This is a genomic window from Aeromicrobium wangtongii (assembly GCF_024584515.1).
In the GTDB taxonomy this organism is placed as follows: domain Bacteria; phylum Actinomycetota; class Actinomycetes; order Propionibacteriales; family Nocardioidaceae; genus Aeromicrobium; species Aeromicrobium wangtongii.
Map to the genome: position 1 here is coordinate 1,400,761 of NZ_CP102173.1, position 57,671 is coordinate 1,458,431.

Sequence of the window (57,671 nt, forward strand, 5' to 3'; positions counted from 1 at the left end):
CGTGCTGGTCCGCGACATCGACCAGGCGATCGACGTGGCCAACGGCTACGCCGCCGAGCACCTCGAGGTGCACACCGCCGATGCGTCCGCCGTGGCCGAGCGCATCGTCAACGCCGGCGCGATCTTCGTCGGCTCGCACACCCCGGTGTCGCTGGGCGACTACGCGGCCGGGTCGAACCACGTCCTGCCGACGGCCGGCTGCGCGTGCCACTCCTCGGGCCTGTCGGTCCGGGCGTTCTGCAAGAACATGCACGTCGTGACCTACTCGGAGTCGGCCCTGCGCGAGGTGGGCGATCACGTCGTCACCCTCGCCGAGGCCGAGAACCTGCCCTCGCACGGCGCTGCCGTGTCGGTCCGGATGTCACGCTGATGCCGGTTCCCGCCTGGGTCCCGATCCGTGAGGAGCTGCGGGACGAGGAGCCCTATGGTGCGCCGCAGCTCGACGTGCCGGTCCAGCTCAACACCAACGAGAACCCGTACGGTCCCAGTGACGAGACGGCGCGCGACATCGCCGAGTCGGTGCTGAAGGTCGCGACCAGCCTCAACCGCTACCCGGACCGGGAGGCCAGTGAGCTGCGCGCATCGCTCGCGGCCTATCTCGGGCACGGGCTGACCGCCGATCACGTGTGGGCGGCCAACGGGTCGAACGAGATCATGCAGCAGGTGCTGCAGGCCTTCGGCGGGCCCGGACGCACCGCGGTCTCCTTCGCCCCGACGTACTCGATGTATCCCGAGTACGCCCGCAACACGCACACCCGGTGGATCGCCGGGCGACGCCGCGACGACTTCGGCATCGACGTCGATGCCGCGCTGGAGCTCATCGCCGCCGAGCAGCCCGATGTCGTGATCCTGACCTCGCCCAACAACCCGACCGGCACGGCTCTGGACCCCGCACACACCCGCGCGATCCTGGAGGCGGCGCCCGGCGTCGTCGTGGTCGACGAGGCGTACGCCGAGTTCCGCCGCGCCGGCACCCCGACGGCGCTGGAGCTGCTGGACGCCTTCCCGCGGCTGCTGGTCACCCGGACCATGAGCAAGGCGTTCGCGCTGGCCGGTGGGCGGCTCGGGTACGTCGCCGCCGACCCGGCGATCATCGACGCGCTGCGCATCGTCCGGCTGCCCTATCACCTGTCCGCCGTGAGCCAGGCGGCAGCGACGGCGGCCCTGCGGCACGAGGACGAGCTGCTGGCCGCGGTCGACGCGCTGCGCACGACCCGCGACGAGACCGCAGCGTGGCTGCGGGACCGCGGCCTGGACGTCGCTGAGTCCGATGCGAACTTCGTGCTGTTCGGCACCTTCGAGGACCGGCACGCCATCTGGCAGGGCCTGCTGGACCGCGGCGTCCTGATCCGTGAGGTCGGCCCCCTAGGATGGTTGCGCGTCTCGATCGGCACCCCCGAGGAGATGGACGCATTCCGACAAGCACTCCTGGAGGTCATCTGATGGCGCGCACCGCACGCATCGAGCGAAAGACCTCCGAGTCGCACGTCATGGTCGAGGTCGACCTCGACGGAACCGGCCGCAACGACATCTCCACGGGCGTCGGCTTCTACGACCACATGCTGACGGCGTTCTCGCGCCACTCCCTGATCGACCTGACGGTGCGCACCGAGGGCGATCTGCACATCGACGCCCACCACACCGTCGAGGACACCGCGATCTGCCTGGGTCAGGCGATCCGTGAGGCGCTCGGCGACAAGATCGGCATCACCCGCTACGGCGACGCGCTCGTCCCGCTGGACGAGGCGATCGCGCAGGCCGTCGTCGACGTGTCCGGACGTCCGTACTTCGTGCACTCCGGTGAGCCCGAGCGCCAGATCACCGCCGTCATCGGCGGCCAGTACTCCGGCTCGCTGACCGCCCACGTCCTGGAGTCGCTCGCGCACCACGCCGCGATGACGATGCACGTGCGCCTGATCGACGGCCGCGACCCGCACCACATCGCCGAGGCGCAGTTCAAGGCCGTCGCGCGAGCGCTGCGCAAGGCCATCGCGCTGGATCCTCGTGAGACGGGCATTCCCAGCACCAAGGGCGCCCTGTGACCCGTCCCCGGGTCGCGGTGCTCGACTACGGCTCGGGCAACCTGCGCTCGGCCGTGCGCGCGGTCGAGCGCGCCGGCGCCGACGTCACCTTGACCGACGACGCCACCGTCGCTGCCGAGGCCGACGGCCTGCTGGTGCCTGGCGTCGGCGCATTCGAGTCGTGCATGCGCGGCCTGCGCGAGGTCGACGGCGTGCGCATCATCGAGCGGCGCCTCATCGCGGGCCGGCCCGTCATGGGCATCTGCGTCGGCATGCAGATCCTGTTCGCCGAGGGCATCGAGCACGGCGTCCGCACAGAGGGCTGTGCCGAGTGGCCCGGCGTCATCGAGAAGCTGCAGGCGCCGATCGTCCCCCACATGGGCTGGAACACCGTCGAGCCCGGCGAGGGCTCGCGGATGTTCGCCGGCATCGAGGACGAGCGGTTCTACTTCGTGCACTCCTACGGTCTGCGCGACTGGGTGCTGTCGCAGCCGCCGGCGTTCCCGGACCCGGCCGTCACGTGGACCGAGTACGAGGGTGAGCGGTTCGTCTCGGCCGTCGAGCACGGTCCGCTGTGGGCGACCCAGTTCCACCCCGAGAAGTCCGGCGACGCCGGGATGCTGCTGCTGCAGAACTGGCTCGCGACGCTGTGACGTCGGGTCGCCCCCTGCAGACGGTGTCGGTCGTCAGCTGGCCTTGAGCCACTTGGTCCAGTGCTGGGCGTGGACATTGGTGGGGGACACGGCGTCGGTGAGGAACGGAGCGTTGTCGTCCTGCAGTCCCTCCGTCGCTGCGAACGCCGACACCTTGACGCGCCGGGGATCGCCGAGGCACGAGCGTGGGACGACCACGTTGAGGTAGCCCTTCGCGCCCAGCCGGACGGTCATGGGAGCGTGGCAACGACGTGTCTCCTGCGTGTCGATGACACGGGCTTTGCCCTCGCCGGCGACGACCACGAAGCGGCTCGGCTTGGACCTGCCGTCGAGACGGATGCTGACCATGGGCAGCGCGTCGCCATTGAGGCTGGAGAACTTGACGGTGACGCCGACCGACTTCTTGGTGTGCTTGACGCGGAGGCTCCGCAGATCGACGCCGGAGGCGACGCTCTCCGCGTAGCCCAGGACGGTGCCTCGTTCGTCCTTCATGCTGGTGTAGCTGAGGACGTCGCTCGCCTTGTCCTTGAGCGTCGTGGTCTCGGCCGCCGCGACGGTGGCGGTGCCGGCGACGGCGATCGAGGTGGTCAGGAGTGTCGCGGCGAGGCGGGCGGTGGTGCGCATCGGGATCCTTCGGTGATGGGGACGAAGGCACGAACCTAGCCGCACGGCGTCGCCGGCACAGCCGTTTCAGCGGACGACCTCGCGCAGGATCTCGGCGAGCTGCTCGTGTCTGGAGAACTGCGGCCAGTGACCGGTGGGCAGCTCGGCGAAGTAGTCCTCGCCCGCGGCGGTGTACGCGCCGATCTCGTCGCGGGAACGTCGTCGTGATGAGCGTCACCGGGACGCGCCAGCGGGCCTCGTCGCGGAGCACCTGCAGGTCGCGGGCCGCGGCCGCGGGATGGGGAACCGCGCGGGCACGGAAGTCGGCGAGCTGGGCGTCGGTGAGGTCGTCGGACGCGTCCACGAGGTCGACGACCGCGGCCACGTGCTCGGCCAGCCCGATGCCGGAGCGGTCGGCGTCGACCGACTCCAGACCGGGCAGCGTCACGGCGGTGACGTCGTGCCCGACGGCCTCGAGAGCGGGGACGATGCGGTCCCACGACCAGGCGCCGAGCCAGAAACCGGGAACTAGGATGACCTTCGTACCGGCACGATGGGCGCAGTTGCCGACAGATAGCATCAGCCGCGTGACCCTCGAACTTCTCCCCGCCGTCGACGTCGCCGATGGACAGGCCGTGCGCCTCGTCCAAGGTGAGCTCGGCAGCGAGACCGCCTACGGATCCCCGCTCGACGCCGCCCTGCAGTGGCAAACGGACGGAGCGGAGTGGATCCACCTGGTCGACCTGGACGCTGCCTTCGGCAAGGGCTCCAACCGTGAGCTGCTGGCCGAGGTCGTCGGCCGCCTCGACGTGAAGGTCGAGCTGTCCGGCGGCATCCGCGACGACGCGTCCCTCGAGGCTGCGCTCGCGACGGGCTGCACCCGCGTCAACCTGGGCACGGCCGCGATCGAGAACCCCGACTGGTGCGCCAAGGCCATCGGCCAGTACGGCGATCGGATCGCCGTGGGCCTGGACGTCCGAGGGACGACGCTGGCCGCACGTGGCTGGACCGAGGAGGGCGGCGACCTGTTCGACGTCCTCGCCCGGCTCGACCGCGACGGCTGCGCCCGCTACGTCGTCACCGACGTCACGAAGGACGGCACCCTGACCGGCCCGAACCTGGAGCTGCTGCGCCGGGTGTGCGCGGCCACCGACAAGCCCGTCGTCGCCTCCGGCGGCGTCTCGAGCCTGCAGGACCTGCGCGACATCGCGACCCTGACCGGCATCGGCGTCGAGGGCGCCATCGTCGGCAAGGCCCTGTACGCCGGAGCCTTCACGCTGCCCGAGGCGCTCGCGGCCGTCCGCGGCTGAACCATGGCGTCCGCCGCGGTGCTGCGCCCCGCGGTCCACGACGATGTCGAAGGGCTCCTGGCTTTCGACATAACGGTCGTCGTGCGGACCCGGGACGACTGGGCGGCCGCGATCGACAAGGCGGCCCGGGGCGAGCGGCTGCTGCTGGTCGCCGAGGTGGAGGGCGTGATCGCTGCCTTCGCCCAGGCGCACCGGCTCGAGCAGCATCCGGACGACGCGGCGCCGGCCGGTTGGTACCTCACCGGTGTCACGGTGCTCCCGCTGTACCGTCGCGCAGGACTGGCCCGGCGCCTCACGACGGCCCGGCTGGCGTGGATCTTTGCGCGGGCCGACGAGTCCTGGTACTTCGCCAACGCCCAGAACACGGCGTCCATCGACCTGCACACCCAGCTGGGCTTCACCGAGGTCGCCCGCGCCGCAGCCATCCACGGCGTCCGATTCGACGGCGGCGAAGGCATCCTCTTCCGCCGCGGGGCAACGGATCCTTCGACGTTTGGGTAACCCCAGCAGCGCAAACGCAGAAAGATCGGTCGCCCTGCGGACGGACGTAGCTGCGTTTGGGTAGTCCCGGCACCGCAAAGGCAGAAAGATCGGTGGCCCCCGGTAGGCTCGTCCGGTGAGTCTTGCCGTCCGTGTGATCCCGTGCCTGGACGTCGACAACGGTCGCGTCGTCAAGGGCGTCAACTTCGTCAACCTGCGCGATGCCGGTGACCCGGTGGAGATGGCCAAGGTCTACGACGCCGAGGGCGCCGACGAGCTGACCTTCCTGGACATCACCGCCTCGTCGGGCAACCGCGCCACGACCTTCGACGTCGTCGGACGCACCGCCGACCAGGTGTTCATCCCGCTGACCGTCGGCGGGGGAGTCCGGACCCCCGAGGACGTCGACAAGCTGCTGCGCGCCGGCGCGGACAAGGTCGGCATCAACACCGCGGCGATCAACCGCCCGGAGGTCATCGCCGAGATCGCCCACCGGTTCGGCAACCAGGTGCTGGTCCTGAGCGTCGACGCCCGCCGCAGCAGCGAGCAGCCCAGCGGCTTCGAGGTCACGACCCACGGCGGTCGCACGTCCGCCGGTCTGGACGCCGTCGAGTGGGCCCGCACCGCGACGCGCCTCGGCGCGGGGGAGATCCTGCTCAACTCGATGGACGCCGACGGGACGAAGGACGGCTTCGACCTGGAAATGATTCGGGCGGTCCGTGACGTTACACAGGTACCGCTCATCGCGAGTGGTGGCGCCGGACGGCTCGATCACTTCCCAGCAGCCGTCGATGCCGGCGCCGACGCAGTGCTCGCCGCAAGTGTCTTCCACTTCGGCGACATGACGATCGGACAGGTGAAAGAGACGTTGCGAGCTGCTGGACACCGTGTCCGTTAGTGACACCGACCGCGTGCGGGTCGACGCGGACGACAACGAGCCCCTGACGGGCGGCCCCGTCGACGGAGAGCCGGCCGGCTCCTCCGACCTCGGGGCCGCCCGCACCGACCGCATCACCCGGCGCGGGTTCTCGTTGCTCGGCCGCGGCATCAAGGAGCAGCCGCTGCTGTTCTGGATCTCGGTCATCGGCAGCGTGCTGTTCGGTTTCATGACCGTCGCGGACGCCCAGGTGCTCGGCTGGGCGACCGATCACGTCATCCGGCCCTCGTTCGAGGACGGCGAGGTCACCAAGGGTGCCCTGGTCGCGGCGATGGCCCTGTTCATGGCGGTCGCGATCCTGCGGGCGCTGGGCATCGTGGCGCGCCGGCTCATCGGCGGCATCGTCTACTACCGGCTCGTCGCGGACTACCGGCGCCGGGTCACCCGCCAGTACCTCGCGCTGCCGATGTCGTGGCACCACCGCCACCCGACCGGACAGCTGCTGTCCAATGCCAATGCCGACGTCGAAGGTGCATGGGCGGTGTTCATGCCGCTGCCGATGGCGATCGGTGTCATCGCGATGCTCGTGGCGGCGATCGCCGAGATGGTGCGCGCCGATCTCGTGCTGACCCTCGTGGGCCTGGTCGTGTTCCCTGCCCTGTTCGTGATCAACGTGTTCTACCAGCGCTGGCTGTCGCCCAAGGTCGCCCACGCGCAGGCACTGCGCGGATCGGTCAGCGCCGTCGCCCACGAGTCGTTCGACGGTGCCCTGGTCGTCAAGTCGCTGGGCCGCGAGACCGACGAGACCGACCGCTTCCGCGACGTGAGCCACGAGCTGCGTGACGCCAACATCGCCGTCGGCCGCATCCGCAGCATCTTCGACCCGCTGCTGGAGGCCCTGCCCAACATCGGCATCCTGCTCGTCGTCATGCTCGGCGTCGGACGGGTCGCCAGCGGCGCCGCCGACCCGGGTGACGTCGTGTCGGTGGCCTACCTGTTCACGGTCGTGGCGTTCCCCGTGCGCGCCATCGGGTGGGTCCTGGGCGAGCTGCCGCGCAGCGTCGTGAGCTGGGAGCGGGTCGACTCGGTGCTCCAGGAGCGCGGCTCGATGCCGTACGGCACGACCTCCCTGGCCGGATCGGGCGCCGTCACCCTCGACGTCCAGGACGTGACGTTCGGCTTCCCCGGCTCCGACAAGGACGTCCTGCGCCGCATCGACCTGCACGTCGCTCCCGGCCGGGTCGTGGCCGTCGTGGGCGCCACCGGCAGCGGCAAGAGCACCCTGACGTCGTTGCTCACCCGTCTCATGGACCCGCAGGACGGCAGCATCCTGCTGTCCCCGGCCGGCTCGGCGTCCGTGGACATCCGTGACCTGACCCACGACGAGCTCGCCGGTGCGATCGCCGTCGTCCCGCAGGGCACGTTCATGTTCGACGACAGCGTCCGCGAGAACATCACCCTCGGCGGCGACTTCAGCGACGAGGAGGTGTGGGACGCCCTGCGGACCGTCCAGGCCGCCGACTTCGTGGCCGCCCTGCCCCGTGGCCTGGACTCCCAGCTGGGCGAGCGGGGCACGACCCTGTCGGGCGGACAGCGCCAGCGGCTCGCCCTGGCCCGGGCGCTGGTGCGACGTCCCCGCCTGCTGGTGATGGACGATGCGACCAGCGCCGTCGACCCCGAGGTCGAGCAGCGCATCCTCAAGGCGCTCGCGGAGCGCACCGCGGACGGCGAGGGGCCCACGGTCCTGGTCGTGGCCTACCGCAAGGCCACGATCGCGCTGGCCGACGAGGTCGTCTTCCTCGACGACGGCGCCATCGCGGCTCGCGGCACCCATGACGAGCTGGTCGAGCGGTCGGCGGACTACCGCAACCTCGTCAACGCCTACGACCAGGCCCGCGAGGAGATGTCATGACCGTCACCGAGCCGGACATCCCGGAGATCGCGCAGAGCCGCCAGACCGGCATGCAGATCATCCGGCGCGGCCTCGCCCTGTCGCCGGCCATCAAGGACGGCCTGTGGGTGACGATCCTGCTGGCGGTGCTGAGCACCGTCGGCGGCTCGGTCGTGCCGATCCTGATCCAGCGCACGGTCGACTCCGGCCTCGGCGACGGGGGCGACGCCCGCCTGAGTGACATCGCCGGCTTCCTGACGATCGCCGCGTTCTTGATCCTGCTCACCGCCGGCATCGCCTACTGGATGCGCATCCGGCTGTTCGTCGCGAGCGAGACCGGCCTGGCGCAGATGCGCGTCGATGCGTTCCGGCACGTGCACGACCTGTCGATGCTGACGCAGAACTCCGAGCGCCGCGGCGTGCTGGTCTCGCGGGTGACGTCCGACATCGACCAGGTCTCCCAGTTCCTGCAGTTCACCGGCATCCAGATCGTCGTCAGCGCCGGCCAGATCATCGTCGCGACGATCATCATGGCCTACTACTCGTGGCAGCTGACGATCGTCGTGCTGGTGTGCTTCCTGCCGCTGGCGATCAGTCTCAAGTGGTTCGCGCAGCGGCTCAGCAACGCCTACGACACCGTCCGCCGCACGGTCGGCGAGATGATCGCGGTGATCGCCGAGCCCGTCGTCGGAGCCTCCGTCGTCCGCGCCCACGCGATCGAGCGTCGCACCCAGGACCGGGTCGACGCCGGCATCAAGGGCAACCTGGACGCCAACGTCAAGGCGCAGAAGCTCGTCGCCGTCACCTTCGCGTCATCGGGCGTCGCCGGTGGACTGGCCAATGCGGCCGTCCTCGCCTTCGGCGTGATCCTGGGGGTGGCCGGCGACCTGTCGATGGGCACCGTCATCGCGTTCGCCTTCCTGGTGGGCTTGTTCGTCGGACCGGTGCAGACCGCGACCCAGGTGCTGACCGACGCGCAGAACGCGATCGCGTCGTGGCGGCGGGTCATCGACCTGCTCGACACTCCCGCGGACGTCGTCGATCCCGGACCCGCCGGTGTCACCCTGCCGGAGGGATCGCTCGGAGCCCGCTTCGAGAAGGTCACCTTCGCGTACCCGGGCGGCCCGAACGTCCTGACCGACATCGACGTCGAGCTGACGCCGCGCCAGCGCATCGCGGTGGTCGGTGAGACCGGCTCGGGCAAGACGACCTTCGCCAAGCTGCTGACGCGGCTGATGGACCCCACCGACGGGGTCGTGCGCATCGGTGCCGGCGAGGGCACGTGGCCGGACATCTCGACGGTGTCGTTCGCCGACCTGCGCCACCACGTCCTGATGGTGCCGCAGGAGGGCTTCCTGTTCGACGCGACGCTGCGCGACAACCTGCTTTACGGACGCCGCGGCGCCACCGACCAGGAGCTGCTGGACGTCGTCGCCGACCTGGAGCTCGACGACTGGTTCGCGGGCCTGCCCCAAGGGCTGGACACCCGTGTGGGCCAACGCGGGGAGTCGCTGTCGGCGGGGGAGCGGCAGCTGGTGGCGCTGCTGCGCTCTGCCCTGGCCGATCCGGGCTTCATCGTCCTGGACGAGGCGACCAGCGCGGTCGACCCCCAGACCGAGCTGCGGGCCACCCGCGCCCTCGACCGGCTGCTGGACGGGCGCTCGAGCGTCACGATCGCGCACCGCCTGTCGACCGCCGAGAACGCCGACCGGATCCTGGTGTTCGACGCCGGCCGGCTCACCGAGGACGGCACGCACGCCGAGCTGGTCGACGCCGGCGGCGTGTACTCGCGCCTGCACGCCAGCTGGATCGCCCAGGCCTCGTTGTCGGGGCAGCGCCCCGCGGACCCGACGGCTTCGTCCGTCACTGGGCGGGCCTGAGACACTGGTGGGCGTGACTTCTCTCGACACCGCCATCGCCGCCCGTCTCAAGCGCGATGCCGCCGGCCTCGTGCCTGCCGTGGTCCAGGACGCGGAGACCCGCGACGTGCTCATGGTCGGCTGGATGGACGACGAGGCGCTGCGCCGCACGCTGGAGACCCGTCGCGGCACGTACTGGAGCCGCAGCAGGCAGAGCTACTGGGTCAAGGGCGAGACGTCCGGCCACGTCCAGGAGGTTCGCGAGGTGCGCCTGGACTGCGACGGCGACACGCTGCTGGTGCTGGTGGACCAGACCGGCCCGGCGTGCCACACCGGTGACCACACCTGCTTCGACGCGGATCGGTTGCTGTGACACCGCGGCGACTGTACGTCCCGGTGGTGCTGGCGACGCTGGCCACCGGAGGACTCGCATTCTTCGCTGCCGGACGGACCTGGGCCGAGGCCGACGTCCGGGCACAGGGGCTCGGGCACGCCACGATCAGCGTCAGTGGCGGCGACGCGCAGCCGCTGGTGCCGGCGCTGGCCGTGGTCGTGGTGACCGCCGCGCTCGCGATCCTCGCCGCAGGCCCGCGGATGCGACGCGTCATCGGCGTGCTGACGATGCTGGTGGCGGCCGCCGCGATCATCGCCGTCCCACGGTCGGGCACCGACGGCCTCCAGGACGCGGTGCGCTCGGCCGCGGAGGAGTCGCCGGCCTACACCGGCCCCGCGTCCCTCGGCAGCATCTTGTACGCGCCGTGGGACCTGGTCACGATCGCCGCCTTCGTGCTGGCGATCGCCCTGGGTGCCGTCACGCTGCGCCTGGCACCGCAGTGGCCGACGATGAGCAGCCGCTACGACGCGCCGGGCTCCCGGCCGGCGGCCAAGGACGACAGCGGCACCGAGATGTGGAAGGCGATGGACCGTGGGGACGACCCCACGGCCTGACGAGCCGTCGATGGCTGCGGGCGCGTTCGGACGCGCCGGCGGCACCCAGTAGTCTGGGCCCAGTTCCACCACCCCGAGGAGAGTTGTACCCATGCACGGATCATCGCCTGCCGCCTGGACCGGAGTCATCATGTGCCTGGTCGGCATCACCATCGGCGGCGTCGCCCTGATCCCCGACCCGAACTGGCTGTGGTTCACGATCGGTTGCGTCCTCACGCTCGCCTCCGGGATCGTCGGCTGGGGCATGGCTGCGGCCGGCTTCGGTGTCGACCGCGCCTCCGAGCACGGGCACTGACACCAGCTTCCCGAACCGTCCAGCCCTTGGGAGGGCGCCGTGAGCGACAGCCCGCAGTACCCCAGCTACCCGGGGGATGACAGCCCGGCCACCGGGTCCGACGAGGGGCGACAGCCTCCGCCGGGACACGAGCAGCCGGCCCCTCCGCCGTGGGGCCAGCAGGTGCCGCAGTACGGGCAGGTGCCACCGCCGGCGTACGGGCAGATGCCTCCCGGCTACGCGCAGCCCCCGCTGTACGGCTTCCCGGCGCCGCAGTACGTCCCGACGTCGACCAAGGCCGTGTTCTCACTGGTCCTGGGCATCGCCTCGATCGTGCTGTGCCTGGTGGGCGTGCTGATCGGACCGGCCGCGATCGTCTTGTCGGTCTATGCCAGCAAGGAGATCGACGCCCGGCCGCCCGGCACGATGAACGGCAAGGGCATGGCGACCGCAGGTCTGGCGACCGGCATCGTCGGCACGGCGATCTGGGGCCTGGTGTTCCTGCTCGCAGTCGTCGGGTCCGTCTAGCCGTGAGCACCTCCGCCCGGGCACGTCCGACGTCGACCGCCCGCGCCCTGCTGGCGCCGGCGCTCGCGGGCGGCCTGGGCCTGGCGGCGGCAGCGCTGCTGCACGTCCGCGACCCGCACGAGTCGGGCTCCTACGGGTTCTGCCCGTTCCTGTCGCTCACCGGGCTGCCGTGCCCGGGCTGCGGTGGCCTGCGCGCCGTCAACGACCTGACCAGGGGCGATCTGGTCGCCGCGGTGAGCAGCAACGCCCTGGCCGTCGTCCTCGTCCTGGCAGTCGGGATCGGGTGGGTCCTGTGGGTCGTCCGCCGCGCCACCGGCCGGCGGCGGCCGCCGATCACGATCTCGTGGTGGCTGGTCGCGGCGGGTGCGCTGGTGGTGGCGGTGTTCGGCGTGGTCCGCACGACCGCGTGGGGGTCATGGCTCGCGCCGTGAGCTCACCCCAGCAGCTGCAGCATCCCCCACAGGGCGACCGTCACGACCGCACCGCCGCCGATCATCAGGCCCATGACCGCCAGCGAGTCGCCCGTCTGCTGCCCCTTGGCCTCCACGATCTCGCGCCGGGCGTGCACCGCGCTGGTGACCGAGGGAAGGCCCAGCACGAGGCCGACGGCGGGCGACAGGTAGATGCCGGCGAAGGCCAGCACGCCGCACACGACGCTGTAGACCGCCTTGCGGTTGGTGACGACGCCGGCGGCCCCGGGCCCCGCATCCGGGGCCCCGGGCTCGCTCATCCCTCGACGTTGAAGTCGTAGTCGACGACGCCGGTCGCCAGCAGCACGACCGCCAGGAGGAACAGCGCCACCAGGACGAAGCCGGTGATGATGCCGGTCAGCGCCTGCCCCATGCCCTTCTGCGTGCCGTTGGAGCGGATGATCTCCCCGCGGGCGATGAAGCCCAGGACGATCGCCACGACGCTGCCGATGACCAGGAACCCGCAGAACAGGCCCAGCACGAGGCTCGCGATGCCCACGACCATCGACGCGGTGGCCTTCTGGTTGGTCTTCGGGGGTCCGGCCTGGCCGTAGCCACCGGGCGCGGGTGGGTATCCGCCCGGCGGGGGATAGCCGCCGGCAGGCGGATAGCTGCCCGAGGCGGGCGGCTGACTGCCGCCGACAGGCGGTGGCGTGGAATCGCCGGGATATGCGGGAGGCTCGTTGGTGGACATGTCCTGAGCATAGTGATGGTGCGACTTCGGAACCCCGCACACCGCCGGGTCCCGTCCCGGTTACTCTTGAGGCACACTCGATCGATTGCTGCGGAGGAGGGTCCATGTCAGTTCTCGACGACATCTTGGCCGGCGTGGCCCAGGACCTCGAAGCACGCATGGCGACGACGTCCCTGGACGACCTCAAGGAACGTGCCGCCCGTCAGCACCCAGCGCTCGACCCGATGCCGGCATTCCGCTCCGACGGCGTCTCGGTCATCGCGGAGGTCAAGCGGTCCAGCCCGAGCGAGGGGCAGCTGGCCACGATCAAGGATCCAGCCGCCCTGGCCGCTGACTACGCGGCCGGCGGCGCCGCCGCGATCAGCGTCCTGACCGAGGAGCGCCGTTTCGGTGGCACGCTGGACGATCTGCGCGCCGTGCGCGGCACGGTCGACATCCCGGTGCTGCGCAAGGACTTCATCACCACCTCCTACCAGCTGTGGGAGGCCCGGGCCGCCGGCGCCGACATGGCGCTGCTGATCGTGGCCGCCCTCGAGCAGATCGTCCTGGAGAGCCTCATCGAGCGGGCCCGGTCGATCGGACTGACGCCCCTGGTGGAGGTCAACGACGCCGAGGAGGTCAAGCGCGCTGCCGCCGCCGGTGCCGACCTGATCGGTGTCAACGCGCGCAACCTCAAGACCCTCGAGGTCGACCGGACGACGTTCGATCGCCTCTCGCCGCTGATTCCCGACACGGCCGTCAAGGTTGCCGCCTCGGGCGTCCGCGGGCCGCACGACGTCATCGACTACGCCAAGTCCGGTGCACACGTCGTGCTGGTGGGGGAGACGCTGGTCCGCGGCGACGACCCGCGAGCCTCGGTCGCCGACCTGGTCGCGGCCGGAGCGCACCCCGCCCTGCAACACCGGTGGTGACGGCGTCACCGCTGCGGCGGTGGCGCGCCTTCTTCCACCACCCGGCACTGACGACTGAGGACATATGACGTACGCGCAACCCGATGCCACTGGACACTTCGGACGATTCGGCGGGCGGTTCATGCCCGAGGCGCTGGTCGCGCCGCTGGACGAGCTGGACCGTGCCTGGACCGAGGCGAAGGCTGATCCCACCTTCATGGCCGAGCTCGACCGGATGCTGCGCGAGTACGCCAACATCCCCAGCCCGTTGTACGAGGCGCACCGGTTCTCCGAGGCCGCCGGCGCCCGCATCCTGCTCAAGCGCGAGGACCTCAACCACACCGGCGCCCACAAGATCCGCAACGTCATCGGCCAGGCCCTGCTGGCCAAGCGCATCGGCAAGCCCCGCGCGATCGCCGAGACCGGCGCGGGCCAGCACGGTGTCGCCTCGGCGACTGCGTGCGCCTACCTGGACCTGGAGTGCACGGTCTACATGGGCGAGGTCGACACCGAGCGCCAGGCGCTCAACGTCGCGCGGATGAAGATGCTGGGCGCCGAGGTCGTCTCGGTGACCAGCGGCAGCCGGACGCTCAAGGACGCGATCAACGAGGCCCTGCGCGACTGGGTCGCCAGCGTCGACACCACGTCGTACCTGTTCGGCACGGCGGCCGGTCCCCACCCGTTCCCCACGATGGTGCGCGACCTGACCCGTGCGATCGGCGACGAGGCGCGGGCCCAGACGCTCGAGCTGACCGGTGCGCTGCCGGACGCCGCCGTCGCGTGCGTCGGTGGCGGCTCGAACGCGATCGGTCTGTTCACGGCCTTCATCGACGACCCGGACGTCCGCCTGGTGGGCATCGAGGCCGGTGGTGACGGTGTCGAGACCACTCGCCACGCCGCGACGATCACCGGCGGCGACGTGGGAGTGCTGCACGGCGCCCGCTCGTTCCTGCTGCAGGACGAGGACGGCCAGACCCTGGAGTCGCACTCGATCTCGGCGGGCCTGGACTACCCCGGGGTGGGTCCCGAGCACTCGTATCTGGCCGACATCGGCCGGGCGTCCTACGTGCCGGCCACCGACGCTGCTGCCATGTCGGCCTTCGACCTGCTGTGCAAGACCGAGGGCATCATCCCGGCGATCGAGTCGGCCCACGCACTGGCCGGCGCGCTCGACCTGGCCAAGGAGCTGGGGCCCGATGCGACGATCCTGGTCAACCTGTCGGGGCGCGGCGACAAGGACGTGCACACCGCCGCGGAGTACTTCGGCCTGATCGATGCCCCGGTCGTGCTGCACGAGGGGGAGCAGGAATGAGCTCGTCGATCGATGCGCTGTTCGAGCGCACCCGCGCCGAGGGCCGCGCGGCTCTCGTGGGCTACCTGCCGGCCGGCTTCCCGTCCAAGGAGCTGTCGATCAAGGCCATCGAGGCCATGGTCGAGGGCGGCGTCGACATGGTCGAGGTCGGTCTGCCGTACAGCGACCCGGTCATGGACGGTCCCGTCATCCAGGCCGCCGCCGAGGCCGCGCTGGTCGCCGGCACCCGGCCGTCGGATGTCCTGGACGTCGTGCGGGCGAGCGCGGCCACGGGTGCGCCGACGGTCGTCATGACCTACTGGAACCCGGTCGAGCGCTATGGCGTCGACCGGTTCGCCGCCGACCTGGCGGCCGCCGGGGGAGCGGGCCTGATCACCCCGGACCTGATCCCCGACGAGGGGGCCGAGTGGGTCGCGGCGTCCCAGGCGCACGACCTGGACCGGATCTTCCTCGTGGCCCCCTCGTCGACCGACGACCGGCTCGCGATGACGGTCGACGCCGCCAGCGGATTCGTCTACGCCACCGCCGTGATGGGCGTGACCGGCGCGCGTGACCAGACCAGCTCGCTGGGCGAGGAGCTCGTGGCCCGGGTCCGCAAGGTCACCGACAAGCCGGTGGGTGTCGGACTCGGCGTCTCCAACGGTGCCCAGGCCCACGAGATCGCCGCCTACGCCGATGCGGTCATCGTCGGGTCCGCCCTCGTACGCTGTCTGCTGACGGCTACCGACGAGTCAGCAGGACTCGCCGCGATCCGCGCCCTGGCGCAGGATCTGCGGGCCGGGGTCGAGAGGAGCTGACGATGCTGGCGTACATCCCGAGCCCCTCCGAGGGTGTCTGGCACCTGGGCCCCCTGCCGCTGCGGGCGTACGCACTGGGCATCATCATCGGCGCGCTGGTGGCGATCTGGATCGGCGAGCGCCGGTACCAGGCCCGCGGCGGACGCGCCGGCCTGATCGGCGACGTCGCGATCTGGGCGATCCCGTTCGGCATCATCGGTGCCCGCATCTACCACGTCGCGACCGACCCCGAGCTCTACTTCGGTGAGGGACGCAACGTCACCGACGTCTTCTTGATCTGGAAGGGCGGCCTGGGCATCTGGGGCGCCGTCGCCGGTGGGGCGCTGGGTGCCTGGATCGCGTGCCGCCGCTACGGCGTGTCCTTCAGCGCGGTCGCCGACGCCGTCGCGCCGGGCCTGCTGGTGGCCCAGGCGATCGGCCGGATCGGCAACTACTTCAACCAGGAGCTGTTCGGCAAGCCCACCGACCTGCCGTGGGCCCTGGAGATCGATCCGGAGAACCGCCCCGCCGGCTACCTGGACTCCGCGACCTTCCACCCCACCTTCTTGTACGAGCTGCTGTGGAACCTGGCCGCTGCGGCGCTGATCATCGCGATCGACCGCAAGGTCAAGCTGACCGGCGGTCGCGCCTTCGCCCTGTACGCGATGCTCTACACGTCCGGACGCGTGTGGATCGAGTCGCTGCGCATCGATGCCGCCAACCACATCGGCCCGTTCCGGCTCAATGTGTGGACCTCGATCATCGTGTTCGTGCTCGCGTTGATCTACTTCATCGCGGCCCGGCGACGGACGCCATCGGCCGAACCGGCCCCGGGCGCCGATGACGACTCCTCGGTCGTTGCGATCGACGAGCCCGGGACAGGGCCCTCGGACCGTTGAGCGTGCAGCCGGACCGGCATAGGTTCGTGGCATGAGCGATGCGGAGCAGCCGCTGCCCGATCCCGGCGTCGTCCAGCACGAGCACCCTGACGTCACGGGCGGCTGGCTCCGGCCGGCGGTCTTCGGCGCCATGGACGGCCTGGTCTCGAACTTCGCCCTGATGATGGGCGTGGTGGGCGGCAGCTCGGGCTCCGGCACCAAGCCGGTCGTGCTGGCCGGTCTGGCGGGCATGGCCGCGGGCGCCTTCTCGATGGCGGCCGGCGAGTACACCTCGGTCGCGAGCCAGCGGGAGTTCGCGCTGGCCCAGGTTGACATCGAGCGCAACGAGATCCTGCACAACGAGCCGGCCGAGGAGGCCGAGCTCGCCGCGATGTTCATGGAGAAGGGCGTCGACGAGGGCACGGCCCGCGAGATGGCCCACGAGGTGCACCGGGACGCCGAGAAGGCCGTCCGCGTGCACGCGCGCGAGGAGTTCGGCGTCGACGTCGACGACCTCGCGTCGCCCATGCTGGCGGCGATGTCGTCGTTCTTCGCCTTCGCCGTCGGCGCGATCATCCCGCTGCTGTCGTACCTGGCCGGCATCGAGTCCGCGTGGCCGGCGATCATCCTGTCGTGCCTGGGCCTGTTCGGGTGCGGTGCGCTGGTCACCCGCATGACCGCCCGCAACTGGCTGTTCGGCGGCTCCCGCCAGCTGGCGCTGGGCGGCGCGGCCGCCGTGCTGACGTACCTGGTGGGCGAGGCCGTCGGCGCCTCGGCGCTGGGCTGACACGGCACCTCGCCATCGGTACGCTGTGGGTCGATTCCCAGGAGACCCATATGCCCAAGATCATCCTCGTCGGCGTGGACGGAAGCGACAGCTCCCGCAAGGCCGCATCCGTGGCCGCCGAGCTCGCCGCCGACTCCGGCGCCACGCTGCACGTCCTGACCGCGGTCGACCCGCACCGTCCGGCCGTCACGGAGGACCCCGCGATGCTCGGCGACGTGCGTCGTCTGACGCCCGGTGAGGAGGCCGAGGCCATCGCCGCCGAGATCGCCGGGACGCTCAAGGGCGTCACCCCGCGCATCGAGAGCAGCCCCATCCAGGGCAAGCCCGCCGATGCCCTGGTCGAGGAGGCCAAGCGGCTCGGTGCCGACCTGATCGTCGTAGGCAACCGCCGGGTGCAGGGCCTCGGGCGCATCCTGGGCAGCGTGGCGACCGATGTCGCACACCACGCCCCGTGCGACGTCTACATCGTCAAGACGTTCTGACGCACGCCCCGCCGGGCCGCCTCGGCGGGGCCGTGTAATCTTGTGATGCTGTCCGAGGCCAACGTCGTCCCCGGTGCGATTTTTCGTGACCACTGATGACGTGAGAAAGGCCTCCAGCATGCGCGTCCAGCCACATTCTGCCCAGCTCCGGCCCCAGAAGGCGCAGTCCTTCAAGCCGCAGTCCATGGTGCCTGCCGCCCAGGGTCTGTACGACCCGGCCAACGAGCACGATGCCTGCGGTGTCGCCTTCGTGGCGACGCTGACCGGCGTCGCGAGCAACGACATCGTGGCCAAGGGCCTCACCGCCCTGCGCAACCTGGACCACCGCGGTGCGGTGGGCGGCGAGCCGGAGACCGGCGACGGCGCCGGCATCCTGATCCAGGTCCCCGACAAGTTCCTGCGCGGCGTCGCGGACTTCGAGCTGCCCGAGCCCGGTGCCTACGCGTGCGGCATGGCATTCCTCCCGCTGGACGCCGAGCATGCCGCCGAGGCACGCACCGCCGTCGAGGCGATTGCCGCCGAGGAGGGCCTGACGGTCCTCGGCTGGCGCGACGTCCCGGTCAACCCCGAGATCCTGGGGACGATGTCCCGCGGCGCGATGCCGTCGTTCGCCCTGATGTTCGTCACCGGGGCCGACCAGAAGCGCACGGGCATCGAGCTGGACCGCGTCACCTTCGCGATGCGCAAGCGCGCCGAGCACGAGCTCGGGGTGTACTTCCCGTCGCTGTCGAGCCGCACGCTGGTCTACAAGGGCATGCTGACGACCGAGCAGCTCGAGGGATTCTTCCCCGATCTGCTGGACGAGCGGATGGAGTCGGCCCTCGCGATCGTGCACAGCCGGTTCTCGACCAACACCTTCCCCAGCTGGCCGCTCGCGCACCCGTTCCGCTTCGTCGCGCACAACGGTGAGATCAACACCGCCCGCGGCAACCGCAACTGGATGCGGGCGCGTGAGGCGCTCCTGGAGAGCGACCTGATCCCCGGTGACATGAAGCGGCTGTTCCCGATCTGCGATCCGCAGGGCAGCGACACCGCCTCGCTCGACGAGGTGCTCGAGCTGCTGCACCTGGGCGGTCGCACCCTGCCGCACGCGGTCATGATGATGATCCCCGAGGCGTGGGAGAACGACGCCGACATGGATCCCGCCCGCCGGGCCTTCTACGAGTTCCACTCCTCGGTCATGGAGCCGTGGGACGGTCCCGCGGCCGTCTGCTTCACCGACGGGACCCAGATCGGCGCCGTCCTCGACCGCAACGGTCTGCGCCCGGGACGCTTCTGGGTCACCGACGACGGCCTGGTCGTGCTGGCCTCGGAGGCCGGCGTCCTGGACCTGGACCAGAAGTCCATCATCCGCAAGGGCCGCCTCGAGCCGGGCAAGATGTTCCTGCTGGACCTCGACGAGCACCGCATCATCGAGGACCACGAGATCAAGGACACGCTGGCCTCGGAGCACCCGTACGACGAGTGGCTGTACTCGGGCCTCGTGCGGTTCGAGGACCTGCCCGACCTCGAGCACATCGTCCACACCCACGCCTCGGTGACCCGCCGCCAGCAGGTCTTCGGCTACACCGAGGAGGAGCTGCGCCTGCTCATCGCGCCCATGGCGCGGGCCGGCGCCGAGGCGATCGGCTCGATGGGCACCGACACGCCCATCGCGGCGATCTCGGACGGTCCGCGCCAGCTGTTCGACTACTTCTCGCAGCTGTTCGCCCAGGTCACCAACCCGCCGCTGGACGCCATCCGCGAGGAGGTCGTCACGTCGCTGGCCGGCACGATCGGCCCCGAGCGCAACCTGCTGGCTCCCAGCCCGGCGTCGTGCCGCATGCTGCAGCTGCCCTTCCCGGTGCTCGACAACGACGAGCTGGCCAAGATCCGGCACATGAACAAGGACGGCGACATGCCGGGCTTCTCGGTGCACGTCGTCCGCGGCCTCTACCAGGTCGACGGCGGGGGAGCGGCGCTGAAGGCCAAGCTCGACGCGATCTGCGCCGAGGTGTCCGAGGCCATCGCCCAGGGCGCCCGCATCATCGTGCTGTCCGACCGCCACTCGAACGCCGACCTGGCGCCCATCCCGTCGCTGCTGCTGACCGGAGCCGTGCACCACCACATGGTGCGCGAGAAGCTGCGCACGCAGGCCGGTCTCATCATCGAGGCCGGCGACGTGCGCGAGGTCCACCACGTCGCGCTCCTGATCGGCTACGGCGCGACGGCCGTGAACCCGTACCTCGTCCTGGAGTCCGCCGAGGACCTCGCGCGCGAGAAGGTGTTCGTGGAGGGCGTCAAGCCCGCCCAGGCGCTGCGCAACGTCCGCTACGGGCTGGGCAAGGGCGTCCTGAAGGTCATGAGCAAGATCGGCGTCTCGACGGTCGCGTCGTACACCGGCGCGCAGATCTTCGAGGCGGTCGGCCTGTCGCACGAGATCATCGACGCCTACTTCACCGGAACCTCCTCCAAGCTGGGCGGCGTCGGACTGGACGTCCTGGCCGAGGAGGTCCGCTCGCGGCACCTGAAGGCGTACCCGACCCGCGGCATCGCAGGTGGCCGCCGTCAGCTCGAGACCGGCGGCGAGTACCAGTGGCGCCGCGGCGGCCCGGAGCACCTGTTCGACCCCGAGACGGTGTTCCGCCTGCAGCACTCGACCCGCACGGGCTCGTACGAGATCTTCAAGCAGTACACGTCCCGCGTCGACGACCAGTCCGAGCGGCTCATGACGCTGCGTGGGCTGTTCCGCTTCAAGGAGGGCCTGCGACCGGCCGTCCCGATCGAGGAGGTCGAGCCGGTCTCCGAGATCGTCAAGCGGTTCTCGACCGGTGCGATGTCGTACGGCTCGATCAGCCAGGAGGCGCACGAGACCCTCGCGATCGCGATGAACCGCCTCGGCGGCAAGTCCAACACCGGTGAGGGCGGCGAGGACCCCGAGCGCCTGTACGACCCCGAGCGTCGCTCGTCGATCAAGCAGGTCGCCTCGGGACGCTTCGGCGTGACGTCGGAGTACCTGACCAACGCCGATGACATCCAGATCAAGATGGCCCAGGGCGCCAAGCCCGGTGAGGGCGGCCAGCTGCCCGGCCCCAAGGTGTACCCGTGGGTCGCCAAGACGCGGCACTCGACGCCCGGTGTCGGCCTCATCTCGCCCCCGCCGCACCACGACATCTACTCGATCGAGGATCTCAAGCAGCTCATCCACGACCTGAAGAACGCCAACCCCGCGGCACGCGTGCACGTCAAGCTCGTGTCCGAGGTCGGCGTCGGCACGGTCGCGGCGGGCGTGTCCAAGGCCAAGGCCGATGTCGTCCTGATCTCCGGCCACGACGGCGGAACGGGCGCCTCGCCCCTGACCTCGCTCAAGCACGCCGGCGGCCCGTGGGAGCTCGGCCTGGCCGAGACCCAGCAGACGCTGCTGCTCAACGGCCTGCGTGATCGCATCGTGGTCCAGGCCGACGGCCAGCTCAAGACCGGTCGCGACGTCATCGTCGCGGCACTGCTCGGCGCCGAGGAGTTCGGCTTCGCGACGGCGCCGCTGGTCGTCAGCGGCTGCATCATGATGCGCGTCTGCCACCTGGACACCTGCCCGGTGGGCGTCGCGACGCAGAACAAGCAGCTGCGCGAGAAGTACTCCGGCAAGGCCGAGTACCTGGTCAACTTCTTCACGTACATCGCCGAGGAGGTGCGCGAGCACCTCGCAGCGCTGGGCTTCCGGTCGATCGAGGAGGCCGTCGGCCACGCCGAGGTCATCGACGTCGATCGTGCGGTCCACCACTGGAAGGCGGACGGGCTCGACCTGTCGCCGATCCTGCACGTGCCGGAGCTGCCCGAGGGGGCCGCGCTGCACAACACCACGACGCAGGACCACAGCCTGGACAAGGCGCTGGACAACGAGCTCATCGCGCTCAGCGCCGATGCGCTGGAGAACGGCGAGCCGGTGCGGGCGCAGCTCGAGATCCGCAACGTCAACCGCACCGTCGGCACGATGCTGGGCCACGAGCTGACCAAGCGCTACCGCGGCGAGGGCCTGCCCGAGAACACGATCGACCTGACGTTCCTCGGTTCGGCGGGTCAGTCGTTCGGCGCCTTCGTGCCCAAGGGCATCACGCTGCGGCTCGAGGGCGATGGCAACGACTACGTCGGCAAGGGCCTGTCGGGTGGACGCATCGTCGTCCGGCCGCCGCGCGACGCCCAGTTCACCGCCGAGTCGCAGATCGTGGCCGGCAACGTGATCGGCTTCGGCGCGACCAGCGGGGAGATCTTCCTGCGCGGCAAGGTGGGCGAGCGCTTCTGCGTCCGCAACTCCGGCGCCAGCGCCGTCGTCGAGGGCGTGGGCGACCACGCGCTGGAGTACATGACCGGTGGTCGCGTCGTGATCCTCGGCCCGACCGGTCGCAACGTCGCGGCCGGCATGAGCGGCGGCTCGGCGTACGTCCTGGACCTCGAGACCAAGCACGTGAACACCGACATGGTGGAACTGCGGGCCGTCGAGGGCGAGGCAGCAGTCCAGCTCGAACGTCTGGTTCATAAGCACTTCGAGGAGACGGGCTCGGCGGTCGCCGAGCAGCTGCTCGAGCACTGGGAGCAGTCCCTGACCCGATTCACCGAGATCATGCCGGTCAACTACCGGCTGGTGCTCGAGGCGCGAGACGCCGCCGAGGCCGAAGGCCTGTCCGAGGAAGACACCACAGCACGCATGATGGAGGTGGCCGCACGTGGCTGATCCCAGAGGTTTCATCACGACGCCCCGCAAGGTCGCCGAGCGGCGTCCCGTCGAGGAGCGCATCAACGACTGGAACGAGGTCTACCCCGGAGGTCCGGGCCGCGCGCTGCTGCCGATCATCTCCGAGCAGGCCGGACGCTGCATGGACTGCGGCATCCCGTTCTGCCACAACGGCTGCCCCCTGGGCAACCTGATCCCGGAGTGGAACGACCTGGTCTGGCGCGACGACTGGGACGAGGCGCTCGACCGTCTGCACGCGACCAACAACTTCCCGGAGTTCACCGGGCGGCTGTGCCCCGCGCCGTGCGAGACCGCCTGCGTCGTGGGCATCAACCGCGATGCGGTCACGATCAAGAACGTCGAGGTCTCGATCATCGACAAGGCCTGGGACGACCGCAGGGTCCGCCCGCAGCCGCCCGAGTGGCTGACCGGCCGGACCGTCGCGGTCGTCGGCTCGGGCCCCGCCGGCCTCGCCGCCGCGCAGCAGCTGACCCGCGCCGGCCACACCGTCGCGGTCTACGAGCGTGACGACAAGCCCGGAGGACTGCTGCGCTACGGCATCCCCGAGTTCAAGATGGAGAAGATCCAGGTCGAGCGGCGCATCGACCAGATGGAGCGTGAGGGCACGGTGTTCCGCACCGGCGTCCAGGTCGGCGACAGCCTCACCGGTTCGCAGCTGCGCGACCGCTACGACGCGGTCGTCCTGGCGATCGGCGCGACCGTCCGTCGTGACCTGCCGGCACCCGGACGCGAGCTCGGTGGCATCCACCAGGCCATGGAGTTCCTGCCGCAGGCCAACCGGGCCGCGCTCGGCGAGCAGGTCGAGGGGCAGATCCTGGCCACCGACAAGGATGTCGTCATCATCGGCGGCGGCGACACCGGCGCCGACTGCCTGGGCACCTCGGTGCGCCAGGGCGCCCGCTCCATCACGCAGCTGGAGATCATGCCGAACCCCGGCACGGAGCGTCCCGGCCACCAGCCGTGGCCCACGTACCCGATGACCTACCGGGTCTCCTCGGCACACGAGGAGGCCGGCGACCGGGTGTACTCGGTCTCGACCAAGGAGTTCATCGGCGACGAGTCCGGCAACGTCAGCGCACTGCGCCTGGTCGAGGTCGAGTTCGTCGACGGCAAGCTCACCGAGGTCCCCGGGACCGAGAAGGACCTGCCGGCCCAGCTGGTGCTGTTCGCGATGGGCTTCACCGGCCCCGAGACCGAGGGCCTGGTCGATCAGCTCGGTGTCGAGCTCGACGAGCGTGGCAACGTCAAGCGCGACAAGTCGTACATGTCCAGCGTCGACGGCGTGTTCGTCGCCGGTGACGCGGGACGCGGTCAGTCGCTCATCGTGTGGGCGATCGCGGAGGGCCGCTCCGCTGCCGCAGGCGTCGACGCGTACCTGTCGGGGTCGACGACGCTGCCCGCGCCGATCCCCCCGACGGCCCGCCCGCTGACCGTCTGAGACGGATGGTTGCCGGCCTTTCTGAGTTTGTTGTGTGAAACGACAAAATTGACTGGCCGGTAACCACCCGCCCGAACTAGGGTGGAGAAGTGAGAAGAGCCAAGATCGTCTGCACCCTGGGTCCCGCCGTCGGAAACGCCTACAAGATCCTCAAGCTCGCCGAGGCGGGCATGGATGTCGCCCGGCTCAACATGAGCCACGGCGACCAGTCGGACCACGAGCAGAACTACGCGTGGGTGCGTGAGGCGGCCGATGCGACCGGCAAGGCCATCGCGACCCTCGCCGATCTCCAGGGCCCCAAGATCCGGCTCGGACGCTTCGCGGACGGGCCCGTGCACCTCGACGTCGGCGCGACCTTCACGATCACGACCGACGACATCCTGGGCGACGTCCACCGCTGCTCCACGACGTACAAGGGCCTGCCCGGAGATGTCAGCCCCGGGGACGAGATCCTCATCGACGACGGACGCATGCGGCTGCGCGCCACCGAGGTCACGGCCACCGACGTGGTCTGCCAGGTGGAGACCAACGGCCCGGTCAGCAACAACAAGGGCATCAACCTGCCCGGCGTGATGGTCAGCGTCCCGGCGATGAGCGAGAAGGACGTCGCCGACCTGCGATTCGCGTTGCGGCTGGGCGTCGACTTCATCGCCCTGTCGTTCGTGCGCTCGGCCGACGACTACGACGACGTCCGCAAGATCATGGACGAGGAGGGCATCGTCCGTCCCGTCATCGCCAAGATCGAGAAGCCCCAGGCGGTCGAGAACCTCGACGGCATCATGGGCGCCTTCGACGGGGTCATGGTGGCGCGCGGCGACCTCGGCGTCGAGCTGCCGCTGGAGGACGTCCCGATCGTCCAGAAGCTGATCGTGGAGAAGGCTCGCCGCAATGCCAAGCCGGTCATCGTGGCCACCCAGATGCTCGAGTCGATGATCTCCGCGCCGCGGCCCACCCGCGCCGAGGCGTCCGATGTCGCCAACGCCGTGCTGGACGGCGCCGACGCGGTCATGCTCTCGGGCGAGACCAGCGTGGGGGAGTACCCCATCCACACCGTGCACACGATGGCGCGCATCATCGAGTCCACCGAGGAGCACGGCCTGCCCCGCATGGCCGCGTTCACCTGGAAGCCCCGCACCAAGAGCGGCATCATCTGCCGGGCCGCGGCCGACTGCGCCGAGGCGGTCGACGCGCGCTTCGTCGTGGCGTTCACGACGACCGGCGACTCGGCCCGGCGCATGACGCGCTACCGCTCCCGCGTGCCGGTCATCGCCTTCACGCCCAGCGACCTGGTCCGGCGTCAGCTCGCGCTGAGCTGGGGCATCGAGACGTTCACGGTGCCCGAGGTCAAGCACACCGACGACATGGTGCTGCAGGTCGACAAGGCGCTGCTGGAGATCCAGCGCTGCAGCGAGGGCCAGCAGGTGGTCATCGTCGCGGGTGCGCCTCCGGGAATCCCGGGCTCGACGAACGCGCTGCGCATCCACAACATGGGCGATGCGATCAACGGCGTCGTGCCGGCCTATGCGGAGACCACCGTCTCGATCTGAGCCCGGACGGACGCCGCGGCGGGGAGTGCCCCCGGCGCGGCGTCCGCTGGTGCCGAGTGCGGGACTCGAACCCGCACGCCCTTTCGGACAACGGTTTTTGAGACCGTCGCGTCTACCATTCCGCCAACTCGGCTCGCCCCGATCGGAGCCGTATAACCTTCTCATGTGAACGACCTGAACCTGCCATCGGGATCTGCTCCCGCACCCCGTGTCGTGATCGCCGAGGACGAGGCGCTGATCCGCCTCGACCTGGCAGAGATGTTGGCCGAGGAGGGCTACGACGTCGTCGGGCAGGCCGGTGACGGCGAGGCTGCGGTGGAGCTGGTGACCGCGCTGCGGCCCGACCTGGTGGTCATGGACGTCAAGATGCCCAAGCTCGACGGCATCGCCGCCGCCGCGCTCATCGCCCGGGAACGCATCGCCCCGGTCGTGATGCTCACTGCGTTCAGCCAGCGCGAGCTGGTCGAGCGGGCCCGCGAGTCCGGCGCGATGGCCTACCTGGTCAAGCCGTTCACGAAGTCCGACCTGGTCCCTGCGATCGAGATGGCGCGCAGCCGGTTCGCCGAGATCGCCGCGCTGGAGCGTGAGGTCGGCGACCTCAGCGACAAGCTGGCGACGCGCAAGACGATCGATCGGGCCAAGGGCCTGCTGCAGGAGGCCCTCGACATCAGTGAGCCGGAGGCCTTCAGCTGGATCCAGCGCACCGCGATGGACCTGCGCTTGACGATGCAGCAGGTCGCGCAAGGGGTCATCGACCACGGGCCGAACCTGGCCTCGTCCGCCGAACAGCAGTGAAAAGTGCCCGTTCTGGAGGGTTACAAATCGGCTACTTAACACACCGGTCACACAACACCGGTGTAGATGACCCTGCGAAAGACTAAATTCGGACTAAGTACAAGCACTGTGGCGTGAGCCACGGGCTTTCTACATATCCGGAGGATTGATGAAACGCAGTACCACGACGATTCGCCTCGCTGCTGTGGCAGCTGCCAGCGCGCTCGTGCTCGCCGCCTGTGGCGGCAGCGACAGCGAGGGCGGCTCCGACGACAAGAAGGCCGCGGCTCCTGCCAACAAGGGTGACGGCACACTCACCATCGGTTCCCTCCTGCCCCAGACCGGCAGCCTGGCCTACCTCGGCCCTCCGGAGTTCGCAGGCGTCGACCTCGCGATCAAGGACATCAACGCCGCCGGTGGCGTGCTCGGCAAGGACGTCATGGGCGTCAAGGCCGACTCGGGCGACACCGACTCGGGCATCGCCCCGGCCGAGACCGACAAGCTGCTCAAGGCCAAGTCCGACGTCATCATCGGTGCTGCGTCCTCGGGCGTCTCGCTGACCGTCATCGACAAGATCCTGTCGGCCGGCGTCGTCCAGTACTCGCCCGCCAACACGTCGACGGCGTTCGACGAGGGCGACTACGGCAAGCCCGACCTGTACTTCCGCACGGCGCCGTCCGACATCCTGCAGGGTGCGGTCCTCGCCAACCTGCTGATCCAGGACGGCCGTCAGAACGTGGCGATCCTGGCCCGTCAGGACGCCTACGGCGAGACGCTGGCCAAGGAGGTCAAGAAGAACCTCGAGGATGCCGGTTCGACCGTGGCCGCCTCGGTGCTCTACAGCGAGAAGGACGGTCCGGGAGACACCCAGATCTCCGAGATCGCCGACGCCAAGGCCGACGCTGTCGTCCTGATCGCCTTCGAGGAGACCACGACGATCATCCCGAAGCTGATCCAGGCCGGAACCGGCCCGAAGGACGTCCCGACGTACTTCGTCGACGGCAACACGGCCGACTACTCGGCCAAGTCCAAGGTGCCGCTGCCCGCGGGCACGCTGAAGGGCACCAAGGGCACCATCCCCGGTGCTGACGCCGGCAAGGAGTTCAAGGACCGTCTCGCCACCGTCGACCCGAAGCTGACCGACTACGCCTACTCGGCGGAGTCGTACGACGCCGTCGTGACCTCGGCGCTCGCGGCCATCGCGGCCCAGAGCGACGCGGGTGCCGACATCGCGAAGGCACTGCCGGACGTGACCAAGGGCGGCGAGAAGTGCACGACGTTCGAGGCGTGCGCCGCGCTGCTCAAGGATGACCCGAAGACCGACATCGACTACGACGGCGTGTCCGGCGAGATCGAGTTCGGCAAGACCGGAAGCCCGACCTCCGCGTCGATCGGCGTCTACGAGTACAACGACAACAACGAGATCAAGGCAGTCGACTACATCAAGGGCACGATCTGATCCGGATCGCGCTCTCGGTCTGACCGACTGAGATCAACAGAGGGCCCCGGTGCTTCGGCACCGGGGCCCTTCTCCATCCGCCGACGAGTCACGCAGATCCGCCGACGAGTCGCGTAGGTCCCGCGGCGAGTCACCCAGGTCCCGCGGCGAGTCACCCAGGTCCCGCGGCGAGTCACCCAGGTCGGCTGACATCGGTCTGTGGACGACGACATCGCCAACGAGCACCGGACATCGGTTGTATGGCCTGATGATCAACGAGGGCAGGCCCTTCCTCTACAGCGAGCATGCTGCGCTCGGCATGACGAAGACCGGCATGCGGCAAGCGGTCGCGGACGGTGAGGTCGTCCACCTCATTGCCCGGGTGTACGCCGACGCGGGCGCGGACGACACGCGCGAGCTGCGGATCGCGGCTGCGAGCCGGGTGGTCCCGGCCCACGCGGTCTTGTGCGACGAGACAGCCGCCTGGGTCTGGGGACTGGACGTGCACCGGCCGACCGACAGGCACCGGTTCGAGCCGAAGTGGGTCGTTCCCCACGGCACCAGCCGTGCCCGGCTGGACGGCGTGACCTGCCGCCAGGCTCTGCTGGACGACGCCGACATCGTCGAGATCAACGGCCTTCGGGTGACCACGCCGCTGCGCGCGACGGCCGACCTGCTGCGCAAGCAGTGGCGTCCCTACGCCTTGGCCTCGGCGGACGCGATGGCGCACGCCGGCCTCGTACGTCCCATGGACGTCCGGGCGTACTTGGCCGAGCTGAAGGGGTACCGCGGAATCCGCCAAGCCCGGGTACTGGCTCGGTACATCGAGCCCAAGGCAGCGAGCCCGGGGGAGTCGTGGACCCGGTTGCGACTGGTCGACGCAGGTTTCCCGGTGCCGCGTGCGCAGGTCGAAGTCGTCGATGCAGCGGGCGGGCTCCGCTACCTCGACCTCGCGTACGTCAAGCGCCGCGTCGCGATCGAGTTCGACGGGCGGCAGTTCCACACGAGCGACGATGACCTGCAGCAGGACGAACACCGGCATGAACTGGTCGCGGCGATCGGCTACCGGATCGTCCGGGTTCGCTACGAGGGACTCTTCGGCAAGGACAACGCGTTTGAGCGCGAGGTCGGCGAGGTGCTCGGCATGACGCCCATCGCCCGCTGGTGGTGACTCGTCGCCAGATCTACGTGACTCGTCGGCGGATCTGGGTGACTCGTCGGCGGGCCCGGGTGACTCGTCAGGTGTTCTGCTGGCCGAGGGTGCCGAGGTAGAGCTCGATGACCTTGGGGTCGTTCATGAGCGACTTGCCGGTTCCGGAGTAGGCGTTCGTGCCGTGGTCCAGGACGTAGCCGCGGTCGCAGATCTGCAGGCATCGACGGGCGTTCTGCTCGACCATGATGACCGAGACGCCCGCCCTGTTGATGTTGCGGGTCTGCACGAACACCTCGTCCTGGAGCACGGGGGAGAGGCCGGCCGACGGCTCGTCGAGCAGCAGCACCGACGGATCCATCATGAGCGCACGCCCCATCGCCACCATCTGGCGCTCGCCGCCGGACAGCTGGCCGGCGCGCTGCTTGCGTCGCTCGCCGAGGCGCGGGAACAGGTCGGTGACGAAGTCGAACCGCTCCGAGAACTTCTTGGGCTCCTGGTAGCAGCCCATCTCGAGGTTCTCCTCGATCGTGAGGCTCGGGAAGACGTTGTTGGTCTGCGGGACGAACCCGATGCCCTTGCGCACGAGCTGATCGGCCCGCTGGTTGGTGATGTCATCGCCCTTGAGCTTGACGGTGCCGGTGTGGATCTTGACCAGGCCGAACAGCGCCTTCAGCAGCGTGGACTTGCCCGCGCCGTTGGGGCCGATGATCGCGACGAGCTCACCGGGCTGGCAGTACAGGTCGGCGCCGTTGAGGATGTTGACGCCCGGCAGGTAGCCCGCGATCAGGTTGTCGGCCCGCAGCACGGCGCCGTCGGCGTTGGCGAGGTGCTTCTCGCGCTCGGTCGTGGTGGTCGGGGTCTCGCTCATGGCTTGGGCTCCTCTGCCTCGAGCTCGGCCTCGGCTTCGGCCTCCAGCTCGTCGACGTCGATCTCGCTGATGTCGGTGTCGTGGTGTGCGCCGAGGTAGGCGTCGATGACCCGCTGGTCGGCCATGACGGCCTGGGGCGTGCCTTCGGCCACGATCTGCCCCTGGGCCATGACGATCACCCAGTCGGAGATGTCGCGGACCATGTCCATGTCGTGCTCGACGAAGAGCACCGACCGGCCCTCGTCGCGCAGCGACTTGACGTGCTCGAGCAGCGACTGCTTGAGCGCGGGGTTGACGCCGGCCATGGGCTCGTCGAGCATGATCAGCTCGGGATCGACCATGAGCGCGCGGGCCATCTCGAGCAGCTTGCGCTGACCGCCTGACAGCGATCCGGCGAAGTCCTCGCGCTTCTCGTCGAGCTTGAACCGGGCGAGCAGCTCGTCGGCGCGGGCGGTGTTGGCGTCCTCCTGCGCGCTCCACAGCCTTCGGAACGGGGCGGACCAGAAGCGTTCGCCGCGCTGGCCGGTCGCGCCGAGGCGCATGTTCTCGATGACGGTCAGCTTCGAGAGCACCTTGGTCAGCTGGAACGTGCGCACCATGCCCAGACGCGCGACCTTGTAGGCCGGGACGTTCGACAGCTTCTTGCCGTTGAACGCCCAGTCGCCGTGATCGGGCTCGTCGAAGCCGGTCAGCAGGTTGAACAAGGTGGTCTTGCCGGCACCGTTGGGGCCGATCAGCGCGGTGATGACACCGCGCTGGATCTCGATGTGCTCGACGTCGACGGCCTTGAGGCCACCGAACGTGCGCGTGATGTTGTCACCCTTGACGATCGGGTCGGGCTTGGGCGCTCCGGGCTCGTTGGGCACTCCGTCGAGTGCGGCGCGAGCGGCGCTGACGTCAGCGGGCATCGATTGCGATCTCCCTTCGGTCGCCGAAGATCCCCTGAGGACGGAAGATCATCAGCAGCATGAGCCCGAGGCCCAGGACGATGAAACGGACCAGGCTGGCCTGGGTGTCGGTCATGATGGAGGCGGGGATCAAGGGGTCGGCGCCGGACGTCGCCTGGCTGAAGAACGAGCCGAGACCTGCGATCAGGAACCAGAACAGGATAGATCCGATCACCGGGCCGAGCACGCGGGCGGCGCCGCCCACCAGCAGGGCGGCGTAGGCGTAGAACGTGAACGTCGTGTTGAAGTCGGTCGGCACGGCGGACGCCTGCTTGAGCACGTGGAAGATGCCGGCGATGCCGCCGAACACGCCGCCGAGGATCAGCGCCTGCATCTTGTAGGCGAAGACGTTCTTGCCCAGCGAGCGCACGGCGTCCTCGTCCTCGCGGATCGAGCGGAGCACGCGGCCCCACGGGCTGCGCATCAGCGACCACACGATGAGGCAGGAGATCGCGACGAGCGTCCAGCCGACCGTGATCGACCAGAGGTCGTTGCGGCTGAACGACACGACACCGAGGTCGAGCCCACTGTCGTAGGGGTTCAGGTTCTTGTACGTCGAGCTGAACCCGGTGAGGCCGTTCGAGCCGCCGAAGGTCTCCTTGGCCTCGACCGAGCCGAAGATGAGTCGCAGGATCTCGCTGGTCGCGATGGTGGCGATGGCGAGGTAGTCCGCGCGCAGCCGCAGCGTCGGGAAGCCGAGGATGATCGCCAGCAGCACGGTGGCTCCCAGCGCAATGAGGATGCCGACCCAGAAGTTCAGGCCCCAGGTGGTGACCGAGACGGCCAGGCCGAATGCGCCCACGGCCATGAAACCGGCCTGACCGAAGTTCAGCAGGCCCGTGTAGCCGAAGTGGACGTTGAGTCCGATCGCGGCAAGGGCGAAGACGATCGCCTGCGGCCCGAGGGCTGCGGAGAGGGCAGCGTCGATGAGAGTTCCGAAGTCCATGAGTGGCCCCTATCCGATCCGCTGGGCTCGGCCGAGGAGGCCTTGCGGTCTGACGAGCAGGATGAGGATCAGCACGACCAGCGCGCCCACGTCCTTGATCGAGGCGGGCACCGGCTGGTAGCCGCCGATGCTGATGAGCGGAGCGACCTCGACGAGCAGGCCGATGATCAGCGAGCCGGCGAGCGCCCCCCAGATCGTGCCGAGGCCGCCGAGGGTGACACCCGCGAAGACCAGCAGCAGCAGCTTGAAGCCCATCTGGAAGTTGACCTGCTGGTTGAGCGCGAGCAGGACGCCGGCCAGGGCGGTCAGCGCGGTGCCGAGCACCCAAACCGAGGTGATGACGTTGTCGACGCGCAGGCCCGACGAGGCCGACAGGTCGGGATTGTCGGAGACCGCTCGCATCGACTTGCCCAGGCGCGTGCGCATCATGGCCACGCACACCACGACGATCGCGACGATGGCAATGACGAAGATCGCGATCTCCTTGGGCGACAGCGAGATCGGTCCGTAGTCGTTGCGGCCCTGCGCCACGTACTGCGACAGGGTCTTGGTCGAGCCGCCGAACGTGTACTGGAACACGCTGCGCAGCAGGAGCGCGAAGCCGATCGAGACGATCATCATCGCGATCAGGCCGGTGCCGCGCCGCCGCAGCGGCCCCCACAGGAGCTTGTCCTGGGCGTAGCCGAAGATCGCTCCGGCGATGACCGCACACACGCCGGCCGCGATCACCGGCAGGCCGAAGCCGCGGTTGAAGACGTAGGTCATGATGCCGCCGAAGGTGATCAGCTCACCGTGACCGAAGTTCGTCAGGCCGGTCGTGCCGAAGATCAGCGACAGACCGAGCGCGGCCAGCGCGATGATGAGGCCGAACTTGAGACCGGACACCGTCGCGTTGGTGAGGCGCTCGCTGTAGGCGACCTTCTCGGCGACAGCCGCGCCGATCTGGAACTGGGCGAAGTTGTTGCCCGAGATCCGCGCGGTGATGGTCTTCTCGTTCTCGGCGCCACCGCTGAGCTCGACGCCGTCGGGCAGGGTGTCCCTGTCGAGCGTCACGACGTAGACGCCGTTGGCGGGGATCGCGATGCTGACGCGGCCCTTCGCGTCGGTCACCTGGGTGCCGATCTGCTCACCGCCGCTCTTGTCCTTGAACACCGTCAGCGAGACGCCCGGCACGGGTTCGGGATCGCCCTTGCCGCCCTTCACATCGAGCAGGGTGACCGTGATGTTCTGGCCGTCGACCAACGGGTTCTCCGTCGGCGTGCCGGCCTCTCCCGCCGCTGGGGTGGACGGTGAGGGCGTTGCCTGGGCCAGCGCAGCGCTGGGGGCGAGGAGCATGAGTACTCCTGCCACCGCTGCGAGTAGGGCCGCGAGTCGCAATCGCACGCATGTACTCCTGTCGGCTGTGCACGGGGTGCCTTTGTGGTCCTCGGACTATAGCCACATGTGCGAGTCATCCGCGCGCTCTGCGACCTGAATCAGGTAACAGTTGGGTTTCGATGATCCGGGCCGGTTTTCAGCGCACCGCGATGACCAGCTGGCACAGCAGCGGCGCGACGATCAGGGCGGGCAGCAGATCGGCCACCGCGATGGCCTTGAGATCCAGCAGCCGCAGTGCGACGCCGATCAGGATGAGCCCGCCGGTGGCGGTCAGCGCGGCCAGGTGGGCATCGGGCAGGAAGGAACCCAGCGCAGCGCCCAGGAGTGTCAACGAGCCCTGGATGACGCCCACCGAGATCGCGGACGCCATGACACCGATGCCGAAGGACGCCGCGAAGGCGAGCGCGGCGAATCCGTCCAGCGTCGCCTTGAGCAACAGCTGGTCGGCGCCGTTGCCGAGTCCCTCGTTGAGGGAACCCAGGATCGTCAGCGGGCCGATGCAGAACACCAGCGAGCTGATGACGAACCCCTCGACGAACCGGTCACGGCCGTCCTCCTCGCCTCGGGTCAACCGTTGCTGGAGCCAGCCGCCGAGACTCTCGATCCGGTCCTCCAGACGCAGGAGCGAGCCGATGATGCCGCCGATCACCAGCGAGCCCAGCACGATCAGCAACGGGGCGCTGTCGCCCACGGCGTCGGCCAGCTTGGTGTCGGAGACCGCGAACGCCGACTGGGCAGCGATCAGCAGCGTCACCAGTCCCAGGGCGGACGTCACGGTGGTCCGCACGTGCAGGCCCAGGCGGTGCCCGATGAGCAGGCCGAGACCGGAGCCGACCACGACCGTCACCACGTTCGTGAGGGTGCCGAAACCGACGAACATGTATGGTCTCCTCGACGATTGGCAGTTCACCCGGACAGGCCTCCGGGCCCAGCGCGTAGTGTGTCACCAACTCGGCACTGTGCCCGAGTGTCCCCGGACGAGAGGTTAAAACGCGATGTCGGCTCGACCTCATGTGGTCCTCCGCGACGCGGAGCGCGAGGACGCCGCCGCACTGATCGCCCTGTGGGCGGAGTGCTTCGACGCGAGTCAGGACGAGGGCTCCGAGGCGTTCACGCAGCAGGCGCTGTGGCGCGAGCCGGGTGTGGCCGAGGCCGCCACGGCGCTCGAGCTGAACCTGAGCCGGCCGGACAAGCGCATCATCCTGGCACTGGTGGACGGCGAGATCATCGGTGCGACGGTGTGCGACGTGGGCACCCTGACGCCGATCAGCCTCACGCGCGTCCTGATCGTCACCGAGATCCAGGTCTCGCCCCGGTACCGCCGAAAATCGGTGGCCCTGACGCTGCTGTCGGCCGCCGCGTCGTACGGCGAGGAGCACAACTGCGAGATCGTCATCGCCGCGATCCCTGCGCACTCGCGCGAGCCGCACCGGTACCTCACCAAGATCGGCTTCAACCAGATCGCGGTGCTGCGGGCCATCCAGTCCAGCAAGCTGCGATCACGCCTCACGTCCAAGGCCACCAACTCGCGTGACACCGGCAAGCTCATCGCCGTGCGCCGCACGCTGCGGCGACGCCAGAGCCACGCCCGCGGCAGCCGGCCCCCGGCACTGGGCCGCAATCACGCTGTCGGTGGTGACGACTAGAGTCGGTTCGGTGGACCGCCTCCTTCTGATCGACGGCCATTCGGTCGCCTACCGTGCCTTCTTCGCCCTCCCGGTCGAGAACTTCTCGACGACGACCGGGCAACACACCAATGCGGTGTTCGGCTTCACGTCGATGCTCATCAACGTTCTGCGCGACGAGAAGCCCACCCACGTGGCCGTCGCCTTCGACGTGTCACGCCAGACCTTCCGGCTCGAGCAGTACCCCGAGTACAAGGGCAACCGTTCGAAGTCCCCGCAGGAGTTCACCGGTCAGATCCCGCTGATCAAGCAGATCCTCGACGCGCTGCACATCCAGACGTTCGAGAAGGACGGCTTCGAGGCCGACGACATCATCGGCACCCTCGCGACGCGGGCCGAGTCGGCCGGCATGGAGGTGCTGATCTGCACCGGCGACCGCGACGCCCTGCAGCTGGTGACCGACACCACGACGGTGCTCTACCCCCGCAAGGGCGTCTCCGACCTGGCCCGCATGACCCCGGCCGCCGTGCAGGAGAAGTACGGCGTCGCGCCGGTCAACTATCCCGACATCGCGGCCATGGTCGGCGAGACGAGCGACAACCTGCCCGGCGTCCCCGGCGTCGGTCCCAAGACCGCGGCGAAGTGGCTGGGACAGTACGGCTCGCTCGACGAGATCATCGCCAAGGTCGACCAGATCCCCGGCAAGGCCGGCGCCTCGCTGCGCGAGCACCTCGACGACGTCATCCGCAACCGCAGCATCAACGCCCTGATCCGTGACCTGGACCTGCCGGCCGGTCCGGCCGACCTGCGCTTCGACACCGTGTGGGACCGCGAGGCCATCCACACGGTGTTCGACGCCCTGGAGTTCAACGCGCTGCGCGTGCGGCTGTTCGAGGCCTTCGGTGACGTCGCGCCGCAGGCCGACGAGGGCTTCGACCTCGAGGGCGAGGTGCTCGCGCCGGGCGCCGTGGCCGCCTGGCTCGACAAGAACTCCTCACCCGGCGCGCGGCTGGGTCTGCACGTGCAGGGATCGTGGGGCCGGGGATCGGGCGATGTCGTCGCCCTCGCGATCGCCTCCGACGAGGTCGCCGCCTGGATCGCGGTGGACGACATCACCCCCGAGGACGACGCAGCGCTGGCCGGCTGGCTCGCCGATGCCTCGCGCCCCAAGGTCCTGCACGACGCCAAGGGGCCGATGCTGGCCCTGGCGGCGCGAGGGTGGACCCTCGCGGGCGTCGCAGCCGACACAGCCCTGTCGGCGTACGTGGTCAAGCCGGACCAGCGCTCCTACGACCTGGCCGACCTGTCCGTCCGCTACCTCAAGCGGGAGCTGCGCGACGAGTCCGACAACGCCGGTCAGCTGACGCTCGACACCGATCACGCGGGGTCGGAGTCCGGCATGCTGCGCGCCCGAGCCACGCTCGACCTCGCCGCAGTCCTGGACGAGGAGGTCGAGCAGCACGGGGGCACCGCGCTGGTCGCCGATGTCGAGCTGCCCCTGGTGGCGACGCTCGCTCGCATGGAGCGCACCGGCATCGCGATCGACGACGACCACCTGATCGAGCTGGAGTCCGAGTTCGCCGCCCGGGCGCAGAAGGCCGCCTCGGAAGCCTTCGCCGCGATCGGCAAGGAGATCAACCTCGGTTCGCCCAAGCAGCTGCAGGTCGTGCTGTTCGACGAGCTCGGCATGCCCAAGACCAAGAAGACCAAGACCGGCTGGACGACCGACGCCGAGGCCCTGCAGCAGCTGTACGCCAAGACCGGACACCCGTTCCTGCAGCACCTGCTCGACCACCGCGACGTCACCCGGCTGCGGCAGACCGTCGAGGGGCTGCGCAAGTCGATCTCCGACGACGGGCGCATCCACACGACGTACACGCAGACGATCGCTGCCACGGGACGGCTGAGCTCCAACGATCCCAACCTGCAGAACATCCCGATCCGCACCGCATCGGGCCGGCGCATCCGTGAGGCGTTCTGTGTCGGCGAGGGCTTCGAGACCCTGGTGACCGCCGACTACAGCCAGATCGAGATGCGCATCATGGCGCACCTGTCCGAGGACGCCGACCTGATCGCGGCGTTCAACTCCGGCGAGGACTTCCACACCGTCATGGCGGCCAAGGTGTTCTCCCGCGATCCCGCCGACATCGACGGCGAGCTGCGCGCCCGCATCAAGGCGATGAACTACGGCTTGGCATACGGCTTGTCGGCGTACGGCCTGAGCCAGCAGCTGGGCATCTCCACCGGCGAGGCGCAGGGCCTGATGGACGACTACTTCCAGCGCTTCGGCGGTGTCCGTGACTACTTGCGGGGTCTGGTCGACGAGGCGCGCAAGACCGGCTTCACCGAGACCATCATGGGTCGCCGGCGCTACCTTCCTGATCTGCAGAGCGACAACCGCCAGCGCCGTGACATGGCCGAGCGCATGGCGCTCAACGCCCCGATCCAGGGGTCGGCGGCCGACATCATCAAGGTGGCGATGCTGAACGTCGAGCGTGCGCTCGACGCGGCAGGGCTCGCGTCCCGCATGCTCCTGCAGGTGCACGACGAGCTGGTGCTGGAGGTCGCGGCGGGGGAGAAGGACCAGGTCGTGCAGCTCGTGCGCGAGCAGATGGCCTCCGCCGCCGACCTGTCCGTGCCGCTGGACGTCTCGGTCGGCGTGGGTCGTACGTGGCACGAAGCCGGTCACTGACCGGCAGGTACCGGCCCGCCTAGCGCGGCAGGGGAACCCGCAGGAACCGCGGGCGGTACAGGAACGGGTCCTTGACCACCTTGGACACATCGATCTGGTTCTGGCTGTACGACACGATGACACTGCCCTTCTCGGGCAGGAGGTCAGGGTGCGCCAGCGGCATGTAGCGCAGCTGGCCCGTGTCCTCGTCGGACGGGATCTGCGCGACCGGTGCACTCGCCGTGAAGGGGCCGGTCGGGGCCGGTGCCGACCACACGACCAGGTCGGTGCCGAGGAACTCGTCCCGCTTGCTGACGGCGTACCAGCGACCGTCCTGCTCGAAGACGCTGAGCGTCTGCGAGACACCGCCCTCGGCGCCGATCAGCTCCGCGGCGCTCGACGCACGCGACTGCCAGCGCCGGCCGTCCCAGTAGCGCCACTTCGAGGTGTCGAGCAGATCGTCCGGACGCACGCGGGCGACCTGCAGCGAGAAGCCGAAGACCAGCTCCTTGTCGGGCTGCGCCGTGCCGTACAGGTAGATCCATCCGTCGTCGACCGCTGTCGCGGCGCCCCATGCGGGCCGGCTGGCGTCCGCGCTGTCCGGTCCGAGGTCCCGGACGTCGAGCAGCTGCGGTGTGCGTCCCCGGGGCACCACGAACAGGGCGATCGCGGAGCCGAGGTTCTTGAACGCTGCGGCGCCGTCCGGAGCCGCGGCCCCCCGGACGCGCTGCATGCCCAGCCCGACCAGGTCGTAGCCGGGACGCTCCACCTTGGCGATCGACATCGGCCAGTACCCGACGCCGTCATCGCGATCGGGGACGAGCGCGCCCCTGTCGGCGGGGATCACCACATCGGCGCACTCGTCCGAGAAGACGAGCATCGAGTTGCGCACGAAGCGCTGTCCGTCGAAGTCGGCCGACCGCAGCGTGTCCCCGAAGACCCACAGGCGGCGACCATCCTGGAGCCGCACATCGGCCCCGACGTCTGCGCCCTGGAACTCCTGGCCGCCGCGCATCGTGGTGACCAGGCCGTTCAGGTCGTCGACCGACGTGATGGGGCTGAACGGGATGCACCGGGCCTCGCTGGCCGGGCGGACGTCGACGGTCTGCGAGGGTCCGGCACCGGGGGCGGCGCTCACCGCGCCGAAGGCCACCAGCGTGGCGGGCAGGGTCAGCAGCACCACCCGCAACCGCCATGGCAGCCGCTCGATCGTCCGGGAGGCTCTGGCAGTCATGGTCTGTACAGTCTGCGGCATGGGAGGCCAGAGACGGGCAGGCCGTCGCGGCACCCTCACCCTCGTGGTGCTCGGCCTCCAGGTCGCGGTGTGTCTGGTCCTGCTGATCGTTCCGCTCCACAGCGAGCCGCACCGCGCACCCGTCACGATCAGCGGACCGGCGGTCGTCGCGGACTCCTTGGCCAAGCAGGTCGGCGAGCGATCCGGCGGACCGCTGGACGCGGGCGCGGTCACGACCGCGCGGGAGGCCCGGGCGGACGTCGAGCAGGGCCGTGCCGTCGCGGCGCTGGCGATCGACCTGCGGCTCAACCGCGCCACACTGTTCGTGTCGTCCGCCCAGGGAGCGGCACTCACCGATGCGGTGAGCCGGGTCGTGGGTGCCGCGGCCGCCCCGTTCGCCGTCGACGTCACGACGCAGGACGTGGCGCCGCTCCCGGACGGCTCGGCGGGTCAACGCGGTCTGAAGATCGCGGTCGCGGCGTCCATTGCCCTCGGCCTGGTGTTCGCGATCGTGGTGACCTGGTGGCGTGGCCCGGTGGCCGACGAGTGGTCGCACGCTGCGCTGCGCATCGCGGCAGCGGTGGGTGCGGCGGCCATCACGTCCCTGGCGATCGCGGTGGTCGCGGCCGACCAGGTCGGCGGCTCGGTGCTCGGCTGGTGGGGCGTCCTGGCGCTCGCCATGCTCGCGACGAGCGCGGCGACCCTGGCCCTGGCCGCGGTGCTGGGCGTCGTGGGGGTGGGCGTCGCGACGCTGGTGTTCAGCGTGGCGGCCGCCCCCCTGGCCCGCATCGAGCACCCGTTGCTGCTGCCCGCGCCATGGGGGCAGGTGACGCCGTGGCTCCCGCACGGCGCGGGGCTCGACGCTGCCCGGCAGGTGGCCTGGTTCGACGGAGCCGTCGTCGCTCGCCCGCTGGCGGTGCTGGCCGCCTGGCTGGTGGTGTCGTGCATCGCCTTGGCCGTCGCGCGTCGCGAGCGCCGACGGGCGGGCGTGCACTGGCGCAGTACCGCTACTGCTCCGTGACCTGCTGGCGGGGCTTGAGCGGTGCCAGGTAGACCACCGTCGCCAGCACGGAGGCCACGACGGCGACCGTCACGACCAGCCCGGTCAGCCCGACGTCGAGACCGTACGCGGAGACGAGGACCGCGACCACAGCCGTCCAGATCATCACGACGACGCCGTGCGCGTGACGTGCCAACGCGTCGAAGACCAGCAGGTGCACGATCGCCAGGAACGATCCGGCGAGCGCGAACAGCCACAGCCGCCCGGTGATCTCGCTGTAGTCGTCGCCGCCGACCAGGATCAACGCGAGCCGGGGCAGGGCGGCGGTGGCGGCCACCGCCAGTGCGCCGAAGGCCGCGACCAATGACACCGCGCGCAGCCGCGCGTGGTGCGTCGTGTCGCGAGCCAGGCGGGGGAAGAGCACGACACTGACGAACTGGGGGAAGAACAGTGCGGCCTTGGCCAGGATGAGACCGGAGGCGTACAGCCCGCTGTCGTGCTCGTCCAGGCGGTTCCGGGCGATCAGCGAGTCCATGTTGCTCAGCACGAGATAGGCCAGCAGGGCGTGCGTCGACAGCAGGGCCTCGCGCATCAGCGGGCGCCGGCTGATCCGCTCGTTGCCGCCGTGACCGACCAGGAGCTTGGCGCCGGCCAGCACCGGCAGCCACGAGCCGATCGCCAGGCCGACCATGGCGGACGTGGGGGTGTCCGAGACGAGCAGCCCGGCCGTGCCGCCGATGAGTCGTCCGAAGCCGTTGCCGAGGTAGATCGCGGTCAGCGCGCCCCAACGTTCCTGTCCCTGGGCGATGCCGGACTGTGCCCCCATGATCGTCAGCGGCACCAGGGCCGCACCGCACAGGACGACCGGCCAGTACGAGTCGAGCTTCAGCGCCGGCGTCAGGACGACCGTGGAGACAGCCACCACGACCCCCACCGCGCCGGCCAGGATCAACGTGACCCGGACGGTGGCGCTGATGATCGGGCCGGACCGGTCCCGGTCGACGGCGATCCTTCGTGCCGTGACCGCCTGCAGGCCGAGGCCGGCGACCGTCCCGACCAGGATGATGCCGAACAGTGCCGTCAGGGCGCCGAACTCGTGCGGCGCCAGCAGGCGAGCGGCGATCACGTTGAAGGCGTAGACGGCGACGTTCATGCCGATCATGCCGGCCGCCACGAGGGATCCGCCGGTCATCGTCAAACGCGCGGACCTCACCACGCAACAATAGCGGGGCGACCGCCCACCGAGGGCGGGAGCACGTGGCTCACAGCACGTCGTCGCGCCCGGCGGCGTGCAGCGCGTCGACCACGTCGCGCACCCGGGCTGCCTGCGCCAGCGGCACCACCAACAGTCCGTCGGGGGTGTCGATCACCGCGATGTCCGGCAGGCCGACCACAGCGACGGTACGACCCGAGGTCGTCTGGACGAAGGTGCCGGGGGAGTCGACCAGCAGGTGCTGGGCTCCGGTGGGCACCGCCGCGGCCAGCGCGGCCACATCGCCCATGTCCTCCCAGCCGAAGCTGGCCTCGACGGCGGCGATGCCACCCACGGTGGCCTCGGGCTCGACGATGCCGTGATCGACTGACCGCGGCGTCAGGGCCTGCCAGGCGGTGGCATCGTGCGGCGAATCGATCCACGCGGCAGCTGCGGCCAGGACCTCGGGGTGGTGACGCTCGACGGCGGCCAGCACCGTGGTGGCTCGGGCGGCGAAGATCGACGCGTTCCACCGGTGCCGACCGCCGGCCACGAACCCCTGCGCAACCTCCAGGGGCGGCTTCTCGGTGAAGGACGAGACCGTCCCGCCGGGCCCAAGCTCGAGATAGCCGTGGGAGGTCGACGCGTACGTCGCGGGCATGCCGACCAGGCCGATGCGGTTCGTCCCGGCAGCGTCGACCGCGCGGCGCAGGGCGTCGGCGAACGCAGCGGTATCCGTCGCGTAGTTGTCGGCTGGAACGCTGACCAGGACCCCGCCGGGACTCGTGCGCTCGACATGGAGCGCTGCGAGTGTCAGCGCGGCCAACGAGTCGCGCGGCGCCGGCTCGACGAGAACGTGCGCGTTGCCAGGCCCCAGCGCCTCGCGCACGTGGTCGGCGTGCGCGGAACCTGTGACCACCAGCACATGGTCGCTGGGGACCACCCCCCGGCAACGGTCGACGGTGTCGACGAGCGTCGACGGCCGGGTCGGGTCGAGCTCGAGCAGGAACTTGGGCCGTCGGCGGCGAGAGAGCGGCCACAAGCGGGTACCTGATCCGCCGGCGAGTGCCGCGACGAAGATCTCCGGAGCTGCCACAGCAGTGCCTAGGACGCGGAGAGGATGTCCGCGCGCTTCTCCGTCCGCGTGGAGAAGCCGAAGAGACCAACGCCCACGGCAGCGATCATGAGGCCCAGGGCCAGGCAGGCGCCGGACCGCGCGCCGTACACGGTGTAGAGGTCCGTGCACTGGCTCAGCTTGAACGCGTCGGTGGGCGGGTTGAACCGGCTCCCGCAGGAGAACAGGCTGGTTCCCCCGAGCTGCACCACGATGGGGGTGAAGTAGAAGTACGCGGCGCCGACCAGGAAGGGGATCGCGAGGAGGAGGCAGATCTTGCTACCCGTCGTGAGGGTGCGCACCACACGGGTGTCCGCGTTCGTACCGGTCATGCTGCGACCCTACCGTTGAGGTGGCCACCCGTGAGGTACCGTCTGCTCCGTGACGGGAGATCGCAGGGCAGGCCTGGCCCCGTCATCGCCGGCCTATCGACCGGCCCTGGACGGCCTGCGGGCGGTCGCCGTCATCGCGGTGATCATCTTCCACGGTCCCATCTCTGTGCTGCCCGGAGGATGGCTCGGCGTCGACCTGTTCTTCGTCATCTCCGGCTTCCTCATCACGACGCTGCTGCTGACCGAGCGCGACCGGTGGGGCAGCACCGACTTCGTGAGCTTCTGGGCCGGGCGGGCTCGACGACTCTTCCCGGCGCTGGCAGTGATGATCGCGGTCGTCCTGCTGCTGAGCAGCGTGCTGACCATGCCGGCACGCCGCCCGGCGATCGGATCGGACGCCCTGGCAGCCATCGGCTACATCGCCAACTGGAACTTCCTGTCCAGCGGGGAGGCCTACTTCGGTGCGGTCACCGAGCCATCGCCCCTGCTGCACACGTGGTCGCTCGCGGTCGAGGAGCAGTTCTACATCGTCTTCCCGTTCATCGTGGTGCTGCTCACCCGGTTCTGCGGACGCCGGATGCGCGGGGTCGTCCTGGCCGCGGTCGCGATCCTCAGCGCCGCCTGGATGGCCTATCTCTACGATCCCGCTCTCCCGCCCGATCGGGTGTACTACGGCACGGACACGCGCGCGCACGAGCTGCTGATCGGTTCAGCGTGCGCCGCCCTCCTGCTGATCGACGAGCGGGTCACGCAGCGCGTGGCCGCTGCGTGCCGGTGGCTGGCCATCCCGGCCGTGCTGGTCGTCGTCGCGGCCTTCGTGGGATGGGACGAGAGCCGGGCCTTCACGTTCCGCGGCGGCCTGGTCATCTTCTCCGTCCTGTCCGCGATCGTCATCGTGGCCTGCTGGACCCGGGCACCGGGCCGGTTGACGCAGGTGCTGGGCTCGACACCGATGCGGTCCATCGGCCTGATCAGCTATGGCCTCTACCTGTGGCACTGGCCCGTCATGGTGTTCCTGGACGAGGCGCGGGCGGGCTTCGGCGGCGTGGGACTGCTGCTGGTCCAGCTGGCGCTCACTGCTGTGGTCGCCGCGGCGTCGTACCGGTGGATCGAGATGCCGATCCGCCGCAACGGCTGGTCGGCGCTGATTCCGCGCGACCGCCAGGCGGCCCGCGTGATCGTGCTCGCCACCGTGCCGGCGCTGGTCGTCGGCGCGATCGTGCTGCCCCAGTCGCCGTGGTACGTGCGTCCGGCCTCGGCGGGTCCCGGCGGAGACGTCCGAGTCGCCGCCGACGCACCGGGGTTCTCGCCCGCGCCCATGACGCTGTACCTCCTTGGCGACTCCGTGCCGGCCGGCCTGACGGGGTACTTCCCGTCCGACCAGCACCCGAACATCGCCATCAGGTCCGCCGTCACCCCGGCGTGCCATGACCCGTTCCCGGGGCTGCGCGTGCTCGACGGCCGGGCCGGAGGTGACTTCCTCAAGTGTCCCGAGTTCGTCGACAGGCTCGGCAGCGAGATCACGGATGCCCAACCCGACGTGGTGGCCTTCTTCGTGACCCAGAGCATGGTGTTCGACCGTGAGCTGGACGACCGGGTCATCCCCGCCGGCACGCCCGAGTACCGCCGCTTCATCACCAAGAGCCTCACCGAGCTGCACGAGCGGGTGATGAGCTCGGGCGCCAAGAACTTCGCCGTCGTCACGTTGGCGTGCCACCAGCTCCCCGCACGGGAGGGCGACTACGTCGAGCGGCTCAACGACAACCGCCGGGTGCGGTGGATCAACGACGTGACCGTCGACTGGGCCCGGGCCCACGACGTCCCCGTCATCGACCAGAACGCCTTGCTGTGCGCCGGTGGGGCGTTCCACGACACGATCAACGGTCGCCAGATGTACGAGGACCACATCCACTTCAGCCCCGAGGGCTCCCGGGAGCTCTGGAAATGGCTGGCCCCGAAGCTCAGCGCCGTCGCCGGGGGAGCTGCGTAGTGGCGCGACCGATCACGTCCGCGGACGTCCGCGCCTGGGCCCGCGGCACGTCGGCCTACTGGACCACGGTGACGGTGTCGCTGGTGGTGCTGGCGGTCGTCGTTTTCCGCAACGGCGGCGACACCGTCTACTTCGACACCCGCCCGGACTTCTACCTCGAGCCATGGCGGACGCTCACCCGCTTCTACTCGGCGTGGACGTCCACGCCGTACCTCGGCAACCCGAACTACCACACGGGCGCCATCACGTCCGTCGCCCCGCTGGCGGCCCTGAGCGCACTCGGCCTGACGCCCGGGGGCGTGTTCAAGACGTGGCACTTCATCCTGCTCGTGCTGGCGGCGTGGGGGACCACCCGCCTGGTGCGTCATCTGCTGCCGGAGCTGTCCCGGTACGCGGCACTGTTCGCCGGTGTCGTGTACATCGCCAACCCGTGGGCGATCGACGGTGCCTCCGTCCTGCCGATCGCCCTGTCGCTGGCGCTGTTCCCATGGCAGATCCTGTTCCTGATCAGGGCATTCGAGGACCCGAGGTCGTGGCGCTGGCCCGCACTGTTCGGCTTCACGTTCTTCGCCATGGCGGGGTCGAACGCCGCTGTCCAGCCGTTGTTCGGCCTGGTCGCGGTACCGATCATCGCCCTCTACGCGCGGCACGCGTTCGCGCTGCGGTGGCGTGACGTCGCCGCCCCGGTCGGCAAGTGCGCCCTGTTCGTCGTGGTGCTCTCGGCGTACTGGCTGCCGGCGACCTTCGCCGCCGGCCGCGCCGGTTCTGCCCATGCGGACACCACGGAGACGTTGGCCGGCATCTCGGCCACCTCGTCGTTCGCCGAGGTGCTGCGCGGCCTGGGGTTCTGGCCCCTCTACGGCGGCGACGCCCGAGGCCCATGGATCGGCGCCCACACGTCCTACGTCGACAACGGTCCGGTCGTGGTGGCGACCTTCCTCGCTGCAGGGCTCGCGCTCCTGTCGCTGCTCGCGGTGCGCACGCGGGTGCGCCGGCTGCTGATCGTCATGGTGGTCGCCGCGGCCGTCCTGATGGTCGGGTCCCACCCGTGGTCGTCGCCGTCGCCATTCGGTCGTGCCCTGCGATGGACGTTCGAGAACGTCCCGCTGACCGTGCTGTTCCGCACGACCAACAAGGTCGGCATGGTGCTGGTGCTCGCCCTCGCGGTCGCCTCGGCGGCCGGCGTCGCCTGGTTGTTCAGGCACGTGCGTCGTACGTGGCTGACCGCGCCGCTGCTGCTGCTCGTCATGATCGGCATGTCGTTCCCGGCCTGGCAGGGCAATCTGTACGCGTCCGAGTGGCCGATCCCCAGCTACTGGAAGCAGGCCGGCCACCACCTCGACCAGGGCCCCGCCGACCAGCGCACCCTGGTCATGCCCGGATACGTCACGGCGACCTATCGCTGGCGTGGCTCCGGTCGCCCGGACGAGCTGCTCTACGGCCTCACCGAGCGCAACGTGGTGGTCCCGTCCGCCGTGCAGAACACGACGCCGGCCGCCTACAACTTCATGTCCGCCCTGGACGAGACGTTCCAGAGCAGCACCGGCCCGAAGACGTCGCTGTCGGCCTTTTCGCGTCTTCTCGGAGCCGAGCAGGTGCTGGTCCGGCACGACTGGGACTGGGAGACCGTCGGCGGCATCCGACCGTCGGGCGTCGATCGCATCATCAGCGCCGACGACGGCTTGACCGCCATCACCAACTTCGGCCGGCCCGGCGAGAACGTGCAGGGCCCCGGCCAGAAGCCGGACGGGTTCTTCGAGAAGTTCGTCCCGCCGCTCCAGCTGTACGGGGTGTCGGACGCTCCCGGGATGGTGCGCGCCGAGGCCCAGGCCGCGACGACCGTCGTGGCCGGCGACGGTTGGGCGGTCCCGGCCATGGAGCGAGCGGGGGTGCTGCGTCAGGACGCGCCCTTCCGGTACGCGCACGACCTGTCACCGAAGCAGCTCGCCTCGCTCCTGGGGCAGAACCATCAGATCGTCGTCACCGACACCAACCGCCGACGCACCATCGTGCCGAACACCGTCACCCACGGCAATGGACGTCTGCTCGCCGCCGACGAGCCGTTGACGGGGGCCACGCGCACCCTGGGCACGGACGCCGCCGACCAGACGGTCCTGGCCACGGGCCGGGTCCGGGCCACCGAGAAGCTCAGCGCCACGATGCCCGAGCACCTCCCGGGATCGAGCCCCGCCAACGTCCTGGACGGCGACGCCGGCACGGCGTGGCTGGCCGGTGACGGGATCTCGGCACTCGGCAGCAGCCTCACGCTCCGCCTGCCTGAGCCGCGTCAGCTCGGCAAGGTCACGATCGACCAGGCGGTGCTGGGCGGCGCGATCATCCGCTGGGTCGAGGTCCGCGCGGGCGGCCAGACACGACGCGTTGACCTCTCGATGGGGTCGGGCATCGCCGACTTCGGCGACCTGGTCACGGACCGGCTCCGCATCAAGGTCGTCGCGCTGGACGGGTTCGGCGACAACGTCCTCGGGCTGTCCGAGGTGTCGGTGGCCGGGGTGAAGGTCACGCCCCGCGCGAAGCTCCCGACCACGGTCGACGACCTGTACGCCAAGCTCTCGTCCACCGAGCAGGCGAAGTTCCGTCAGACACCGTTGCAGATCCTCATGACCCGCGCGCGCGGAGCGAACGGCATCGACGACGAGGCCGACCTGAAGCGGGAGTTCACCACGCCCACGTCCCGCGAGTTCCGTGTGAGGGCCGTGGCGCACATCGACACCTCGCGCGAGGACCTCCTGGACCGGGCCGCGGGCGTCCCGGTCGGGGCGAAGGCCAGCAGCGTGTTCATGAACAATCCCGACCTGCGGGCGTCCAATGCCTTCGACGGCAACGGCTTCACCGGCTGGCTGACCGGCGGCGTGCTCAAGGGGTCGATGATCGAGCAGCGCGGGCGCGAGCGGGATCTGTCGAGCATCTCCTTCACCCAGAAGGCGTGGACCGAGGAGGGCCCCACCAACTGGATCACCGCCATCGACGTCTACGTCGACGGTCAGAAGGTCCGCACCGCCTCGGTGGGCCGTGACACGACCGAGATCCGGCTGGCGGGCGAGGGGCAGTCCCTGCGTGGCCGCACGCTTGCGATCGTCGTGGCGGCCGACACCGATCCGTCCATCGCGACATCGCCGACCGTCACCGAGATCGACACCGGCCTGCGGGCCAAGGCCGACCCTGCTGCGGCGAAGGACGCCTGCATCGACATCGCGATGGTGGACGGCAAGCCGCTGTCGATGCGGCTGCGCGATGCCGCGCAGAGCGAATGGGTCGCGTGCGGGGGCCGGATGTCGCTGTCGGCCGGCACCCACCAGGTCACGCCGATCGACCCGAGCATCACCGTGGACTCGCTCGACCTCCTCAGCGCGGACGAGCCGTCGGCGGAGCCGGTAGTGCCCGCCCCCGGACTGACCTTCACCAGCGATCGCGGGTCGCACGTGACCGCCTCGGTGGGTGCCAGCCTCGGAGACGATCCGTACGTGCTCGTGCTGAGCCAGGCGTTCGACGACCGGTGGCGCGCCTCCATCGACGGCAAGAGCCTCGGCAAGCCCTTCCTCGTCGACGGCCATGCGATGGGATGGACGATCGACCAGCCCGGCTCCCACGTGGTCGAGCTCGACTTCGGGCCGCAGGCCGGGACGAACATCGGTGCAGCCGTCACGGGCGCGGGCCTGCTGGCCGTCGCTGCGCTCGTCGTCGTGCCGTGGCGGCGCCGTGGGGCCCAGCCTCGACGAGAGCCCGCGCGCCGACGCCTGCGGGTGTCGCCTGCCGTCCCCTGGTTGGGCTTCCTCGCGGGGGCCTACCTGCTGGCGTCGTGGACCGGTCTGGTCGCGGCGGTCGTCCTGGCCGGCTGGCACTGGTTCCGGGCTCCCGACCCGCGGATCGTCGCGGTCGCAGGAGCGGCGCTCGTCGCCGCGGCCGGCATCGTGACGGTGGTCTACCTCGGGGTCCCCGGCGACTTCTCCTACGTCTCCGCCGGAACCTGGACCAATGCCCTGGCGACGATCGGTCTGGTCCTCGTGGTGCTGGGCGCATGGCGCCACCGGTCCGGTGCACAGGCTGATGCTGACGACTGAGCAGGGGACGCGCGGCCCCGCCCTCGTGGGTGGTGCCACCGGTCTGCTGGTCGGCGTCGTGCTGCTCAACGCCGTGCTTCTGCCCGGCTACACGTGGATCTACGACATGGTCTTCGTGCCCGACCTGCCGTGGTCGGACCGCACGCTGGGCATCGACGGATCCGTCCCGCGCGCGGTGCCGACGGACGCCGTGGTCGCCCTGCTGGACCAGGTGCTGCCCGGGGACGTGGTGCAGGCCGGTTTGTTGCTGGCGGTCTTCGTCGTCGTGGGTGCCGGATGCGGCCGACTGTGCCTGACCCGGCCGGGCGCTGCCGCTGCCGCTGTCGCTGCGTGCTGGAACCCGTACGTCGTCGAGCGCCTGATCATCGGTCACTGGAGCTTCCTGCTCGGCTACGCCACCTTGCCGTGGATCCACTCCGCCGGACGCGATCTCGCGAGCGGGCACCGGGGCGCGGGCCGCCGTCTGGCCGGCTGGCTCGCGCTGGCCGGGCTGGCCGGATCCACCTCGGCGGTCATCGCGGCACTGACCGCCGTCGTCGCGGTGTCGTGGGCCTGGGGCGGCGGGACGGCCGCAGTCGTCCGACGCGTCGGCCTGGTGCTCGGTGTGACGGCTGCCGTGGCCGCGGCCTGGCTGATTCCGTCCCTGACGCGACCCGGCGGCCTGCCGGCCGACCCGGCGGGGGTCGAGGCGTTCGCCGCGCATGCCGACACGCCGTGGGGCACGTGGGTCAGCCTGCTGACGTCCGGCGGCATCTGGCACTCGCCCAGCTGGCCGGGCTCTCGCGGTTCCGCACTGGTGACCGGCTTCGCGCTGGTGATGGTGATCTTCGTGGTGGTGACCTGCCTTCGCTCGCGGTACCGGGGCCGGATCGCGCCCCTGGCCGTCGTGGGGGCGATCGGCCTCCTGGTGGCGGGGGCCTCCGCGCTGCCGGCGGGCGAGGCGCTGGTGACGTGGCTCGTGACGAACGTGCCGGGCGCGGGCCTGGTGCGGGACAGCCAGAAGTTCGTGGCGCCGTTCGCGCTGCTCGTCGCGGTCGCGGCGGGCAGCGTCGTCGACCTGCTGAACCGTCCTGCGGCCCAGCAGTCCCGCCAGGCGCGGGACCGGCGCCGGATCCTGGCCGCCGTGGTGCTGGTCGCACCGATCGTGGCGATGCCGGACGCGCCATTCGCGGCAGGAGCGTCCATGGGATCGGTGGAGATCTCCCAGGACCTCTTGCGGGCCCGGGACTTCCTCGAGGCGGCACCTCCCGGTGATGTGGCGGTGCTGCCTTGGTCGACGTACCGGCGATTCGACTGGAACGACGACCGGGTCTCGCTGGATCCCTGGAACAGGTTGCTCGACCGACGGGTGATCGTCGACGACGACCTGCCCCTGTCGCGAGTGACGGTCGAGGGTGAGGATCCCGCGGCTGCGGCGATCGAGGCGGCCCTCGCCGACCCGGAGGCCGACCTGCCCGCGGCCCTTCGCGCGCAGGGCGTGCGGTGGGTCGTGCTGCTCCGGGACCAGCCGGGTGCCGCGGCAGCCGAGGAAAGACTCGGCGGTGGCTCGGCGGTGCGTCGCTTCGGCTCGGTGCTGATCCAGGACCTCGGGCCGGGGGACACTGACGGCGTGGCGCGCACGTCCGTCGTGCCGGCCGTCATCACGGGAGTGGCCGCGCTGGTCGCGCTCCTGGCATGGGCATCCGTGGGGATCACGTCGCGCCGCAGGTCGTGAGTGTTTTCCGCCACAGGTGAGCCGCTGTGATGCTATGCTCGGGCTCTATTCGTCGTGGAGGGAAAACACGTGCTTTCATCAATTTCGACAGCAGTCATCGCAGCCGTCGTGGGCGGAGGGCTCGCCGCCGTGGCAGCATTCGGCGTCGTGGCGAGCCAGGAGTCCGCTGGTTCCGACGCTGTCGACTCCAGCTCCATCAGCTACGACGGCTGAGTCCCAGCGCCAGTCGCTCCACCAGCAGACGTGCAAAGCGCCGTTCTCCCACTGGGAGAACGGCGCTTTCGTCGTTGATGCGGCACTCGGTTCAGTGCGCTGCCAGCTCGGCCTGGATGATCTGGTCGAGGTCGTGCCCACTGGTCTGCCAGCTGAAGCTTCGCGCGAAGTGGCGGGCGTTGCTGCCCAGCTTCTCGCGGTAGTCCACATCGGTGAGGAGCCGCTGCAGGCCGTCGATCATCTCCTCGGGATCGTTGACCAGCAACCCGGTCACGTGGTCCTGGATCGACTCCTGCGTGCCGCCGGCCTGCCGGAACGCGACGGACGGCGTGCTGTGCAGGCCGGCCTCGATGATCGTGAGGCCCCAGCCCTCCTTGAGCGATGGCATCGCCATGACCCAGCTGCGTGCCAGCAGGTCCTGCTTGACGTCCGAGTCGACGAATCCGTGGAAGACGACCCGGTCGTCGACGCCGCGCCGACGGCTGTGCTCCTGCAGCTTCTCGAGCCAGAACCCGTCGCCCACGACGTGCAGCTCGAGATCGGGCATGCTGCTCTCGAGGGCTGCCACGGCGTCGATCGCCAGCTCGATCTGCTTGTGCGGCACCAGGCGGCACACCGTGATGAGGCTCGGGTTGGCCGACTTCGGGATCGAGCTGTACGAGGTGTAGTCCTGGGGCAGGTCGATCCCGCTGTACACCAGCGAGATGCGCTCGGGGGCGACCCCGACGGACTGAAGGTCCGCGCGGGACGACTCCGACACCGTGACGTACCGAGACCGGCGGTACACCAGCGGCGCGATGCGTGACTCCAGGAACCACCCGAACCGGGCGATCGGCTCGGGGAAGAACGCCGACCACTGCTCGCGGTGGACATGGTGCGTGAGGTTGATGACGGGACCCCGGAACAGCAGCGGCGCCCAGAAGGGCACTCCGTTCTGCACGTCGATCACGGCGTCGTATCGGCGGCCGCGCACGAGGAGATGGAGCAGCGCGCGCAGGTAGACCGTGTAGCGGCCGCCCCGCCGGACGATCCTGAAGCCATCGCGCTGCACCGCGGGCGCCGCTCCCTCCCAGGACGAGGAGAACATGACGACCTCGCGTCCCAGGGCCGCCAGCTCGCTTGCGGTGCGCTCGGCGAAGACCTCCGCGCCTCCGGCCTCGGGGTGGTCGAGGTCGCGCCACGTGAGATAGAGGATCCGCGAGGGTTCCCGTCCCGGGCTGTGACTCACTGGCTCTCCTCGTTGATAGCGTGTCCGAGCACGAGGTTACCTTCCGCGGAGTTCACAAGGGGTCAGATGCCATCCGTCACATCGTGCGAGGTCTGCGCGAGCGCCTGCTCCGATCTACGGCTTCGCGACGGCTCCCGGCTCGCGCGGTGCACCCGGTGCTCGCACGTCATGCGCACCCTGGATGACTGTCCTGCTCGTCATCGGTCGCTGGCGTACGGCGGGGATCCCGGGCTGGACCGAATCCGTCTGGGGCTGACCCTCAAGGTGCTGCGTGGTGTCGCGGCGGACGGCGTCTCCCGCGTCTTCGAGCTCGGATACGGCGCAGGGCAGCTGCTGCGTGCCTTCCTCGACAATGGCGTGCAGGTGTCGGGATGCGATCCGGACCAGCTCGGCTCCCACGTGGACCCGGAGGTGGTCGCGCACGGCGACCTGCGGCGCGCCGTGGTCGAGGAGGTGCCGACTGCTGGAGTCGACGCCGACCTGGTCTACGGCGTGCACGTGATCGAGCACGTCCAGGATCCCGTGCTGGCCCTGCGCAACTGCCACGATCTCCTGCGTCCCGGCGGCCGCCTGGCCCTCATGACTCCTGCCGCGGACTCGTGGTCGCTCCGGTTCTTCTCGCAGTCGTGGTGGCTCCTGGAGGATCCGACGCACGTCAGGTTCTTCACGGCGCGCTCGATGCGCCGTGCATTGCAGGACGCGGGATTCGAGGACGTCACCGTCACCCGCTTGCTCCTGGACAACCTGACGATGGAGGGCGCGAGTACCGTTCGGGCAGTGTCTCCCCGTGAGCGCCCACAGGGCGTCCTCGCGAACCGGTCGACGCGCTGGATCAGCACTGCGGCCATCCCGTTCGCCGTACTCCTGCGGATCCTGGCCCCCCGGTGGAGACCGACGATGCTGGTGACGGCGAGGCGGCCGCGATGAGCGACGACGGACTGCGCCGCTCGTGGCGGCTGTTCTCAGCGTTCCGGGTCGAGCAGACCGATCCGGACCGCTTCTACGGCCTGCTCGCCCGCGACTCCGCGGACCTGATCGGTCGTCACCACGACCTGTCCGGCGCGCTGTTGCTGGACGTGGGTGCGGGTCCGGCGGAGTTCGCCGAGACGTTCCGTGAGCGTGGCGCGCACTACGTGGCAGTCGACTATGACGAGACCGTGGCCTCCGTGGCCGCGGGCGGGCTGGTGGCCGATGCGCACCGGCTGCCCGTCAAGACCGGATCGATCGACGTGACGTTCTCGTCCAACCTCGTCGAGCACGTCCAGGAGCCCACGACGGTCGCTGACGAGATGCTCCGCGTGACGCGCCCCGGCGGCGTCATGTTCTTGTCGTACACCAACTGGCTCTCCCCATGGGGTGGCCACGAGACCTCACCGTTCCACTGGATCAGCGGGGACTACGCGGTGCGGCGATACACGCGCAAGCATGGTCATCCGCCCAAGAACAGGATCGGCGAGAATCTGTTCAAGGTCTCGGTCGCGTGGGGCCTGCGGTGGGCGGCCGCGAACCCGGACGTCGAGATCGTCGAGCTGCGCCCGCGCTATCTGCCCCGCTGGACCCGGCTGGTGCTGCGTGTCCCGCTGCTGCGGGAGCTCGTCACCTGGAATCTCCTGATCATCCTGCGTCGTCGATGAGAGCAGCGGTTCGACGCATCCCGCCGTCGGTGGGACTCGTCGGTCTTGTCATCGCCCTGGTCCCGTGGTTTCCGTACCCCGGGCGGACCGTTGCGGACACCAAGCTCGACCTCGTCGTCGATCCGTGGGGCTACCTCGCGCGCTCCCAGTCAGCTTGGGACTCGCACGCCTTCTTCGGCCAGCTGCAGAACCAGGCGTACGGCTACCTGTTCCCGATGGGCCCGTTCTTTGGGATCGGACGCTCCCTGCACATCCCGGAGTGGGTCGTGCAGCGCGGTTGGTGGACCGTCGTGCTCGTCACGGCCTTCGCCGGGGCATATCTGCTGTGCCGGCGGCTCGAGATCGGGGGACGGCGCGCATCGCTCGTCGCAGCGGTGGCCTTCGCCGTGTCGCCGCATGCGGTGACCGTGCTGGGGCCGATCTCGGTCGAGCAGTGGCCATCGGCGATGACGCCGTGGCTGGTGCTGGCGAGCCTGCGTCTGCTGGAGCGGCGGGGCCGGGACCGGCTGCAGGCCGCGGCACTGCTCGCCGTGACGTGCGCCGCGGTGGGAGGAGTCAATGCGACCGCCACGCTCGCGGCGATCGCCGTCGCAGCGATCTTCGTGCTCACCGCCGGACGCCGTGGGCTGCGGACGTTCCCGCTGTGGTGCCTCGCCGTGCTGGCCGGCACGGCGTGGTGGGCCATCCCGTTGGTCGTGCTGGGGGTCTACGCCTACCCCTTCTTGGACTTCATCGAGACCAGCAGCATCACCACGGCTGTGACCTCGGTGCCCAATGTGCTGCGGGGTGCCTCGCACTGGGTCGCCTATGTCGGTTGGGACTGGCCGGCCGGCTCCGTGCTCGCGGCGGGCACCTCGGCACTGCTGGCCACGACGGCGGTGGCGGTGTTCGGCATCACCGGCCTGGCCATGGGACGTGCCTGGCGGCCGGCCTCGCATGCCCGCACCTTCGCGATCGTGAGCCTGCTGGCGGGCCTGACCATCATGGGCGTGGCCTACGGGGCATCGCTGGGCCTGCCCTTCACCAGCCCGTTCGCCGGAACGTTCCGCGAGGCGCTCGACGGCTCGCTCGCGGCCTTCAGGAACGTCCACAAGTTCGATGCGATGGTGCGCCTCCCGATCTGTCTGGGACTCGCGGCGCTGCTCTCGGTGGCCGGGCAGGGTATGGACCTCCCGCGGCGGAGGACCAAGGTTGCGACTGTCGGGGTGCCCGTCGGGGTGGCGGCGGCCCTGGTCGTCACGCTCGCTCCGGCAGCCAGCCCCGACCTGGCACCGCGAGCACCGTTCGAGACGATTCCCAAGCGCTGGCACCAGGCGGCCGAGACGGTCGACCGGCTGGCCGCCTCCGACGGCGGAGCGACCTTGGTGGCTCCCGCCACGCGCTTCGGCGAGTTCACCTGGGGCAACGTCCAGGAGGACCCGCTCGAGACGCTGGCCGAGTCGCCCGTGGTGCAGCGCGACGCGATACCGCTGGGCAGCCCGGGGGCGATCCGCGTCATGGACGCGCTGGACGGGATCCTGCAGAGCGGAGGCGCGCAGCCCGGCCTGGTGGACATGCTGGCCCGGATGGGCATCGGTCGCGTCGTCGTGCCCCACGACACACAGCAGCACCTCAGTGACCCGGACGCCGCTTCCGGTGTGATCGGTACCGACGCGCGGACGGAGGACACGCTGCGGGCATCGGGCCTGACCCAGGTTGCGGCGTGGGGCAAGGGCCAGACCCGCCTCTCGGTGTGGTCGACCGAACGGCGGGTGCCGGTTGCCGAGGTGTATGACCTCGACTCGGTCGTCGGGGTGACGGGTGGCCCCGAGGCCCTGGTGTCCCTCGCCGCGCTCGGCGCCGTGGGGCAGGGATCTGCTGCCTATGCGATCGGTACGGGAGCCGGAGCCCTCGAGCCCACCCGGTGGATCCAGACCGACACCTTGCGACGTCGCAGCCTCAACGTGGCCGCGACGGTGGCCGACGAGTACACGGCGACGCTGCAGCCACGGGAGAGCAGGACGCGCCGGGACTTCCCACCGGCCGGCACGAGTCCGGAGACGACACGTGGCTACCAGGCACTCCGACAGGTGTCCGCGTCGTCGACGGCCGGCTCGGGGCCCAGCGCCGGCGGCGCCGCTGCGCTGGACAACGACTACGACACCGCCTGGACGAGTGCCCCCGATGACGATCGGCCCACCGTCAGCCTCACCCTCGCCCGTCCGTCCCGGGTCGGTGCGGTGTCGGTCCGGCTGGACTCGAGCCGCGGTGCTGGTTCGGTCCGACGGGTCGAGCTGATCGCGGACGGTGTCGTGTCCCGTCGCGATGTCGCCGAGCAGGACGACGCGGTGTCGTTCCCCGTCGACGCGACGGTCACGAAGCTTCGGGTGCGTCTGGTGCGGGCTGACCCTGAGCTCGCCGTCCCCGTGGGCGTCGCGGACATCGCGTTCACCGGGCTCGACGTCACCGCGCTGCTGGACCTGCCGGCCCCGTCCGGGACCCCGACCGATCAGGTCGTCGTGGCTCGGGACACCCGGTCGACCGATCGGCCGGAGGGCCGCCGGGACGAGGGGCGCGTGCTGGCCCGCCGGTTCACTGCGGACCGGGCGATGGACGTCAGCGATGTGCTCGTGACCGCCAGGAGCACGCCGGCCGTCGAGCGGTTGCTCGACGGATGGACCGTCAGCGGGCCGAGACTGGAGCAGCTCCCTCGCACCCGTCCCGGGGCAGCGCTCGACGGTGACCCGGCGACCCGCTGGACGATCGGATATCTCGCCGGGGACCCCAGCCTGACCGTGGAGCTCCCGTCCGCGCGGACCATCACCGGTCTGAAGGGCCTGGGACGCGGCAACCGCTACCAGCGCATCACCGGCGCGGTCATCCGGGATCTCGACTCCGGCCAGACCCGCCGCTGGAGCAGCAAGGATCGCTCGTTCGCGCCCCTGACGGCGCGTCGCGTCCGGATCACCTTCGACCTGCCCCGGCAGGTCAGCTACCCCTTCCGCATGCCGGACGTCACGCTCGAGGGCGCGGGCACCCCGCCGGCACGGCGTGGCACGTCGAGCGTGGAGGTGCCGTGCGCGGCCGGGGTCGTGGTCGCGGTGGGCGAGTCGACGGCGACGTACACGGCCACGCTGTCCCGCGACGAGCTGCTCGACGGGTCGCGGGTCGCCGCCACCCGATGCGCCGGCCCCGTCCCCGCGGCGGCGGGTCGCACCGTGCTCCGGGCGACGTCGTCGGACACGCTCGACGCCGACGTGGTGCGCCTCGGTGCGCCGATGCAGGCGTCGGCGGCTGCGGCCGAGCCGCGGGTGCGGACCTGGACGGACCGGCAGCGCGACCTCGTGGTGGCGCCCGGACGCGAGGGCCAGATCGTGGCCTGGCACGAAGGATTCAATCCCGGCTGGGAGGCATCGCTGGACGGGCGCCGTCTCGAGGCCGTCGAGATCGACGGCTGGCGGCAGGGCTTCGTCGTGCCGGCCGGTGCCGGGGGAGTGCTCCGCGCGACCTTCGCACCGGACACCGCCTATCGTGCCGGGCTGCTGGGCGGCGGCTTCCTGGTCGTGCTGATGGGCGCCCTGGCGTTCTTCTGGCGCCGTCCCCGCCCGGGGCGGGAGAAGTCTCCCCTTCGGACCGTGCGGGTTCCCGCCTGGTCGGGGCGTGCGCTGGCGGTCGTGGTTCCCGCAGTCCTCGGCGGCCTCGGGGGGGTGCTGCTGGGCCTGGGCGCGGCCGTGACTCCACCGCGATGGCGGATGCGCGCCATCGCGGTCACGTCGGTCGTCCTGGTGGTCACGACCGTGCGGTGGCCGCAGGCACGCGTGGACTCACTGGTGACCGTCATCCCCCAGGCGAGCGGACTGCTGCTCATCGCGCTGCTCGCGGCGGCGTTGGTCCCGACGGACGTTCGCCGCCATGAGCGGCCGCTCGACGAGCCGCCACGACAGGTCGGCGACGACCAGCGAGCACGCCAGGGTCAGCACGGTGATCACGACGAACGATCCCTCGAACAGGTCGTGACCAAGCAGGGTCAGTAGCACGAAGGCGATCGGCAGGTGCCACAGGAACAGGGCATACGAGCGTTCACCGACCCAGACCACGGCGGGGCTGGACAGCACCTGTAGGGCAGGCGATGAGGTCGCGGGACGGCACGCGGCGCTGACCACGAGACCGGCGATCAGCGTGTACAGGAGCTCCCGCAGGCCGGCCTGCACCGCCGAGCCGTGGGAGAACAACAGCTCGCCCGCGAGCGGCGTCGCCGCGACCACCAGCAGCACGGCGGCCAGCCCCAGCCGCTCCTCGGACGACCTGCCGGACACGGGCGGGTCCATGGTCCTGGCGCAGACCCAGGCACCGGCTGCGAACCAGCCGGCGTGCCCCAGGACGCTGCGGGCCAGTGCCTCGCTCGAGCCGGGCAGGTCGGTGGCGGTGAAGGCCGTGACGGCCACACCCAGCACCACGAACGCGAGGCAGGCGCGCCGGACGGTGCGCAAGCGATCCTGCCGGTCCTCGGATCGGCGGCAGGCCCGGACGAGGGCCACCCCGAGCACCGGGACGGCGGCGTAGAAGGTGAGCTCGGTCGTGAGGCTCCACGTCTGCGAGAACGTCGAGAAGTACGACCCGGTGTAGCCCTGCAGGACAAAGACGTGCTCCAGGACCGACGGCAGGTCCACCCGCAAGGGGGATGACAGGGTGGAGCGGTAGACGCGGCCGGCCTCC

At 70.2% G+C, this 57,671-nt stretch carries 50 protein-coding genes, 1 tRNA gene and 2 pseudogenes (2 of these 53 only partly in view); 38 read left to right on the forward strand and 15 right to left on the reverse strand.

Annotated features, from left to right (window positions below; translation table 11 throughout):
- The 4 genes in view from hisD to hisH are tightly spaced (each overlapping or abutting the next) and all read left to right on the forward strand, a layout consistent with a single transcriptional unit that may run on beyond the window.
- Positions 1-370: the final stretch of a histidinol dehydrogenase gene (hisD, locus tag NQV15_RS07060; RefSeq protein WP_232399799.1), read on the forward strand. Its footprint begins 941 nt before the window's first position; the window shows 370 of its 1,311 coding nt (coding positions 942-1,311); the start codon falls outside the window, past its left edge; its stop codon occupies positions 368-370.
- Positions 370-1,443, forward strand: a complete 1,074-nt coding sequence (locus tag NQV15_RS07065; protein ID WP_232399118.1) for a histidinol-phosphate transaminase — start codon at positions 370-372, stop codon at positions 1,441-1,443. Before hisD ends, NQV15_RS07065 begins: the two co-directional genes overlap by 1 nt.
- Positions 1,443-2,042, forward strand: coding sequence for an imidazoleglycerol-phosphate dehydratase HisB (gene hisB / locus NQV15_RS07070; protein ID WP_232399119.1), 600 nt, complete (start codon positions 1,443-1,445; stop codon positions 2,040-2,042). The genes NQV15_RS07065 and hisB overlap by 1 nt, the downstream gene beginning before the upstream one ends.
- Entirely contained in the window at positions 2,039-2,674 is a 636-nt protein-coding gene (gene hisH, locus NQV15_RS07075) for an imidazole glycerol phosphate synthase subunit HisH (RefSeq protein WP_232399120.1), read from the forward strand. The genes hisB and hisH overlap by 4 nt, the downstream gene beginning before the upstream one ends.
- A 33-nt stretch (positions 2,675-2,707) precedes the next feature.
- Here the strand turns inward: hisH and NQV15_RS07080 are convergent, their stop codons facing one another.
- Positions 2,708-3,298, reverse strand: a complete 591-nt coding sequence (locus tag NQV15_RS07080; protein ID WP_232399121.1) for a hypothetical protein — start codon at positions 3,296-3,298, stop codon at positions 2,708-2,710.
- 169 nt (positions 3,299-3,467) lie between these two features.
- On the opposite strand from NQV15_RS07080, the gene NQV15_RS07085 reads away from it, so the two are divergent.
- From NQV15_RS07085 to NQV15_RS07135, 12 genes and pseudogenes are all read left to right on the forward strand, one after another.
- On the forward strand, positions 3,468-3,809 hold the full coding sequence (locus NQV15_RS07085) for a hypothetical protein (RefSeq protein WP_232399122.1): 342 nt from the start codon (positions 3,468-3,470) through the stop codon (positions 3,807-3,809).
- A gap of 1 nt (position 3,810) precedes the next feature.
- Positions 3,811-4,587: a bifunctional 1-(5-phosphoribosyl)-5-((5-phosphoribosylamino)methylideneamino)imidazole-4-carboxamide isomerase/phosphoribosylanthranilate isomerase PriA gene (priA, locus tag NQV15_RS07090; RefSeq protein WP_232399123.1), complete on the forward strand. Its 777-nt coding sequence runs from the start codon at positions 3,811-3,813 to the stop codon at positions 4,585-4,587.
- Positions 4,588-4,590: 3 nt separating this feature from the next.
- On the forward strand, positions 4,591-5,088 hold the full coding sequence (locus tag NQV15_RS07095; RefSeq protein ID WP_232399124.1) for a GNAT family N-acetyltransferase: 498 nt from the start codon (positions 4,591-4,593) through the stop codon (positions 5,086-5,088).
- Positions 5,089-5,203: 115 nt separating this feature from the next.
- On the forward strand, positions 5,204-5,965 hold the full coding sequence (gene hisF / locus NQV15_RS07100) for an imidazole glycerol phosphate synthase subunit HisF (protein WP_232399125.1): 762 nt from the start codon (positions 5,204-5,206) through the stop codon (positions 5,963-5,965).
- Positions 5,966-6,173: 208 nt separating this feature from the next.
- Positions 6,174-6,902, forward strand: a pseudogene (locus tag NQV15_RS18195) (ABC transporter transmembrane domain-containing protein); the annotation flags it as partial.
- A 150-nt stretch (positions 6,903-7,052) separates the two neighbouring features.
- Positions 7,053-7,856 carry an ABC transporter ATP-binding protein gene (locus NQV15_RS18200; RefSeq protein WP_404801328.1) on the forward strand — a complete coding sequence of 268 codons (804 nt, stop codon included), beginning with the start codon at positions 7,053-7,055 and terminating at the stop codon, positions 7,854-7,856.
- Positions 7,853-9,715, forward strand: a complete 1,863-nt coding sequence (locus NQV15_RS07110; RefSeq protein ID WP_232399127.1) for an ABC transporter ATP-binding protein — start codon at positions 7,853-7,855, stop codon at positions 9,713-9,715. The genes NQV15_RS18200 and NQV15_RS07110 overlap by 4 nt, the downstream gene beginning before the upstream one ends.
- A 13-nt stretch (positions 9,716-9,728) precedes the next feature.
- On the forward strand, positions 9,729-10,067 hold the full coding sequence (hisI, locus tag NQV15_RS07115) for a phosphoribosyl-AMP cyclohydrolase (RefSeq protein ID WP_404801321.1): 339 nt from the start codon (positions 9,729-9,731) through the stop codon (positions 10,065-10,067).
- The gene (locus NQV15_RS07120; protein WP_232399128.1) at positions 10,064-10,642 is read left to right on the forward strand and encodes a Trp biosynthesis-associated membrane protein; all 579 of its coding nucleotides are present in this window, start codon (positions 10,064-10,066) and stop codon (positions 10,640-10,642) included. The genes hisI and NQV15_RS07120 overlap by 4 nt, the downstream gene beginning before the upstream one ends.
- A gap of 91 nt (positions 10,643-10,733) precedes the next feature.
- On the forward strand, positions 10,734-10,937 hold the full coding sequence (locus tag NQV15_RS07125) for an HGxxPAAW family protein (protein ID WP_232399129.1): 204 nt from the start codon (positions 10,734-10,736) through the stop codon (positions 10,935-10,937).
- Positions 10,938-10,976: 39 nt separating this feature from the next.
- Positions 10,977-11,444 (forward strand): DUF4190 domain-containing protein, encoded by a 468-nt coding sequence (locus NQV15_RS07130; protein WP_232399130.1) that lies wholly within the window; start codon positions 10,977-10,979, stop codon positions 11,442-11,444.
- Positions 11,445-11,446: 2 nt separating this feature from the next.
- A complete protein-coding gene (locus NQV15_RS07135; RefSeq protein WP_232399131.1) occupies positions 11,447-11,875 on the forward strand; it encodes a DUF2752 domain-containing protein in 429 nt (142 codons plus the stop codon).
- A 2-nt stretch (positions 11,876-11,877) separates the two neighbouring features.
- On the opposite strand, the gene NQV15_RS07140 is transcribed toward NQV15_RS07135, so the two are convergent.
- Both NQV15_RS07140 and NQV15_RS07145 read right to left on the reverse strand, forming a co-directional pair.
- Complete coding sequence (locus NQV15_RS07140; RefSeq protein ID WP_232399132.1) at positions 11,878-12,174, reverse strand: hypothetical protein; 297 nt, start codon at positions 12,172-12,174, stop codon at positions 11,878-11,880.
- Entirely contained in the window at positions 12,171-12,608 is a 438-nt protein-coding gene (locus tag NQV15_RS07145; protein WP_232399133.1) for a DUF4190 domain-containing protein, read from the reverse strand. Before NQV15_RS07145 ends, NQV15_RS07140 begins: the two co-directional genes overlap by 4 nt.
- 104 nt (positions 12,609-12,712) lie before the next feature.
- Here NQV15_RS07145 and trpC point away from each other — a divergent pair, with 104 nt between their 5' ends.
- The 9 genes from trpC to pyk all read left to right on the forward strand — a co-directional run bounded on the left by trpC (position 12,713) and on the right by pyk (position 25,447).
- Positions 12,713-13,519: an indole-3-glycerol phosphate synthase TrpC gene (gene trpC, locus NQV15_RS07150; RefSeq protein WP_232399134.1), complete on the forward strand. Its 807-nt coding sequence runs from the start codon at positions 12,713-12,715 to the stop codon at positions 13,517-13,519.
- A gap of 64 nt (positions 13,520-13,583) precedes the next feature.
- The gene (trpB, locus tag NQV15_RS07155) at positions 13,584-14,810 is read left to right on the forward strand and encodes a tryptophan synthase subunit beta (RefSeq protein ID WP_232399135.1); all 1,227 of its coding nucleotides are present in this window, start codon (positions 13,584-13,586) and stop codon (positions 14,808-14,810) included.
- Entirely contained in the window at positions 14,807-15,607 is an 801-nt protein-coding gene (trpA, locus tag NQV15_RS07160) for a tryptophan synthase subunit alpha (protein ID WP_232399136.1), read from the forward strand. Before trpB ends, trpA begins: the two co-directional genes overlap by 4 nt.
- Before the next feature lie 2 nt (positions 15,608-15,609).
- On the forward strand, positions 15,610-16,485 hold the full coding sequence (gene lgt, locus NQV15_RS07165) for a prolipoprotein diacylglyceryl transferase (RefSeq protein ID WP_232399137.1): 876 nt from the start codon (positions 15,610-15,612) through the stop codon (positions 16,483-16,485).
- A 31-nt stretch (positions 16,486-16,516) separates the two neighbouring features.
- Entirely contained in the window at positions 16,517-17,251 is a 735-nt protein-coding gene (locus NQV15_RS07170) for a VIT1/CCC1 transporter family protein (protein ID WP_232399138.1), read from the forward strand.
- Between the two features lie 50 nt (positions 17,252-17,301).
- Positions 17,302-17,733, forward strand: coding sequence for a universal stress protein (locus tag NQV15_RS07175; protein ID WP_232399139.1), 432 nt, complete (start codon positions 17,302-17,304; stop codon positions 17,731-17,733).
- 184 nt (positions 17,734-17,917) lie between these two features.
- Positions 17,918-22,441, forward strand: a complete 4,524-nt coding sequence (gltB, locus tag NQV15_RS07180) for a glutamate synthase large subunit (RefSeq protein WP_232399801.1) — start codon at positions 17,918-17,920, stop codon at positions 22,439-22,441.
- A complete protein-coding gene (locus tag NQV15_RS07185; RefSeq protein ID WP_232399140.1) occupies positions 22,434-23,900 on the forward strand; it encodes a glutamate synthase subunit beta in 1,467 nt (488 codons plus the stop codon). The genes gltB and NQV15_RS07185 overlap by 8 nt, the downstream gene beginning before the upstream one ends.
- A gap of 89 nt (positions 23,901-23,989) precedes the next feature.
- Positions 23,990-25,447, forward strand: a complete 1,458-nt coding sequence (gene pyk, locus NQV15_RS07190) for a pyruvate kinase (protein WP_232399141.1) — start codon at positions 23,990-23,992, stop codon at positions 25,445-25,447.
- Between the two features lie 47 nt (positions 25,448-25,494).
- Here pyk and NQV15_RS07195 read toward each other — a convergent pair.
- A tRNA-Leu gene (locus NQV15_RS07195) sits at positions 25,495-25,580 on the reverse strand.
- Positions 25,581-25,612: 32 nt separating this feature from the next.
- Between NQV15_RS07195 and NQV15_RS07200 the strand changes: the two genes are divergently transcribed.
- From NQV15_RS07200 to NQV15_RS07210, 3 genes are all read left to right on the forward strand, one after another.
- Positions 25,613-26,242, forward strand: a complete 630-nt coding sequence (locus NQV15_RS07200) for an ANTAR domain-containing response regulator (RefSeq protein ID WP_232399142.1) — start codon at positions 25,613-25,615, stop codon at positions 26,240-26,242.
- A gap of 184 nt (positions 26,243-26,426) precedes the next feature.
- Positions 26,427-27,680, forward strand: coding sequence for an ABC transporter substrate-binding protein (locus tag NQV15_RS07205; RefSeq protein WP_232399143.1), 1,254 nt, complete (start codon positions 26,427-26,429; stop codon positions 27,678-27,680).
- Positions 27,681-27,927: 247 nt separating this feature from the next.
- Positions 27,928-28,830 (forward strand): hypothetical protein, encoded by a 903-nt coding sequence (locus NQV15_RS07210; protein WP_232399144.1) that lies wholly within the window; start codon positions 27,928-27,930, stop codon positions 28,828-28,830.
- Positions 28,831-28,897: 67 nt separating this feature from the next.
- Here the strand turns inward: NQV15_RS07210 and NQV15_RS07215 are convergent, their stop codons facing one another.
- From NQV15_RS07215 to NQV15_RS07235, 5 genes are all read right to left on the reverse strand, one after another.
- Complete coding sequence (locus tag NQV15_RS07215; protein WP_232399145.1) at positions 28,898-29,680, reverse strand: ABC transporter ATP-binding protein; 783 nt, start codon at positions 29,678-29,680, stop codon at positions 28,898-28,900.
- Positions 29,677-30,588, reverse strand: coding sequence for an ABC transporter ATP-binding protein (locus NQV15_RS07220; protein WP_232399146.1), 912 nt, complete (start codon positions 30,586-30,588; stop codon positions 29,677-29,679). Before NQV15_RS07220 ends, NQV15_RS07215 begins: the two co-directional genes overlap by 4 nt.
- Positions 30,578-31,573, reverse strand: coding sequence for a branched-chain amino acid ABC transporter permease (locus tag NQV15_RS07225; RefSeq protein ID WP_232399147.1), 996 nt, complete (start codon positions 31,571-31,573; stop codon positions 30,578-30,580). The genes NQV15_RS07220 and NQV15_RS07225 overlap by 11 nt, the downstream gene beginning before the upstream one ends.
- Before the next feature lie 9 nt (positions 31,574-31,582).
- Positions 31,583-32,908 (reverse strand): ABC transporter permease subunit, encoded by a 1,326-nt coding sequence (locus NQV15_RS07230; protein WP_232399148.1) that lies wholly within the window; start codon positions 32,906-32,908, stop codon positions 31,583-31,585.
- Between the two features lie 178 nt (positions 32,909-33,086).
- Positions 33,087-33,830: a DUF554 domain-containing protein gene (locus NQV15_RS07235; RefSeq protein WP_232399149.1), complete on the reverse strand. Its 744-nt coding sequence runs from the start codon at positions 33,828-33,830 to the stop codon at positions 33,087-33,089.
- Positions 33,831-33,945: 115 nt separating this feature from the next.
- On the opposite strand from NQV15_RS07235, the gene NQV15_RS07240 reads away from it, so the two are divergent.
- The gene (locus tag NQV15_RS07240; protein WP_232399150.1) at positions 33,946-34,596 is read left to right on the forward strand and encodes a GNAT family N-acetyltransferase; all 651 of its coding nucleotides are present in this window, start codon (positions 33,946-33,948) and stop codon (positions 34,594-34,596) included.
- A 10-nt stretch (positions 34,597-34,606) separates the two neighbouring features.
- Positions 34,607-37,267 (forward strand): DNA polymerase I, encoded by a 2,661-nt coding sequence (polA, locus tag NQV15_RS07245; RefSeq protein WP_232399151.1) that lies wholly within the window; start codon positions 34,607-34,609, stop codon positions 37,265-37,267.
- A gap of 19 nt (positions 37,268-37,286) precedes the next feature.
- Here polA and NQV15_RS07250 read toward each other — a convergent pair whose 3' ends face one another.
- Positions 37,287-38,480, reverse strand: coding sequence for a DUF4185 domain-containing protein (locus NQV15_RS07250; protein WP_232399152.1), 1,194 nt, complete (start codon positions 38,478-38,480; stop codon positions 37,287-37,289).
- A gap of 19 nt (positions 38,481-38,499) precedes the next feature.
- Here NQV15_RS07250 and NQV15_RS07255 point away from each other — a divergent pair, with 19 nt between their 5' ends.
- Positions 38,500-39,501 carry a hypothetical protein gene (locus NQV15_RS07255; protein ID WP_232399153.1) on the forward strand — a complete coding sequence of 334 codons (1,002 nt, stop codon included), beginning with the start codon at positions 38,500-38,502 and terminating at the stop codon, positions 39,499-39,501.
- Here NQV15_RS07255 and NQV15_RS07260 read toward each other — a convergent pair.
- From NQV15_RS07260 to NQV15_RS07270, 3 genes are read right to left on the reverse strand one after another with little or no spacing between them, the layout of a single operon-like run.
- Positions 39,488-40,693, reverse strand: a complete 1,206-nt coding sequence (locus NQV15_RS07260; protein ID WP_232399154.1) for an MATE family efflux transporter — start codon at positions 40,691-40,693, stop codon at positions 39,488-39,490. The two genes, NQV15_RS07255 and NQV15_RS07260, sit on opposite strands and share 14 nt — an antisense overlap.
- Positions 40,694-40,742: 49 nt before the next feature.
- Entirely contained in the window at positions 40,743-41,768 is a 1,026-nt protein-coding gene (locus NQV15_RS07265; protein WP_232399155.1) for a sugar phosphate nucleotidyltransferase, read from the reverse strand.
- Between the two features lie 8 nt (positions 41,769-41,776).
- Positions 41,777-42,118, reverse strand: coding sequence for a hypothetical protein (locus NQV15_RS07270; RefSeq protein ID WP_232399156.1), 342 nt, complete (start codon positions 42,116-42,118; stop codon positions 41,777-41,779).
- A 49-nt stretch (positions 42,119-42,167) separates the two neighbouring features.
- Between NQV15_RS07270 and NQV15_RS07275 the strand changes: the two genes are divergently transcribed.
- The 4 genes from NQV15_RS07275 to NQV15_RS07290 all read left to right on the forward strand — a co-directional run bounded on the left by NQV15_RS07275 (position 42,168) and on the right by NQV15_RS07290 (position 50,114).
- Positions 42,168-44,108, forward strand: a complete 1,941-nt coding sequence (locus NQV15_RS07275; RefSeq protein ID WP_232399157.1) for an acyltransferase family protein — start codon at positions 42,168-42,170, stop codon at positions 44,106-44,108.
- Positions 44,108-48,187, forward strand: coding sequence for an alpha-(1->3)-arabinofuranosyltransferase domain-containing protein (locus tag NQV15_RS07280; RefSeq protein WP_232399158.1), 4,080 nt, complete (start codon positions 44,108-44,110; stop codon positions 48,185-48,187). The genes NQV15_RS07275 and NQV15_RS07280 overlap by 1 nt, the downstream gene beginning before the upstream one ends.
- Complete coding sequence (locus tag NQV15_RS07285; protein ID WP_232399159.1) at positions 48,174-49,901, forward strand: hypothetical protein; 1,728 nt, start codon at positions 48,174-48,176, stop codon at positions 49,899-49,901. Before NQV15_RS07280 ends, NQV15_RS07285 begins: the two co-directional genes overlap by 14 nt.
- 69 nt (positions 49,902-49,970) lie before the next feature.
- Positions 49,971-50,114: a hypothetical protein gene (locus NQV15_RS07290; RefSeq protein ID WP_232399160.1), complete on the forward strand. Its 144-nt coding sequence runs from the start codon at positions 49,971-49,973 to the stop codon at positions 50,112-50,114.
- A 91-nt stretch (positions 50,115-50,205) separates the two neighbouring features.
- Here NQV15_RS07290 and NQV15_RS07295 read toward each other — a convergent pair whose 3' ends face one another.
- Positions 50,206-51,342 carry a glycosyltransferase family 4 protein gene (locus NQV15_RS07295; RefSeq protein ID WP_232399161.1) on the reverse strand — a complete coding sequence of 379 codons (1,137 nt, stop codon included), beginning with the start codon at positions 51,340-51,342 and terminating at the stop codon, positions 50,206-50,208.
- 66 nt (positions 51,343-51,408) lie between these two features.
- Here NQV15_RS07295 and NQV15_RS07300 point away from each other — a divergent pair, with 66 nt between their 5' ends.
- The 3 genes and pseudogenes from NQV15_RS07300 to NQV15_RS07310 all read left to right on the forward strand — a co-directional run.
- Positions 51,409-52,269 (forward strand): class I SAM-dependent methyltransferase, encoded by an 861-nt coding sequence (locus tag NQV15_RS07300; protein WP_232399162.1) that lies wholly within the window; start codon positions 51,409-51,411, stop codon positions 52,267-52,269.
- The gene (locus NQV15_RS07305) at positions 52,266-52,976 is read left to right on the forward strand and encodes a class I SAM-dependent methyltransferase (RefSeq protein ID WP_232399163.1); all 711 of its coding nucleotides are present in this window, start codon (positions 52,266-52,268) and stop codon (positions 52,974-52,976) included. The genes NQV15_RS07300 and NQV15_RS07305 overlap by 4 nt, the downstream gene beginning before the upstream one ends.
- A pseudogene (locus NQV15_RS07310) lies at positions 52,973-54,967 on the forward strand (alpha-(1->3)-arabinofuranosyltransferase domain-containing protein); the annotation flags it as partial. The gene NQV15_RS07305 and the pseudogene NQV15_RS07310, both read left to right, overlap by 4 nt.
- A gap of 1,812 nt (positions 54,968-56,779) precedes the next feature.
- On the opposite strand, the gene NQV15_RS07315 reads toward NQV15_RS07310, so the two are convergent.
- Positions 56,780-57,671 carry the 3' portion of an acyltransferase family protein gene (locus tag NQV15_RS07315; protein WP_232399164.1) on the reverse strand. It continues 320 nt past the right edge of the window, so the window shows 892 of its 1,212 coding nt (coding positions 321-1,212); the start codon falls outside the window, past its right edge; the stop codon is at positions 56,780-56,782.

What these genes read in the sequence shown, in the direction of transcription:
- NQV15_RS07065 (WP_232399118.1), top strand. Translation starts at nt 370, where the DNA reads ATGCCGGTTCCCGCCTGGGTCCCGATCCGTGAGGAGCTGCGGGACGAG.
- hisB (WP_232399119.1), top strand. Translation starts at nt 1,443, where the DNA reads ATGGCGCGCACCGCACGCATCGAGCGAAAGACCTCCGAGTCGCACGTC.
- NQV15_RS07080 (WP_232399121.1), bottom strand. Translation starts at nt 3,298, where the DNA reads ATGCGCACCACCGCCCGCCTCGCCGCGACACTCCTGACCACCTCGATC.
- priA (WP_232399123.1), top strand. Translation starts at nt 3,811, where the DNA reads ATGACCTTCGTACCGGCACGATGGGCGCAGTTGCCGACAGATAGCATC.
- NQV15_RS07095 (WP_232399124.1), top strand. Translation starts at nt 4,591, where the DNA reads ATGGCGTCCGCCGCGGTGCTGCGCCCCGCGGTCCACGACGATGTCGAA.
- NQV15_RS18200 (WP_404801328.1), top strand. Translation starts at nt 7,053, where the DNA reads ATGCCGTACGGCACGACCTCCCTGGCCGGATCGGGCGCCGTCACCCTC.
- NQV15_RS07110 (WP_232399127.1), top strand. Translation starts at nt 7,853, where the DNA reads ATGACCGTCACCGAGCCGGACATCCCGGAGATCGCGCAGAGCCGCCAG.
- NQV15_RS07125 (WP_232399129.1), top strand. Translation starts at nt 10,734, where the DNA reads ATGCACGGATCATCGCCTGCCGCCTGGACCGGAGTCATCATGTGCCTG.
- NQV15_RS07140 (WP_232399132.1), bottom strand. Translation starts at nt 12,174, where the DNA reads ATGAGCGAGCCCGGGGCCCCGGATGCGGGGCCCGGGGCCGCCGGCGTC.
- NQV15_RS07145 (WP_232399133.1), bottom strand. Translation starts at nt 12,608, where the DNA reads ATGTCCACCAACGAGCCTCCCGCATATCCCGGCGATTCCACGCCACCG.
- trpC (WP_232399134.1), top strand. Translation starts at nt 12,713, where the DNA reads ATGTCAGTTCTCGACGACATCTTGGCCGGCGTGGCCCAGGACCTCGAA.
- trpB (WP_232399135.1), top strand. Translation starts at nt 13,584, where the DNA reads ATGACGTACGCGCAACCCGATGCCACTGGACACTTCGGACGATTCGGC.
- trpA (WP_232399136.1), top strand. Translation starts at nt 14,807, where the DNA reads ATGAGCTCGTCGATCGATGCGCTGTTCGAGCGCACCCGCGCCGAGGGC.
- lgt (WP_232399137.1), top strand. Translation starts at nt 15,610, where the DNA reads ATGCTGGCGTACATCCCGAGCCCCTCCGAGGGTGTCTGGCACCTGGGC.
- NQV15_RS07170 (WP_232399138.1), top strand. Translation starts at nt 16,517, where the DNA reads ATGAGCGATGCGGAGCAGCCGCTGCCCGATCCCGGCGTCGTCCAGCAC.
- NQV15_RS07175 (WP_232399139.1), top strand. Translation starts at nt 17,302, where the DNA reads ATGCCCAAGATCATCCTCGTCGGCGTGGACGGAAGCGACAGCTCCCGC.
- gltB (WP_232399801.1), top strand. Translation starts at nt 17,918, where the DNA reads ATGGTGCCTGCCGCCCAGGGTCTGTACGACCCGGCCAACGAGCACGAT.
- NQV15_RS07210 (WP_232399144.1), top strand. Translation starts at nt 27,928, where the DNA reads ATGATCAACGAGGGCAGGCCCTTCCTCTACAGCGAGCATGCTGCGCTC.
- NQV15_RS07215 (WP_232399145.1), bottom strand. Translation starts at nt 29,680, where the DNA reads ATGAGCGAGACCCCGACCACCACGACCGAGCGCGAGAAGCACCTCGCC.
- NQV15_RS07220 (WP_232399146.1), bottom strand. Translation starts at nt 30,588, where the DNA reads ATGCCCGCTGACGTCAGCGCCGCTCGCGCCGCACTCGACGGAGTGCCC.
- NQV15_RS07225 (WP_232399147.1), bottom strand. Translation starts at nt 31,573, where the DNA reads ATGGACTTCGGAACTCTCATCGACGCTGCCCTCTCCGCAGCCCTCGGG.
- NQV15_RS07230 (WP_232399148.1), bottom strand. Translation starts at nt 32,908, where the DNA reads ATGCTCCTCGCCCCCAGCGCTGCGCTGGCCCAGGCAACGCCCTCACCG.
- NQV15_RS07235 (WP_232399149.1), bottom strand. Translation starts at nt 33,830, where the DNA reads ATGTTCGTCGGTTTCGGCACCCTCACGAACGTGGTGACGGTCGTGGTC.
- NQV15_RS07240 (WP_232399150.1), top strand. Translation starts at nt 33,946, where the DNA reads ATGTCGGCTCGACCTCATGTGGTCCTCCGCGACGCGGAGCGCGAGGAC.
- NQV15_RS07250 (WP_232399152.1), bottom strand. Translation starts at nt 38,480, where the DNA reads ATGACTGCCAGAGCCTCCCGGACGATCGAGCGGCTGCCATGGCGGTTG.
- NQV15_RS07255 (WP_232399153.1), top strand. Translation starts at nt 38,500, where the DNA reads ATGGGAGGCCAGAGACGGGCAGGCCGTCGCGGCACCCTCACCCTCGTG.
- NQV15_RS07270 (WP_232399156.1), bottom strand. Translation starts at nt 42,118, where the DNA reads ATGACCGGTACGAACGCGGACACCCGTGTGGTGCGCACCCTCACGACG.
- NQV15_RS07285 (WP_232399159.1), top strand. Translation starts at nt 48,174, where the DNA reads ATGCTGACGACTGAGCAGGGGACGCGCGGCCCCGCCCTCGTGGGTGGT.
- NQV15_RS07300 (WP_232399162.1), top strand. Translation starts at nt 51,409, where the DNA reads ATGCCATCCGTCACATCGTGCGAGGTCTGCGCGAGCGCCTGCTCCGAT.
- NQV15_RS07305 (WP_232399163.1), top strand. Translation starts at nt 52,266, where the DNA reads ATGAGCGACGACGGACTGCGCCGCTCGTGGCGGCTGTTCTCAGCGTTC.